We start from the raw sequence: 57,671 nt of genomic DNA, 5'->3' as shown, positions 1-57,671 counted from the left end.
GAAGACCCGTTCGGCATTCATATTCAATTAATGTACGATGATAGACTAAAATAAAACATGCGTGTTTACTGAATTTTAAGAAAAAGAATGCCCTATCGAGGGGCATTCTTTTTTTAGGCGCCAAGGAACATTTTTATGTCATCTTCCACACATTAGTAATGCCGCCAATCCAGAAGTTTTCAACGAGGACTTTAGCAACGTTAGGCGACAGGAATGCAGGGAGCGTAGGGCCCAGATGAATATTTTTAACGCCAAGATATAGCAGGGCAAGCAGCACGATCACCGCTTTCTGCTCATATCAGGCAATGTTATAGGAAATCGGCAAATCATTAATATTCTCAAGGCCGAATACTTCAATTCGATTCAAAATTTTAATAAGGAAAATCCGAATCACCAAAAAGAGGATATAGAAAGTAAATGGGTAGTAGTCTTGAAAAAATTATGGAAACAGTCAAACCCACCAAGAAATGACGTTTTGGAAACTACACACTTATCGTTTTGAGTCACATATCTTGTGAACTTGCACATCACAATAAGACCTCGAACTACAGCTTTTGATAGTGATTTGAAAGATTCTCTATTCGATCTTGGATCATTTGTTTTAATGATTCAGGTTCCACTGACATTACATAATGACCATATCTCATAAAATAGTCGGCTAAAAATTCCGCTTCTTCTGGATTATAGAACCCCTTAATAACTGTCTTATCGCCACTTTCCATTTTCATCGAAGGATAATGCTCTTTATAAAAAATATCCTTTGCCTGTTCTAAAATCTCGACTTCAAAGTCAATACTATTCTCAGAACGGTACATTTCTAATGAGCGACTCACGAGTTCATCTATGGAAAAGTGAGAACCGCTGTCCTCTTCTTCCATAGAGGTTATTCTGTCACATCTGAAAACTCTATGTTTATTGGAATTCAACTCTATTCCAGTTGCATACCATTGACCGAACTTGGCGGAAATGCTGAAAAATTGAACATGGTAGCTTTTTTCCAGATTATTTTTCGTGTATTGAATCCTACAGCTGCTCTCATTAAGGATGCTTTTTAGAATTTTATCTAAAAAACGACTCACATGATGATGAGGATAAACTTCAAATTGCAGGACTTTTTTCATGTTGTGAATCTGCTTGATTTGTTCTTTAGAAAGACAGTTTTCAAACTTCTCATTTAGTTGATTGACACTTAAATGAAATGGCGTGGATTGATATGCATCTAACGTTAACATGGCAAAATACAGAGCAAACACTTCATCCATCGTAAAAATAATAGGAGATAATAATCTGTTTTTTAAAATGCCATATCGTCCATGTCTGCCTTGTTCCGAATAAATGGGCATTCCCAATTGCTCTAATGAGTTAACATCACGCAAGGCTGTACTTTTTGAAATATTGTATTGATCCATTAAGTCACTTAAATTAAAGAACTCCCGGCCATTTAAGTATCTAATCATGTCATTTAATCTTTCTGATTTCTTCACCGTAAATCCCCTTATAATGGTGTCAATAGTTGATACCTTTATATTCTATAATAAGCTCAAGGTATACTTCAAATCGCCTAACGTTATGATCCAAAAGGAGACTGGTACAATGAGTGCAACGCTAGAAGTAGCTATTTTCTTGTCCATGAACGGAAAAGCAAAAGAAGCGATCGATTTTTACAAAAAACATTTGAACGCAGAGGAATTGTTGCTTGTAACCTATGAAGACATGGCAAAACGCGAAAGCTCGATGCAGCTTACGGATGAGAATAAAGAATATATTACTCACTCCGTATTGTCCATCGGAAAAACAAAAGTCATGCTGGCAGAAAATCCAATGGATGCCACAGAACAATATGTAGTCGGCAACAACACCTCATTGTGTATTCAAAGTGCGGACCTAGAAGAAATTGAACATTTTTATAAGAGCTTGACTACAGACGATAGGGTGCGAATCATAGTTCCATTATCCACCAATGTGTTTAGCAAAGCATACGGCATTATTGAAGACCCGTTCGGCATTCATATTCAATTAATGTACGATGATAGACTAAAATAAAACATGCATGGTTATTGTCACTGTCAACTCAACACATGTGGAGATAAACTCGTGTAGTGATTCTACATCCTACCTCCGAATATTGATTATGCGGACAACATATTAATTAGTGAAGTCTAAGTAATAACTGATATTGATTAACGGTATTGGAGGTATGGTCAATGGTCAATTGCTACAGAAAGAAGATTTTCACAGCCCTCAGCGCAGCTTTAGTCGTCTCTATGCTGGCTACAGGCGTGATAGTCGCTGCTCAAGGTAAAACAACGTTAGAGATAGCGAAGGACGCAGGGGCTAAAAAGGTTGAAGTTATTAAAGGATAAGCAAGACCTTCCTATGAAGAAGCTTCCGTTATTATTAATGGCAAGGAACAAAATTTTAGTCAACTCGCAACGGCTGAGTACGCTATGAATATTACTGAATTTCAAGAAAAAGAATGCCCCGGCGAGGGGCATTCTTTTTTAGGCACCAAGGAACATTTTCATGTCATCTTCTACATTGGTGATGCCGCCGATCCCGAAGTTCTCTACGAGGACTTTGGCAACGTTAGGCGACAGGAATGCAGGGAGCGCAGGGCTTCCTTCAGTTTTTATGCAATAACGACTAGGGAGTAAGAATCATTGCATTGACCGGCGTCCAGAACCCGCGGAATATCGCCGATTTCACCTTGACCTAGTTTATTGAGATATTGATGAAGCAGAGGATATCGAGATTATCTCGGTATCCTTTTCCCTATGGTCTGAGAGGAAAAACCCCCCTATTTTCGAATTATGATGCTAAAGAGGTAGGAGGGCGGTGGAACCAATATCAACCTATTAAACTTACTGGGATGACGCTAAGTTTGATGATCCCTTTTATGCCGGCATGTTTATTGTTATAGGATTGACGGTCGTCATACTGTTTGTGGTGGTGTCTATACTAGTAGATTATTTGCCAGATCATTTAAGCGAAAAAGTATCGAAAAATACTCCTTTTATTTTTGGTGGTATACCGATTTTAGTCGGTTTAATAATTAGCCCCTCTTTTTCTTTTACCCAATGAACTATCGTTCTGCGTTAGTTGAACACATTAATTCCTCCATTACCTCTATTATTTTATTGATGACTTGTTCTTCGTCGCTAATGACCTGTTCTGAAGTAAAGAGCATTAGTTCGGGATGATTTCCGATGCAGATGGAACGCATGGCCTGTCTAAACATAGGTACATCGTTTGCATCATTGCCAAATGCAATAAAATCAAGGGGAGCTATACCCATCATTTGTAGACCTGTCCACTTATTAACGTCTTTAGGGCTGATATCGATAATATCTTCCGACTCATGCAAATAAGTAACAATCGGTAACTCTCTCAACTCGATTAACATTTTTTGCACATCGGTACTACGCAAAATAACTACTTTCACAATCTCATTTAAATCTTCAAGACGAACATTTCTCGCTCTTTGATCCGGATCCAAATTTCTTCGAATCGGGTGCTCATAATTACCTGAATAAGCATAATCCCAAGCGCTATCGACCAAATAATCGGCTTCAAAGGTTTTTATTATCTTGATAATATCGTCAGCCGTAGATGAGTCGAAGTGAACAGTGGAAATGTTGAGTCCCTTCGTAACAACAAATGCACCATTCCCTCCTACCATCGGGAAATGGTGCATCTGCGGAGGTAATATAGGTAATAGATCTCGAATGGGTCTAGCCGAGGCAAATATAATTTCATGTCCTCTGTCCACTAACACTTCTAATGCATTGATCATCTGTTTGCTTAAAGGTTTTCCTTTAAAGCATATGGTACCATCCAGATCAAAAACAAACTTCATTCCTGTTACCCCCTTGTTTTTTATAATCTTATCAGTTTCTTGTATAATGAAAAGGACAGATGTCCAAAAAAGGAGTACATGATGAGATCATATATAGATCAAGAAAATATACAGCATTACATCTCAAAATTTAACCTGAATCAATTATTCTCTGAACCTGAATCCCTCCCTATTTATCTTAATGTATATGAACAGGGTGAAGTAGTACTGAGAGAAGGTGATGAATTGACAGGTGTTTATTTCCAAGTTGAGGGTCAAACTAAGGTGTCTTCTAGTGTGGGTACAGGGAAATCATTGCTTTTAAGGTTCTGCCATCCGTTATCGGTTTTTGGGGATGTTGAACTCTTTCAAAAAGTAGTCATCCAATCGCAGGTTGAAGCCATTCAACCATCTAGTTTTCTGTTTATTAACAAACAAACTGTTGAAACAAAACTGGTGCATGATCACAGATTCTTGCTCGAACTTATAAAGCATCTCTCGTACAAGCTACAAACATGTACTACGGCTTCAAGAATTAACTTATTAGCATCTGTTGAGGAACGGCTAGCGAGTTATTTATTAACGACGAGATTGCAAAATGAGTTCGGTAAGGAAATTCAAACTTCGCATATTTCTGAGATTGCATCTTTGATAGGAACTACACCTCGTCATTTAAATCGAGTAATCCAGAGTCTTACAGATATGAAGGTGCTTAAAAAAGAGAAAAAATGCCTAACCGTTTTAGATTGGGAACGTCTAGATGAGCTGTCAAATGAGTTGCGGTATGAATAAACGGCCGGAAATATAATTAAACTTTAAGGAAGAACTTTACCCCGTAGTGCCATAATCAAGATGTGTTGCTCGAAGAAATCAGGGATGTCCTGAAAGAATTGCTGCGCTCAAACCACATGGTCATTCAATCAAACAACGAGATTAAAAAACTTCTCGCAGCACGTTCAGAAAACCAAACGAGTCCTTTAACTACGCCTGTTCTCTGTAATGATGACCATGAACAATATAGTATGAAAGGGAATTCAATATGTGGAGATGGTAATGCGGATTTATTCAAGCGAATAGTTACCGTTTATTTTTACGAGGAGCCCGAACGAATAAAGTCAAATAATGTACGAAAATCTGCAAGAAGGGTTTCGGTTGAACTTGGTGGAACCATGTGTGACTTTTTGGATCATAGGTTGCAAAGTACAGGATTAAGCTTCGATCGTTTCCCAGACGGTGGAGATGATTTTGATTGCTCCCCGCCATTTCTCTTCACCTGTTACTATAATCAACATCTGCTCAAGGAAGAAAACAAAGAAATGCTTGGCGAGTTCGAAAAAGAAGTGAAGCGGCGCTGGTCGATACTAAAAGCGAAACACGAGAACCCGCTGCTATAAAATATCCATGGCCAGTCGTAACATAAAAAGTGCCTGCTCATCCTTTGAGCAGGCACTTTTTGTGGTTTGCGATAGATTAGTTTTTCTCTTTTCTATTAAGAGGAGTAAACGCCATAGCTGCCATTCTGGTTGCCGCAAGAATCACGGACTACAAGCTCAGGTTCTACAACAAAGGAACTTGTACTAGCTTGATTATTGATAAGGTCATACAGCATTAGGGCAGAGAGAACGCCCAGTTTCTCTTTATTTTGCCTCATCGTTGTTAGTGTAGGTTTTGTATATTTGCAGGCCTCGATATCATCACAACCAATAATTGCGATATCCTCTGGTACTTTTAAATGATGTTCTTCAAGAGCTCTCATCGCGCCAATGGCGATTAGATCGGAAGCAGCAAAGATCGCACGGGGCAGCTTCTCAGCTTGCAGAATTTTCTTCATCGCATGATAACCGCTTTGCTCGAAGAAGTCTGTCCCGTTAACAAACCATTCAGGATGGATGGTTAACCCTAAAGCATCCATAGCATCACGGTAACCCGATTCTCGAATATTCGAAATGTTCGATGAAGTTGAACTACCGATATATCCTAAATCCCGATATCCCATCAAGTAGAAATGCTCTACGACTTTAGAAGTCAGTTTGTAGTTGTCAGACATGATATATCCTGAATTCTTACCTGTGAGCTTGATATCTACGCCAAGACAAGGGATGTCACTCTGGTCTAGAGCGTCTATAGAAGGTTCAATTTCTTGACCGGAGATAATGACGCAACCAGCCACCTGGTATGATAGACAGCGCAATAGATAGTCATTTTCTTCGCCATCAGTCTTTGTATTTGTTAAGAACAACAAGTCATAACCGAGAGATCCGACCTGCTTCTTAAATGAATTTAACACTGCATTAAAGAAAGGGTGAGTAAAATCAACATTTTGCTTACCCGCAAAGATAACAACGATTAAGTTGGATTTTTTTAATGAAGGCGCTGGTGTGTAACCTGTCTTGCGCATGATCTCAAGAACCCGATTTCTTGTTTCTTCAGAAACGTCACTATAATTATTGATAATTTTTGAGACAGTGGATAATGAGACACCAGCCATCTCAGCTATCTTTTTATTATTCACTATGAACCCTCCTTTATTCGAAAGCGATATTCGTAAAAAAGCTATTAAAATCTATAATTTAGATTAGAAATATATAGTTTACGAAAAATATTTTCGTGGATTAATTGTAGTTTGTTTATGAACAGAAGTCAATAAAGCCAAAATTATGAAGAAAATCTCTTTACAAGTGCATGAAGTGGTGCAATAATAGGTTCACGAAACAATTTCGGAAAATAAACATCGAATATTACGAAAATTTCGTTGATCTTAAATCATATATACTTGATTAAATGGAAAACGTTTTCGAAATGTTTCGGAATATAAGTCATTACAAAATAAACTGGGGGGTCAATCTCATGTTGAAAAGATTGTCTGCACTACTACTTGCATCCTCGCTCGTTGTTGGTTTGACAGCATGCGGTGGAAGCGACAAATCTGCTGACTCTGGATCCAATCAATCCGGAGGGAAGAAAGTAATTAAAATGCTTCACTGGAAGCAAAGTAACATCAATACAGTACTTGAAGACATCAACAAACAATTTGAAGAGAAATATCCTGAATACAAGATCGAGTACATAACGACAGGACCTGATGATGAATACAAACAAGCAAGCCGTACTCGGATTACTGCTGGTGATGTAGATATCTTTGCTGATTTGTCAGGCATGAGACTTTCGCCTAAAGAATGGACTCCTGGTGCAAAAGTGCCGGATTGGCAGCAATGGATTGATTCCGGTCTCATCGCAGATTTGACTGGTCAAGATTTTATTAAAAACTATGTCCCAAGCGATATTGAACAAGCTGGTACATATAACGGCAAAGTATACGGTATCCCAACAGGTAAAGTTGTGATGTCTGGTATCTTCTATAACAAAGATATTTTTGCGAAATATGGATTGGATGTTCCAACAACATGGAGTGAATTCATTAAGCTGAATGATACTTTGAAAGAAAATGGTGTTACTCCAATCGGTATGGCAGGTAAAGATGTATGGCCTCTTAAATTGCCTGCATTCGGTTTGCAAGCACATATCCTTGGCGGCGGCGATCAAGAGAAGTTTATCGAAGGCGTATGGAAGGGTACCTCCAAATTTACAGATCCGGATGCCGTTGAAGTATTAGAAAAAATGAAAACGATTCAAGATGAGTACACGATGGACGGATTTATGGGTGTTGATTACGGTACAATTCCATCTTACTTCGCAACAGGCAAAGTAGCAATGATGCCGAATGGTTCTTGGGAAGCTCCAACGGTTGCAGCAGCTAACGCTGACTTGAATTTTGGTTATTTCCCAATTCCAGCAACTGAAAATGCAGATGTGAATAAAGCTCTTGTTGGTAAATACGATATGACTTGGTACGTAGCTGAGAAAGGTAAGAACAAAGAAGGAGCCATTAAATGGCTTGAGTTCTTCTCCGAGCCAGATATCTACGCACAATTTGTTAAAGCAGCAGGTTTCTTGCCTACAATGCCAGATGTAAAAACAGATAGCAAATTCTTTGATGAAGAAGTTATGCCATATATGGATGGCTTCCAATTGGCTTATGAAATCTTGATGATTAACCGTGAAAACGTTGGAGAGCACTTGGCTGCAGAAGGCGTTCATACAGAGTACTTGGCTCCAGGCGGTGAATTCAAGACTGCGAAGGAACTAGCAGAGGTTCAACAAAAAGAGTGGGACAGTGCTGCCCCTAAGCAATAGTTATTGAATAATGTCTGCTTACAGGGTCTGAACAAGTACTTGTTCAGACCCTGTAATTCATATCACAGGTACTCCTTGAGTTACCGCAATGTGAGGATGAAGTTCTAGAATTTGTGAAAAAGGAATTGCGAGGTGTACTTTATGTATCCATTCGGAAGAGGTAGTAAGCGATTAATTCCTTACTTGCTATTACTCATCCCACTTCTGTTATATGTGGTGTTCTATGCAGGGCCTTCCGTAATGACGGTAATCTATTCTTTTACGGATATGAAGAATATTCCGGGAACTGAAGTTAATTTTGTCGGTTTGGATAATTATAAAAGCTTGTTGTTTTCAGGTAACTCGTCAGAACGCTGGGCTTCTATAGGTCGCTCACTATACTTTATGTTCGTTGTAACGATTCTGCAAAATGGTATTGCGCTGCTCGTTGCTGTTGTTCTTAACCAAAGGCTGAAAGGAGATAAAGCTTATCGCGCTGTCTTTTTCCTACCTGTTGTACTGGGTGTAGCGGTAGTATCTCTAATCTGGTCTTTGATGTTTGATCCAATCAGTGGTCCAGTTCAACAATTGTATAGTTTATTCGGGTATAAGGATACGTTCTTTGGAAGCTTTACTCATGCCTTTAACTACATCATCTTCGTACAAATCTGGATGTACATGGGGTATTCCATGCTGATTTTTCTCGCAGGTCTGCAATCTGTACCTAGAGATCTTTATGAAGCTGGACATATTGATGGAACGAGTCGCTGGCAAGCATTCCGAAGCATTACATTCCCTCTTATCGCTCCATCCTTTACCGTAAATATGCTCTTATCTATCATTGGTGCAATGCAAACATTCGATATTATTCTGGCTACCACAGACGGTAATTTCAATACAAGAACCATGGCTTATGACGTTTATAAAGAAACTTTCCGTGGCAGTCTCGATATGGGGCTTCCAGCCGCCTTGTCTGTACTGCAGTTCCTTGTTGTCCTGGTCTTTGTTGTTGTTGCTGTCAAGCAAATGCGTCAGCGGGAGGTGGAATATTAATGAAGAGATCAAAATCAGTCAACCTCCTGTCCTACTTATTAGTCGCGATTTTGCTCATTCTTTATGTGGTTCCACTCCTGTTCGTATTCAATGTATCGTTTAAATCATTTAATGATTATTTGCTGGATCCGCTTGGAATTGTTCAGAATTTTAATTTTTCTAACTATACAGAAGCATGGAAGCAAGGTTCTTTCTCGAACTATTTCGTGAATAGCGTGCTCTATACGGGAACTTCCACAGTGTTTACGATTCTGATCTCCCTCTTCGCTGCGTTTCCTATAGCACGTGGTTATGTGAAGTGGGGCGGACTCATTTACTTTTTCTTTATCATGTCTCAATTTCTGCCGAATCCGATGGTTTCGCAGTTTAAGCTGATGTTGTTCTTTAAGGATCATTTGCCATTCATGGGGTATGACTCACAATTCGGTTACATCCTGCTTAAGACATCGGGCACAGGCGTCGTATTTATGATGTTCGTAGGTTATATCAAATCCATTAGCCGTGATCTGGACGAAGCTGCGGGTATGGATGGCTGTGGATACAGCCGCTTTCTTCTTCAGATTGCATTGCCGCTTATGAAGCCCATCATTGCAACAGGCGTTATTTTGACAGCGATCGCTACATGGAATGACTTTGTAGGACCGATCATGTACTTGTCCAGTCCAGGCAACTGGCCGATTACTGCAGGCTTGAAGGAATTCAAAGGACAGTACGGAAACAACTGGCCGCTGCTTGCATGTGGAATTACGATCGTTGCCGCACCGCTTATTGTTCTTTATGTATTTATTCAGAAGTACATCGTAGATGGAGCATTAGATGGGGCCGTTAAGTCGTAGGATTACGACTTGCGGTTCTATCTATGTTACTGAACATTCGTTTGTAGAGACATGCATATTTTGAATGTGAGGGGATGGTCTAGATGAAACAGAAGTACATATTTGATGATCAAGGTCGCTTTGTGATAACAGATTATAACCGATTGAAGCCGTTTTCTTCCTTTTTACCAGGATTAGCGGGATTGAAAGGAAAGCCCTTGTGGAGCTTCTATGTCAATCGTGGGCAAGGGATTGCAAGCTTCGGAGTGCAGGACAAGGATGGTGCTATCCTGGAGTTTCAACCTGCTAACAAGTCTTATCAAGCGGTACCATTACAAGGCTTTCGTACGTTTATAAAGCTTGATGGTCAGGTGCATGAGCCTTTTTCATATCAGAACGGATCAGCTTCCATCCAAGAGCGGATGACGATTGAAGCGAATACACTGCAGATTGAATCTGTTGATGAGGCTAGAGGGATTGCGGTGAAGGTGACTTACTTTATCCTGCCGAATGAATCCTTCGCTGCTCTGGTACGCCAAGTGACGATTCAAAATCTGCACTCGGAAGAGAAGAAGATTGAAGTGATTGATGGATTGCCAGGAGTTCTCCCTTATGGGTTATCGAATGCAGCATATAAGGAGCTTGGTTATACACTGAAAAGCTGGATGGAGGTTTATAATCTGGAGCAGAACATTCCGTATTATAAACTGCGCGCCAGCACAGCGGATTCAGCTGAGGTTACAGGCATTGAGGGTGGGCATTTTATGTTGTCCTTCGGTGATGATGGCGTTAAAGAGCAAGTTCTGTCTCCGATTGTGGATGCAGATCTTATATTTGGAAGTAATAGCTCTTTGATCACAGCTGACAGCTTCAGTGACGCATCTCTTCAAGAGTTGATGACACGACCGCAAGTAACGACAAATAAGGTACCAAGTGGCTTTGCGGCGGTAGATACGACGCTTCCAGCGGGAGGCAAGTATGAGGTGTATACCCTCATTGGGCATGTACATGATGTAGAGCATATTAATGCAAAACAAGCGGAGCTTATTAGCCGTGAATATATTGCACAGAAGCTGAGTGAAGCTCGCGAGTTAACGGAGCAATTGACGAATGTAATCGCAACGAAATCTGCGGATAAGCGCTTTGATGCGTATTGTCGCCAATGCTATATGGACAATGCCCTTCGTGGCGGACATCCGATTACACTGGATAGTGGTAACCCGGAAGAACCGTTCATTTATCATGTGTATTCCAGAAAACATGGGGATTTGGAGCGGGATTATAACTTTTTTACTGTGGCACCGAGCTATTATTCACAAGGAAACGGAAATTTCCGGGATGCGAATCAGAACCGCCGCACTGATACGTTAATGAATCCGGATGTGAAGGATTTTAACGTGAAAATGTTCATGAACTTTATTCAAGCTGACGGTTACAACCCGCTTGTCATTCAAGGGTGCAGTTTCCGTCTAAAAGATGACGCGGCGCAAAGCTGGATGTCACGGGTAAGCGAACAAGACGTGACGAAGGTCTCGAGCTTCTTAAGCAATTCCTTTACACCAGGCGGCCTGCTTGAATTTATCGAGAATCAGCGCATAGAACTAAACGTGGATGCAGACTCATTTTTGCTCGAAGTGTTATCTGAGTCGGAGCAATATGCGGAAGCTGTGTTCGGTGAAGGATACTGGATTGATCACTGGACCTATAATATGGATCTGATTGAGAGCTATTTGTCCGTATATCCGGATCAGAAAGAACGACTGCTGTTTGATGATAGATCTTATATGTATTATGACAGCCCTGCTGACGTTCTTCCGCGTGATGAGAAGACGGTACTTACGGACGGCAAGGTTCGGAGATACGGAGCTCTGCGTGAGAGCGAAGAGAAAGAACATCTGCTTAATGCCCGTAAGACCCTTAAGACATGGGTTCGTACACAGCAAGGTCATGGTGAGATTTATAAGACCTGCTTATTTGAAAAATTAGTATCCCTGGCACTGCTGAAATTTGCCACACTTGATCCGGAAGGGATTGGTGTGGAGATGGAAGCGAACAAACCGGGATGGAATGATTCCCTGAATGGTTTGCCTGGCCTATTCGCTTCAGGCTTCGGGGAATTGTGCGAGCTGCAGCGAGTGCTTGCCTTCATCGAACAGGTGGATAGTTGTGAGCGGACAATCTCTATCCCTGTAGAGTTGGCTAAATTACTGGAAGAAGTTGAAGCTTTATTGGATCAATATCTAGCTTCCTCTCAGGCCCCAGCGGATGCCTTCAAGTATTGGGATCAGGTGTCTAGTGCGCGTGAAACCTATCGCGAGAAAGTTCGTTTTGGCTTCGATGGTGAGTTAAGCGAGCTTGCGGTTTCTGATATTAAGCAGGCTATTCATAAATTCCTGCAGCATGTTGAGCTGGGAATTGCTAAAGGCCTGGAAATCGGTAACGGCGTCTATCCAACGTTTTTTGCTTACGAGGCAGTGGATTATGAACCTGTAACTGAACCTTATAAAGGGCCGCGGACGAACGCAAAAGGGCAGCCTTTCGTACGGGTGACTTCATTCCGCAGGGTGGATTTGCCTTACTTCCTGGAAGGACCTGTGCGTGCGATGAAGACAATCACGGATGCTGAAAGCAAACGCGATCTTTATCAGCGCATTCAAGAGACAGAACTGTATGATCGCAAGCTTCAAATGTACAAGGTAAATGCCTCTCTGGCTGAGACGACTCCGGAAATCGGACGTTCCAGAGCATTTACACCAGGCTGGCTGGAGAACGGATCTGTATTCTTGCATATGTCATACAAATATCTATTGGAATTATTGAAGGGAGAGCTTTATAACGAGTTCTTCACCGAGATTAAGCATGGTCTTGTACCATTCCTGGATCCTGCTGTTTATGGGCGGAGCACACTGGAGAACAGCTCTTTCATCGCCAGTAGTGTAAACCCTGATCCTTCACTGCACGGAAGGGGCTTTGTTGCTCGACTAAGTGGATCTACAGCTGAGTTTATATCCATGTGGAATCTAATGATGTGGGGCAAGCATCCATTCGTAATGGAAGAAGGACGCCTTCAGCATCAGCTGCAGCCGGTACTGCCAGCTTGGTTGTTCGATGATAACGATACGCTCCAGGCTGTGTTCTTGGGTGAGATTGAGGTTGTCTATCATAATCCTTCAAGAAAAGACACGTTTGGAGAGCACGGGGCCAAGGCGTCCGATATGGTATTGACGCTGAAAGATGGCCGGACAATTCATGTGGTGAAGAGCGTATTGAATGAGGAGCATGCGTTACTTGTACGTAATCGAGAAGTGAGCCGAATCGAAGTTACATTACAGTAACGGACGGATTAATACAAGGCATTACATTGAGCAGGTTCAGCTGAGTTGAAGGGATGGAGAAACATGACACAGAAGAAACCAACAGCAGGTTGGACATTTACAGGGAAGCATGGGGAATTCCAATTAGCGAACCCTGATCGAAGCAGTTATCTTTATTTTCCGCTTGTGAACGAAGCGGGGATGATGTCATCCGTTACACCAACATGGCATGGTGACAGTAAGGCGGATCAGAACTCATTCCTGTTAGCGCCTGTATCCGCTGAGGATTTGCATAATTCCCGGGCAGGACGAAATTTCTGGGTGTATGTAGAAGGAAAGGGAGCTTGGTCTGCAGCCGGGAACTCGGCAAGTCAGATCACTTCCCGCATCGGGAATATGGATGATGCAGATGAGGTTCACTTGGAGGCAGGATTACTCTGGCATCGTGTTACACGTCAGAATAAGAAGTTCGGTATTCGTGCCGAAGCCACGAGTTTTGTACCAATGACGGACGATAAAGTCGAACTCATGCAAGTGAAAATTACGAATATAAGTGACAAGGAAATCCGGGTAACGCCAACAGCGGCAATTCCATTCTACGCGCGCTCAGCAGATGATATTCGTGATCACAGGCATGTAACCTCCTTGCTCCATCGTACATATACGATGAAGCATGGTGTTGAAGTGCAGCCGACATTATCTTTTGATGAGCGCGGACACCGGGTGAATGAGACCGCGTATTCTGTTCTCGGAAGTGAAGCCGATGGAACAGCTCCAGTTGGATATTTTCCAATTGGGGAAGAGTTCATAGGCGAAGGTGGCAGCTATGACTGGCCAGAAGCTATCGTCACGAATGCGGCAGCGCATGAGACTAGCGGAGCTGAGATTGATGGGTATGAGACTGTCGGAGCACTGCGCTTTCAAGATCGTAACCTCGCACCAGGCGAATCGGCAAGTTATGTGATTGCCATGGCGATTACGAATGGACGCGTGAATGAAGAACAATATGAGAAGGATTATCTGTCTGCGGTTCGCTTTGATGCGCTGCTAGAGGACAATAAACAATTCTGGCAAGCGAAAGTCGGAACGGTCGAATTTCATTCCGGCGATTCCAATCATGATGAATGGATGAAGTGGGTAACACTGCAGCCGGTATTACGTCGTCTGTATGGCTGTTCCTTCTTGCCGCATCATGATTATGGACGTGGCGGCCGCGGTTGGCGTGATCTCTGGCAGGACTGTTTGGCGCTGCTCATTATGGAGCCCCAAGATGTACGTAATCTCCTGTGGAATAACTATGCTGGCGTGCGTATGGACGGCAGTAATGCAACTATTATCGGTTCTAAACCAGGGGATTTCCGTGCAGACCGCAACAATATCCCGCGGGTATGGATGGATCATGGCGCATGGCCGTTCTTAACGACAAAGCTCTACCTGGATCAGAGCGGAGATACTGAATTCCTGTTCGAGCCGCAGACGTATTTCAAAGATTCCTTCGTGAAGCGTGCGAAAGCGCGTGATGATCAATGGACTCCCGAGGCGGGCCAGCAATTGAAGACAGCAGATGGAGCCGTTTATACAGGCACTATTCTCGAGCATATATTAATCCAAAATGTTATTCCGTTCTATCATGTGGGCGCAAACAACAATATTTTACTTGAAGGCGCAGACTGGAACGATGGCCTGGATATGGCGACCAAGCTGGGCGAGAGCGTTACGTTCACTGCATTCTATGCTGGTAATCTGAAGGATTTAAGCGACATGCTGCTGCAAGTGAAGCAAATGACGGGAATAAGCGATGTAGAGATCAATGAGGAGATGCTGGATTTATTAGATACATTGACAGCAGAGAAAGTTGATTATTCATCAATAGCAGATAAGCGTGAACGCTTGGAGCGTTATTACAATACAGTACTGACAGCGGTAAGCGGGGTTAAAGTGTCTGTTGATATCGAGCAGCTCGCTGCAGATCTGATGAAAAAAGCGGACTGGATGATCTCGCATCTTCGTCAGAATGAATGGATTCAGAATAGCGATGGTTACAGCTGGTTCAATGGCTATTACAATAATGATGGTGAACGTGTAGAGGGAGATACACCAGAGGGTGTGCGCATGACCTTGACCGGACAAGTATTCCCGATCATGAGTGGTGTCGCAACTGAAGAACAAATTCGTGAGACAGTACGGTCGGTAGATCAATTCCTGAAGGATGACAAGATTGGTTATCGATTAAATTCGCGTTTTGGCGGCATTCAGCAGAATTTGGGCCGTGCATTCGGCTTTGCGTTCGGTCATAAAGAAAATGGTGCGATGTTTAGCCATATGACGGTCATGTATGCGAACGCACTGTATAAGCGCGGCTTTGTCCGTGAAGGCCGGACGGTGCTTGAATCGGTCTATGAACTTAGCAGTGATTTCGAGCGCAGCCGCATCTATCCTGGAATTCCGGAGTATATCAACGCGAAAGGCCGTGGAATGTATCATTTTCTGACAGGCTCGGCCAGCTGGCTATTGCTCACGGAATTGACGGAAGTCTTCGGTGTAAAAGGGAAGCTGGGCAAGTTGCTTTTGGAACCGAAGCTTGTAGAGCAGCAGTTTGATGTGAATGGGGAAGCATCTGTCGAGACGTTGTTCGCTGATAAGAAACTGCGTATCATCTATCGCAATGCAAGCAAGCTTGATTATGGACAATATCGCGTGCAAGAAGTAAAGTTGAATGGTGAGATTATCTCTTATGCAGCTGCAGATCATGGCTGTCTGCTAGATCGTGAGCTGCTGAACGCGTTAGCGGATGATCAACCCCACACGATAGAGGTTACACTTTTCGCTAAATAAGGAATGAACTGATTAGATATGAGACCCTAGCCGGAGCAAGAATAGCTAGGGTTTCGATCTTTAATCTACTAATTGAACGAAAAATGGGGGAAATCATGAGATACAATTTAAAGAATGATAGACTATCTGTCGAGATCGCTTCTATAGGAGAAGCTTATCGTGGAACACGATTTGATTGGACGGGTTTTATTACGCAGGTGAGCTGGAAGGATGAGCAGGATGAACTCCATACCTTCTGTGTCCCTGAAAGCTTGATTCCGAATGAGGGGACAGGCGGAGAAGGACTTTGCAACGAATTTGGTATATTTGACCCAATCGGATATGACGAGGCGCTTCCTGGAGGCAAGTTCCCGAAGATTGGAGTGGGGCAGCTGACCCGTCTTGATGAAGCAGACTATAACTTCGCGCGCATGTATCCGGTTGAACCTTATCGTATGGACGAGGATATTGCAGCGCAATCGGCAAGATATAAAGTCCACGCTCAAGATTGTAACGGTTATGCAGTGGAGTATATCAAGAGTATTCAAATAAAGGACTCTAGATTAATTCTGGAGTATCACCTTCATAATACCGGCGTAAAATCCATTCAGACGCATGAATATGTGCATAATTTTATTCGTGTGGATCAACACCCTATCAGTCCGGAATATGAGATGACGCTTCCGGTTATGATGCAGACACAGGATATGGACCCCGAATACACGCCGTCTGTACTGCGTACTCAGGATATGAAGGTATCGTGGAACGAAATTCCGAGCCAGCCTTTCTATGGGCGATTGCCTGAGATCAGTAATGTGTCCGGTCCAACCTGGGAGCTTGTTCACCAGCCAAGCGGTGTGGGCATTCGGGAGTGGGATAACTTCCCTGTCGCTTCCATGGCTTTATGGGGAGTAGGGCATGTTGTCTCACCGGAGGTCTTTGTCAAGATTGCGATTCAGCCTGGAGAGAGCCAGAGTTGGAGACGGGAATATGAGTTTTTTAAGAAGTAGAGGGTTACTGAGCGGAAAATTAGAAATAGAGATTAGATATCTATAATGTTAGGAGGGTCTTTCCGATTGAAGCGGAGAGACCTTTTTTGTATCGCTCATAGATTATGAAATGAATGCGATATGATGGTTTCGATGCATATGATTAGGGGCCTTGAAGGAAATCACCACATTTTTCGATTGTGCATTTAGTGCGGAAGTCAAACATCAGTGTCTACCAAATGCAATTAAAGTTGCTGAAAAAAAGCTTGAAGAAATCAGTAAACAAATCGATACCTTAAGAAGAGCAGAATCGCATTTAAAAGAGCGCATATCGAGTTGGAAAGAAATCCTGAGTAAGGGAGCCGACCAAAATGAATAGTAATATGCATCCATTCAATCAACGACTCGCCATAGTGACTGGAGGGAATCGTGGTATTGAATTCGTATTTTCAAATAAAACTTTCTCATATATGTAATAAAATGGTTCTTGGTGTCTATATATAAATGTAACAATTTGGTATATTCTTTATTAAAGAGATATAAAGAAAAATATTTACAAAAATGGGTGTGGTGCGTTCGAACAAGGATTACTTTTAGGGTTAAAAAAATATCATTAGAAAAGAAAGGTTGAAAAATATGAAAAATAAAAAAAGTAAATTAGTATTGGTTATTTCAAGTTTATTAATTTCGTTAACATTATTCGCATCAAGTGCAATGGCTTATGTAGACTATAGGCTTAATTCTGTTACTCCTCAGAAGCAACAACAAACATTATGGTGTTGGGCGGCTGTAGGGAGTATGTTAGCTAATTACCTCGGTGAAACAGGCGCAACTCAGCCAGCAATCGTTACAGTTATCTATAATGAGCCAAAAAATGATACTGGTACTGTGCTAAGCGTGAAAACTGCATTAGCAAAATGGAATATATCTTCTACAGCTTCAACGAGTTCTTTATCTTTTGGGAGCGTTATTAGCAATATAAAAAGCGACAAGAATATGGGAGCGACAATTACGTATAATACGAGTATCGGACATATGTTAACCATTAAAGGATTTTATGAAAACACAGACAACTCCACAAGAAATATTTATTACATAGATCCAGCAAATGCCCAGGCCAACATAATGGCTTATAACAATTTTGTAAGTAATAGTACTTGGACATGGGTGAATTCTATTGTTGCTTGGAAATAGCTGAAGAATGATAAAAGTTACTATTGGGAGGAATCATGAGAATGAAAAAGAAAATTATCGTATCTGTATTTCTTTTATGCAGTCTATTTTTAATAAATATTAATAGTTTTAGCTTTGCGAATGAACTTCCAGATAAGAAAATTAAGAAATATATTGAAAATGATTTCAAACAAAATTATGTTGAATCTCTGAATTCGCTTAAATCAGAATATGGAGTTTCTGAGCAAGACAACTTTAACGATGCTCAGCTTTCTGACGGCATAGCATATTATAATTTATCAGACGATAACAGTAATTCCTTTGAATTTGAAGGTTATATTTTCTCTATTGAAATTCAAGGGGAAGATGTAGGAACAATCTATTCTAATGAAGATAGCGGAACATGGAAAATATTCAGAATTAGTAATGAAAATAATATATCAGATTCAGTCGAGAAGATTGAATCATCAATTCAACAGAATGACAAAGTGAAGCTCATTAACGATATCCGTTACCAAGTTAACGCTATTTACATTGAAGGAAAACAGGAAAGACTGATTGACATAAGTAAGCAGGATTCTAACATTATATTTAATACAAAATCGGATAGTTCAATAACAAAAACTGAATTTTTCGAAAAAATTGAAGAGCTGAAAAAAAATCATGAAGCGTTACCTCAAACAGACGATCAGGGCTATATATTGACTGGAGCGAGTGGAGTAGATTTCAGTTCAAAATCGAATTCAAATGAATATAGTTATATATATTTATTTTTAGCGGGTGCATTTTTTATGCTCATTGCAGTAATAACTTATCGGAAGTTAGAGAGATCGTCAAAGAATTAATGTTATAAGCTTAATTTAACAATCCAGTCTATTGAAAATTAAAATTTCTTGATCAATTCGATTTATATAGTGCTTCTGACGGCTATGTGCTCAGCGATGACCCTTTTGATTTAAGACATCGGCTTTTCATATGTCGGGGGCACATCGTGTCAAGGTTTTATTTATAAATTATAATTGGGGGCCTTGACCTTCACACAATGTGATGATTTAGTGAGTTAGATAATAGATAGCCAAGGAGTGTATTCCTTGGTTTTTTTGTATTTTCATTCGTTGTTTATGTTGGACGGAATTTGCGTCCAGTCTCATGAAGCAAATGGCTAAGGAGAACTATAACCCAAAAGATGCTTTTTAAGTTATAATAATAAAAAATTTATGAAAAAACGTGGGAGGGTTGATCATGCAGAGATCCTGGTACAAGCGTCTATTGCTCTCCTATATGCCCATTTTTGTTATTGTGATTACCTTTATATTTTTTGTTTTCTTTCAATTGTTCAGCGAACAGAGCCGGCGGGAGGCGCTGAGCGCCAATAAGTCGCTTTCCTTGCAAGCGATGCGCATGGTGGACACGTCTTTGAAAGTGATCGACAATATGATCGTCCTCGAGAGCATTAACAGCAAGGCTTTGAACGATTTCTTTAAATCTACTGCCGCAAGCGATCCATATATCAATATCCAAGCTGTTAAGAAGCTCAAGGAGATCATTAATTATTATCCCTTGATCGATTCGATTTATCTGGTGAGGAATTCTGACGGTTATGTGCTCAGCGATGCCACGAATGGATTCATAAGTACATATCCGGATCATGAATTTATCGAGCAATATCAAGTATCGAAAACGCCGAAATGGACAGGCGCGAGAAACTTTGAACAATTTAAGATGAAAGGCGGCAAACAGGTGGTCAGCCTGGTCAGAGGATCGCCTTATATGAAGAACGATCTTGGCATGATCGTTGTCAATGTGAGCGCGGAATCTTTGAACAAGCTTACCCAAGACATGCTGGATTCCAAGATGAGCTTCATTCAGGTTGAGGATGCTTCCGGAAATCATCTGTTCGGCACCTCGATGGATCGTCCGCCATCTCAAGTCAATTCCCAGTATGTATCAAGCTATACGAATTGGAAATATGGCAGCGGTTTGTTGAACAACAGTTTTGTAAGCGCTATCTCTTATTTGTATAACCTTTGGTTTATCATTGGTCTTGGCATGATTGCCATCGGTTTCATATGGATGATTTATGTTTCCAGGCGAAATTCCAAGCCCATTGAGGCAATCGCTGCCAGGTTTAGCAGCTATTCGCTTCCGGTGGTGAGCGGAGGTCGGGAGAAGGGGAAGCTGGATGAATTTGCTTTTATCGAATCCGCCTTTGACAACATACTGGAACAATCCAAGGAATATCAGCAGAAATATCGTGAGGATCTCCATGTCAGGACCCGGTATATGTTCCGCCAGCTGATCGAAGGGGATTCGCATCTGTCGATTTCCGAATGGAAATCGGAAGCGGCTCGGCTGAATTTGCCGCAACCGTTGGATCGATATCGTATCCTCATCCTTGAAATCGATAAGTATGGGGATTTCTGCCGGGATTATTCCAAGACCGATCAAGATCTGCTTAAATTCACCCTGCGGACGGTCGTGGATGAGATTGCTTCGAAAAGGGACTGCCGGCTGTGGTCGGAATGGACGTCACCTTCCAATCTGTCCATTATGCTGTTTGAAGAACGGGATCAGGACAAGTTCGAGGAGGCCGTGCTGGTCCCGGTTGCAGAACAAATACTGGCATGGACACACCAAAACTTGAAATTTACGATTACGATTGGCATAGGCGGATCCACAGATCAGATTGGCGATATCCCGCAGTCTTATAAAGATGCGATGCAAGCCTTAAAGTATAAAATCGTGCTCGGTGAAAACCGGCTGATCCGCAGCGAGGATATTTCGAGCCATGGCATCGTGGAGGTTTATACGCATTTGGGGGAAATCCGCTCGATCATCCAGTCCTTCAGAATGCTGAAAGAGCATTGGAGCGATGATTACGATCAATGGTTTGAACAGCTGAAGAACAGCTTCCTGACCAATGATGAAATATTCAGCTTAATGAATTACCTGATCTATTATATCGGCCGCGAAATGTCGGTACTAGGCAAGGAAATTTACAACAAGTGGATACAGGAGGGATTGCCGAAGCTGACAGTAAAGGTAGACAATTCTTATTCCTTGGAGCAGCTGAGACTGGAAATCAAACAAGTGCTGACGGATCATTATGAACAGATGAAACAGATTCAGGATGGAAACCAATACTCCAATATGATCAGAAACATATGCAGCCTAATCGAGCGCGATTATGCCAATCCCGATCTCTCCCTTGAAATGCTGGGAGACCAGTATCAGCTGAGCGCCAAATATGTAAGTAAATTGTTTAAGGAAAACACCGGACACAGGTTCGTTGATTTCCTGATCGATATTCGAATGAAGGAAGCGAAGCGGCTGCTGACGGAAACGGACTATTCCGTGCAGGAGATTGCAGAGCGGGTCGGATACGCCCATGCCATTTCGTTTACCCGCGTTTTCAAGAGGACGGCTGGAGCTACCCCGGGCGAATACCGGAATGGCCGGAAGGCACAGCAGCGTGGAGAAAATGATTCAGTAGTAGAAAACGGTTAAGGCGGCGATTTTGCATCGCTGCCTTTTTTGCTTGGAAATGCACCCGTTTTTGAGGCGGTCCGTTCGCATCCAGTAAACCTTGATGCGTTTTTTGCGAGGAGACCTTGGCGAAAAAGGTTAATCGATTTTATTTTTGTTTCTTGTTGCCGGATGACATTGTTGTATACACTCGGTTTACATCGCAAGGACCTGAAAGTAGGAATGGACGAAAGGAGTTAACCAGCATGCCGAGACTGAACTCTAGGCTTCAAACCGAACCAAGCCTGGACCAGAAACATCCCCTACAATTGAAAGCGCTACCAGAAGGGGGAAGAGGAAGGTCAAGAAGAAAACAAATTAAGCGTCATTGGCAGCTGTATCTCGTTTTGCTGCTGCCCGTTCTTTATTTGATCATTTTCAAATACGTACCGATGGCCGGTATTGTAATCGCATTCAAAAATTATAACGTCATCAAGGGAATCTGGGGAAGCGACTGGGTCGGACTGAAATATTTTCACCAGTTCTTCGATTCGCCGAACTTCTGGCTCTACATTAAAAACACACTTGGCATCAGTTTCTATGGATTGATCGTAGGCTTTCCCGCACCAATCCTATTGGCACTCGCGCTGAACGAAATTCGCAACGGTCTATTCAAAAAGACGGTGCAGATGGTATCTTACGCTCCATATTTTATTTCTACGGTCATCATGGTTTCGATCATTGTCGTTAACCTGACGCCGAACGTTGGAATGATCAGCAAATTTTTTGAGATGCTTGGTATGAGTAATACGAATTTTATGGGCATTCCGGGTCTGTTCAAGTCCATTTACGTCTGGTCGGATGTCTGGCAGTTTACAGGATACGGAGCGATTATTTACATTGCGGCGCTGTCCGGCGTTAACCCCGAGCTGTACGAATCAGCCAAAGTGGATGGCGCATCCCGCATTCAAAAGATTCTGAACATCGATATACCGAGCCTCATTCCCGTATCGGTCATTCTGCTCATTCTCAATTTGGGCAACATCATGAAACTAGGATTTGAAAAAATATACCTGATGCAAAATCCGCTTAACTTAAGCACCTCAGAAGTCATATCCACTTATGTGTACAAGGTTGGTTTGCTGGGATCCAGCTTCAGTTTCTCGACGGCGATCGGTCTCTTCAACTCGGTCATTAACCTCATACTGCTGGTGTCCGTCAATTACATCGCCAGAAAACTGTCTAACAGCAGTTTGTGGTAGGAATATCCCGCTTTGTGAAAAAACAAAACCACCTCTGGAAAGAGAGGAGACTTTATGTTCAATAAAACCGCTATACGTGAATCGAAAGGCGATCGCCTCTTCATGTTCTTGATCTATCTGTTCTTGTCATTGGTTCTTATTGCTGTAGCTGTACCACTGATCTACATTGTAAGCTCGTCCTTTAGTTCGCCTCAAGCAGTCGTAACGGGCAAGGTTTGGCTGTTTCCCGTAGATTTTACGCTGGACGGCTACAGGGCGGTGTTCAATAATCCGCAGATTGGCGTCGGCTATCTGAACTCCCTCTTTTACACCGTCGTCGGCACGATCATCAATGTAACATTAACGATTATGCTAGCTTATCCGCTGGCAAAGAAGACGCTTTACGGCCGTAATTTCTTCATGGTTCTGCTGGTGATCACGATGATGTTTGAAGGAGGACTGATTCCTTATTATCTCGTCGTCAAAAATCTCCATCTGCTGGATACACGCTGGGCCATGATATTGCCGGGGGCGCTTGGGGTATTCCAGGTAATCGTTGCAAGGACATTTTTCCAAACCACGATTCCCGATGAATTGGCGGAAGCCGCGGAGCTGGACGGATGCAGTGACATCCGGTTTATATTCAGCATCGTCCTACCGCTGTCCAAACCCATTATTGCGGTTATGACGTTGATGTATGCGGTCGGCCATTGGAACGCTTATTTTGATGCACTGATCTTTTTAAGAAAGCCTGATCTGTTTCCGCTTCAAATCATTCTCCGCAATATTCTAATCCTGAATACAGTCGATGCTTCCATGATGGCGGATGTGAGCCAGATGCAGGCGCAGCAGGGGCTTAAGGATTTGCTGAAATATTCCTTGATCGTTGTTGCCAGCGTGCCGGTGCTCGTCATATATCCTTTCGTCCAAAAACATTTTGTCAAAGGCGTCATGATCGGCTCGCTGAAGGGCTAATCACGAAAAACGATAATGACATCAAGGAGGTGAGGCTGTACATTATTCAGATACGGCAAAAGCTCATGGCGGCACAGGAAAGGGGCCAAGCGCCCGAAATACTGATGATAAGTGGGGGGAATGTTCAATGGAAAAGAGCATGAAAAAGAAAACCTGGTTAAGCTTCATCAGCTGCTTGATGGCTTGTATGCTGCTGCTTAGCGCCTGTGGCGGCACGAATTCCGGCGATCAGGCAGATGGCAAGACGTCTGACAACAATACTGCAAATGAAGATTTGTTTACGCCTGTCGGTTCCTATCCGATCGTGAAGGAACCGATGACCATTAAAATGTTCGCACCCCAGTTGGCCTCAATCGAAAACATGGATACCAATTTATATACCAAATACCTAGAAGATAAGACGAACATCAAAATCGCTTGGGACCTTGTACCGGATAATGCTTTGAACGACCGCAAGCAGCTCATGCTGGCCGGCGGCGATTATCCTGAAGTCATTCTTCATGGGAATTTGACCAAGGAAGAGCAGATGAAGTATGGACAGCAGGGCGTTTTTATCCCTCTGAATGATTTGATTGAACAGTATGCACCTAATATCAAGAAAGCTATGGAGGATCTCCCCTACATGAAAGCCTCCATTACGAGTCCGGACGGCAACATTTACGCTCTGCCGCAGGTCAATGAATGCTATCATTGTGACAATGCGCTCAAAATGTGGATCAATAAAAAATGGCTTGATAATGTGGGACTGCCTGTGCCGACAACAACCGATGAATTCTATACTGTGCTGAAGGCGTTCAAAGAGAAAGACCCGAACGGAAACGGCAAAAAAGATGAAATCCCGCTGACAGGCTCGGATGAGATGTGGGCAGGCAACGTATCCGCCTTCCTGATGAACTCATTTATCCTTGATGACTACGTCGACAAGGGTTCGGGTACGTTCCTTCGCGTCATCGATGGCAAAGTCGACTTTACGGCAAACAAAGAAGAGTGGAAACAAGGCCTCATTTATCTGAATCAATTGTACAAAGAGGGATTAATCGATCCCGCTGCCTTTACGCAGAATGCGGATGCGGTTCAACAAATGGCCAACCGCGAACCAGACAATATTATGGGTGCGCTTTCAACGGCATTAATCAGTTATGCTTACAGCATGGATGATAAGGCGCCTCGTCATAAAGACTATGTTGCCCTGCCGCCGCTGAAAGGCCCGAATGGTGTGCAGCAGACGCTGAATTTTGCGGGAATCGGAGTCTCACAATTTGCGATTACGAATAAAGCGACGAGCGAGCAGCAGATTGCCGCCATCCGGTTAGCGGATTATTTATATACGGAGGAAGCGATCGTGTTGCAAGAATATGGTCCTGAGGGTGCAAGGTGGCGGAAAGCGGAGTCCGGTGAAAAGGATATCGATGGGAAGCAGGCTAAATATACCGCTATTCCTGACCCCGAGAAAAAGCCAACGCATAATGACGGTTGGGAACAGATCGGTCCATCGCTCAGAACCTATGCTTACCGAGCGTCCTGGACATCTCCTCAGGATCCGCTCGCTCCCGACGGATACGGTACCCGTCTGAATCAGGTCTCCAAGGAATATGAACCGTACCAATCCAAGGAGCAATATCCAACAGGACTGTTCATAGCGCTTGAAGATGCCGAGCTCGTTGCGCAGATCAAGACAACGCTTGTCGACTACGTAAAATCCAATATGGCCCAGTTTATTACAGGTTCTAAAGATATCAATAAAGAATGGGATGCTTATGTGCAAGGGCTGGAAGGAATGCAGCTGAGCCAGTACCTGGAAATCTATCAAAAAGCATTAGATGCGAGAAAATAACCTTTATAGAAAGCAGGTGTATGATTCAATGAATGAACTTGCAAAGCCATCTCCACAGCAGCTGGCATGGCAGGATATGGAGATGGGCATGTTTTGCCATTTCGGTATGAATACGTTTTGCGATCAGGAATGGGGAGACGGAACGGATTCGCCGGAGATCTTCAATCCGGAGCAGCTTGATGCCCGGCAGTGGGCTAGAACCGCAAAACGCGCCGGCTTCAAGTACCTGGTATTGACCGCAAAGCATCATGACGGATTCTGTCTGTGGCCGACAAAAACGACCGATTACTCCGTGAAGTCCAGCCCATGGAGGGACGGCAAAGGGGATGTCGTTCGTGAAGTTGCCGATGCCTGCAGAGAGGAAGGGCTCCAGTTCGGGTTGTATCTGTCCCCCTGGGACCGGCATGAACCTTGTTATCCCGATAAAGAAGCTTATGACAATTTTTACGCGGAGCAATTAACGGAGCTTCTGACCGGGTATGGACCGCTGGTCGAAGTATGGTTCGACGGCGCCGGTTCCCAAGGCAGGGAATACGATTGGAATAGAATCATCGGTCTGATAGATAAATACCAGCCGGATGCAATGGTCTTTAATATGGGGCGCCCGACGATTCGCTGGGTAGGGAATGAGGATGGCGTCGCGCCCTATCCGTGTTGGAACACGGCTACCACAGCGAAGGAGAGCATGTTCACCAGCGATATGATGACCTGGATGGAAGGGACTCCGTCTTGGGTACCGGCTGAGTGCGATGTTCCGATCCGCAAACTTCACTGGTTCTGGCATCCTGACGACGAAGCAAGCTTAAGAAGCCTGGACGAAGTGCTGGATATTTATTACCGTTCGGTCGGCCATGGCGCCACGCTGCTCTTGAATATATCACCAGACAACCGCGGGCTGCTGCCTGAAGTGGATGTGGAGCGTGTCATCGAATTCGGAGATGAAATCCGCCGCAGATTCGCGCAGTCAGTTGGCCAAACGAGTGGAGAAGGAGCCGAGCTGCTGCTGAATCTGGAGCATATCCAACCAGTAAATCACGTAATCATCATGGAAGACATTGCCCATGGGGAGCGTGTACGTGAATACGTACTCGAAGCATACAGTCAAGGCGAATGGAAAGAGCTAGTGCGTGGAAGTGCGATTGGGCATAAAAAAATCGACCGGTTCGACACCGTCGAAACCGATCAATTGCGCATCAGCATCCTTTCCAGTGTGGAGAAGCCTTTGATTCGCAATTTGGCAGCATACCACGTGGAATGATTCGAATGCAGATTGCTCTCATGAGTTTAATTTAAGAAGTGCGCTTAAAAAGGGCCCTATTTGAGGGTCCTTTTTTATGCTGCGCGGCTGATTCCAGATTAGATCTCATGAGACAAAATTGCGATGAAAATGAGACGGAATTAACCCAAAAAGTCCATTAGAATAATACATGACATCTTGCTTTTGTTGAACATGCCATTCTTTACGTTCAGTAATTGAGAGGAGAAAGAAGGATGCGTAAATCAGGAAGTAGAGTGATGCCTCTGCTGCTGGTCTTTTCCATCATCATCGCGTTCAGCGTTCCATTTGGAAATCAGTTGGCAGCGGATAAAGTGGGGGGCGAGGGTCTATTGTCTATGCCATCAGATCCTGCCTTACCCATCAAAGCCACCCAAATCACAGCAGGAGCCTACCATTCGCTGGCGTTGAAATCAGATGGCACGGTCGTCGCCTGGGGCCGTAATGATTTTGGGCAAGCGAAGGTGCCAGAGGGACTGAGTGATGTCATAGCCATCGCTGCAGGATACTACCATTCGCTGGCGCTGAAATCAGACGGCACGGTCGTCGCCTGGGGCTATAATGGTTATGGACAAACGAACGTGCCAGAAGGTTTGAGTGATGTTAAGTCCATCGCAGCAGGAGGCTACCATTCGATAGCATTGAAATCAGATGGCACGGTCGTCGCGTGGGGCTCTTATTATTATGTAGGTAAGAAGGAACTGCCAACGGGAATGAGCGGTGTCGCAGCTATCGCAGCAGGATTTGATCATTCGCTGGTGTTGAAATCGGATCACACGGTCGAGGCGCGTGGTTATTATTATTATGGACAAACGAATGTGCCAGCGGGATTGAGTGGTGTAGAGGCAATCTCAGCAGGATACGTGCATTCCTTGGCGCTGAAATCAGATGGTACGGTCGTCGCTTGGGGAACTTATCATTATGGTGAAGGGGATATAACGGAATTGAGTGGCGTCAAGGCCATCGTAGCAGGATACTTGTATTCACTGGCTTTGAAAACAGACGGCACGGTTGTCGCGTGGGGCTTAAATAATTCAGGACAAAGTGAAGTGCCAACGGGATTGAGCGATGTGGTGGCCATATCGGCAGGAAGGGAGCATTCGCTGGCGCTGAAAGCAGACGGCACGGTTGTCGGTTGGGGCTCTAATTCTTACGGACAAACGAATGTGCCAGGTAATAACAACCTGGAAGGTCTATCCCTGCAGGAAGGTTCATTCGCCACTCCGTTCTCACCATCCAATCTATCTTATACGGCCAATATCGACCCAACGGTATCAACCATTCATATTAGTGCGACACTTGAAGACGTCGATAATGGAGCGTTATATGTCAACAATCAGCTGGTGCCAAGCGGAAGTACAGCGATGGTTGATATCTCGGGAAATTCGGCGGTTATCCCGATTCGGGTCGAGCCATACATGAAACCCGGCAAAACTTACACAATTACCGTATTGAGGGATTCCTCTCCTCCCGACATTGAATTCGAACCGAATGGCAATGCGTCACCTGCTAAAACAGCAGAAAGCAAAGTAACGGTGACAGATGTGGAAAGCAACGTCGATGAAACTTCGCTGGAATATGCCTGGACACAAAGCAGTGCGGTTCCTACGGATGGATGGAAGAATTTCGTGAACGGTGAAACGCTGAAGCAAACGAGCGGTGACGGTAACTGGTATTTACACATTCGCGCGGTAGACCTTGCAGGCAACGTTGCCGAATTAGTTTCAAATGCTTTTGTTCTAGATAACACACCGCCGATAGTTACCCTGTCAAGCACGGCAAGCGGTATAGTTAATGCTTCTTTTCCCATTACGATGACCTTTAGCGAACCTGTGACAGGTTTTACCGCAGAGGGCATCCATGTGAGTAATGCTACGATTACTGACTTTGCCGCTGTCGATGAGAGGACCTACACGGCTGTCGTTACGCCCACTGCGAGCGGCCAGATGGTGACCGTGCAAGTGACGGCGGATGAGGCCAACGATTTTGCCGGACACAAGAACGAGGCGTCTGAAATCTTGAGCTTCATGTACGATACGACCAAGCCTGTCATTACCTTCGGCTTTACGGATAACCAAGTATTCCATTCCCGGCCGCCTGCCGTCCAATTGTCAGTCAGCGAAGCCGTATACCGGATAATAGACGGGGAAGAAGTAGAGGATATCGATATACAATCTCTTGTGCACCTGGAAAAGGATGGTCAACCGTTCACAGACTTCACAGGCAGCTACGACAATGCGTCTCATACATTTGCGCTAACGTTTAACCATTCACTTGAGGATGGTCTATACCATGTGATGGTGGAAGGAGATGTGGTGCAAAATGCGAGCCGCAACACGCTTGATGCAGCAAGTGCAAGATTTACGGTTGCTGTGCCTGTTGTGACTGGTATTTCTGCCAATCCAACCAGTCTTCCTCACAACGGGGGAAGTACGATTGTCTCCATTACAGGCTCACATCTTACAGGTCAATCTTTAAAGATATACGTAGACGGGATAGAAGCTGCAGCAGCGTTTGTCCGCAGTGACAATAGTGCCGAAGTTGCTGTTGCATTACCAAAAAACACAACTTACCAAACGAAAAACTACAGCCTCACCGTTTATTTAAACGGTGAGGAGGTGCGAGGAAGCACCGTTTCGGTCTCTGTGGCAGGAGCAACTCCACCAACTCCGCCAACACAGCCAACACAGCCAACACAGCCAACACAGCCAACACAGCCAACACAGCCAACACCAGTTTCGACTGCACCAACTGCACCAATTACAATACCATCGCCAGCACCTCCCCTGAATCAAGTGGATCCAAGCAAAGGGGGAACGATAACCATACAAGGTGTTGAAATAACATTTCCGGTCGGTGTGTTCAGAAGTGTTTTTACAGTAAATATAGAGGACGTGCCAAACCTGAAGGAAGAATGGCGGCCAAAAGATAATAAAATCATCAGTAGGACTTATGAGATTACAAAGAACTTAGCCGGAAACTTTGATAAACCTGTAATCATAACCTTACCTTTTGATGCAGGAAAGATGGATCCGAATGACTATACGGTCGCCGTCTATTGGTTAAATGAAGAAACAGGAGAATGGATTCCGTTAGACCATATCAAGGCTGACTGGAATACGGGCAAAGTTAGCGGCAGTATTAACCACTTTGCGAAATTTGCCGTACTCGCAACAGAAAAATCAGAAGAGCAAGAACAACCAGCAATAAAACTAACTGATATCGACGGACACTGGGCTGAGGCCAACATTAAGCAAGCGGTAAACGATGGATTGGTCACTGGATATGCGGACGGAACGTTCAAGCCGAATCGCATGGTGACACGTGCCGAATTTGCGGTGATGCTGATGAAAGCATTAAAGCTGGAGGGAAATGGAGCTGATCTGACGTTTAAGGATACGGTGAACATCGGATCCTGGGCACAGAAGGCAGTCGCACAAGCGGTAGAAGCGGGGATTATTAAAGGGAAAGAGGACGATACTTTCCGTCCGAATGCAGCAATTACACGCTCAGAGATGGCAGTAATGGTTGCACGAGCGCTCAACCTAACGATCGAAACAAATGCCGCAACCAGCTTCGGGGATGACAAGGACATACCCGTATGGGCAAAAGATGCAGTGGCGGCATTGAAGGAAATGGGTATCATCTATGGTAAAGGCGGAAACAAATTTGATCCTCAAAATCAAACATCCAGAGCAGAAGCAGTAACCGTTCTGTTGAAAATGAAGGCGCAAATGGTCAGAAAATAGTTGAGGAGTACTGGCGTATACAGTAAAGAAGCGGGTACAGTCCCGCTTCTTTTTTTCGCGATTACATCGCAGCCTTTATCATGTCTATAAGGTTTTGAATCGCCGTTCTTCGGGCCCGGTAGTATGTGGCACGACTTATAAACAGCTGCTCAGCCGCCGCTTCCGCGGTTAGCAGTGGAGTTTCTGCGAGAATCTTCAGCAAGGCTTGATCTTTCTTGGTAAGTGGAAAAGGGGGATGATAAGAAAAAACACTTTGAAGTTTTTGCTGTAATTCGGTTCCACTGCACGATAACTTGCGTGCCAGATCCGTTTGTTCCAGGGCAGCGGGGTTATCCATCAGTGTCAGTGCCATTATCATCTCTTTTTCCGTAAGATCATAAGACGTTTCTGCTTTTCCGCTGCCTAAAGGAATTTTAACCAGGTCCAGGATATGATCGCCAACATCTGACCCGCGCAAATCACGCGTATGAATGAGTGCGCCATAGAGGGGGTGTTCGCTCGTTCTGCCTGGAAGCGGTCTCAATTGAAAACCGAGATTTCCAAGCATTTCGTTGGTCTGCTCATAAGTGGTAAGGATGACGTGACGAAGCCCCGCCGTATAGTGAATGATCGAGTCTGAAACGATCGTACCGACCAATTCATGAAAAGTATAATCACTTTTACGAGTAGACACGCCTGTGAGTAACTGATAATAGGTATCCGCTTGCTCAATTGGCAAATGCCGCATATACTTGATCTCTTTTGGAAAAACATCGTCTAATACGCCTGGTATAAATTGATCCAACAGAGAAATGGTTTCCTTATAGAGCAGGACGCCTGCCGTAAATGTCAACGGTACCCCTTCAGCGGAGCGGAACACATGAATGCTCTCCGGAAACTTCTCTGCCAAAGCGTTTAAAAGGGCATGATCGATCTCTGAAGAGATGGAATACGCGACATCTTCCGTTATGATTTGATGCAGGTGGGGCAGATCATGGTTACGAAACGGCTGCATTTCCATGAGATTCAGGTTGGGAGAAAAGATCGAGATGGAATTCAGATGAAAAATATCCCGGCAGGTCGATAGCATGACGGAAGCAATCCGCCTTTTTTCTTGTCCAACCGCTTGCTTGAGTTCTTTCGTCAATCCTTCCATAATCTTTATTCTCAGTGCCTGAAAGCGTACAGGTTCACGTTGCAGAAGATCCTCGATTAAAAAGGTGCGTGCCACATCATGCAGTGCCAGACCTCCCGCCGTCGGACGAATAAACGAGCACTCAGTAAGCCGCCCAAGATCCATCATGGTTATTGGGGTTCCGAGTAGCCAGCTCAGCCACTTCGGATCCGCATACGGCAAAATACATAACAATTCCAGTACCTCTCTCAATTCGGGTGAAGCGATTTCACGCAGCATTTCCGCGCTGACCCGCATAGAGATTGGCAAAGCTGAAGCGGCTGATTCCGACCTAGGGAATAGCAGATGCTCAACAAATAGCGCCATGGCGAGCGGCAGTCCTTGTGAATCGCCGATGAGACGCTCCATCTCACTCTCTTGTTCCAACCCTCTTTGAGAAAAGTAATTCCGCGCCTCTCCTCGCGTGAGGGGCCCAAGCTTGACATGCCTGATTCTATTTTGCCATGCCAGATCAATCTGCCAATAGAAGGATAGGTCTTGTCTGGATGCCAGAACGACAAGCAGCCCGCTTGCGGATAATCCCGGAAGGAACGCTTCTCTGAACCATCCTTCTATTTTGTGAATGTATTCATAGTTATCGATACACAGAAGCATTTTACCGCTGGCCATCTCGGTGATGATATCCTCAATGGATTCGTTTTGCGAAGCTTTAACAAGTGGATGATGAACAAGAAAGGCTTTTAACGATTCTAAGAATCCGGCTGGCGAGTCCATGCAAACCCGACCATCCAGCCAAATCGAGTTTACTCCTTCCAATTGCGCCATGTTTAGAAATTGGAGCATCAGCGCGGATTTTCCAATCCCACCCATGCCGGAAATAAAAAGCACCTCAGTGGGGGCATCCTGCCGGGCTAACCAATTCTTCATGAAGCGGAGTTCTTTATCCCTTCCTACGAACAGACGTGTTCGCTCAACGGAAAGTGCTTCGCCAAGTTTCCCCATAACGTTTCTCCAATTCTAAAATGATATGAAGTAAATGAAAGTAATGATTCCGTGCCCAAGCCGCCCTGAAATGATTTTGAAAGTATCTTGATTTTACGCGCTAATCACGTTACCACAATAATCACATTCCCTCTCAACGTCAGCATACACAACGGTCTTGGCTCCGCAGCTCGGGCATTCTATGGATCTAGGTCCGCCTCCCCGATCCTCGCTTTCATCGTATTCATCTGCATATTCCTCATCAACATACTCATATTCTTCGTCTTCATACTCCTCATCATCGTATTCATATTCTTCGTGTTCGTATTCTTCATCACCATATTCGTCTACATATTCTTCATCATAATCATCATCATAATCATCATCATAGGCTTCATGATACTCTTCGGACTCAAGTTCGAGGATGCCATTTTGAATTCGGCCGAAGGGAAGCATATGCTCTGTGATCATAAAATCCAAGTCTCGAATGACGTGATTGGGAGATTGTTTCGTTTCTACGGCGATATGATCAATCTCTCTGATCCTTCTCTTCATAACAAGGTGGTAATATTGGTGCAGTAATAGGCTGAATTTGCTATCTGCATGGCTGCCCAATATGAAAAAAGAGACAGCTGGAATGAGAAGTATTACTCCATATAGCCAGGCAGAATCCCAGTAAAGTTGAACATCCTCAGGGTTGTCTAGGTCAAAAGCTAAAATAAATAATCCCATGATTAAAATATAAGCATAAACCCAAACCCATCCAATCAGTCGATGATTTCTTCCCTTGCGAGAGTGGTGAACGTGGGTCGTAAGTACACGGAATAATGTCATCAAGAGACCGACGGGATACAAGATGAAGGCGAGTGTTAAAATGACACGGTCAAACTTAGAATATTTTGACTTATAAGGTAAATGATCTTCCATTCTTAGTACTCCTTTTCATAAGGTCCTATCAAATGTATGTATAGTGGTTCTAATTTACTATTATTGTATACGATTTATGGTCTTTGTTGTCGCATTTATTGGGAAAATATTCTTTACGAGTATCTATTTAGTATTGTAAAATTTATGGATTCAAATATATGGGATACATAGAAAAAATGGGTGGGGTAAGGATTATAATGGATAATTTTTTTGCTGCGGTTAGAAATCGAACGAAATCGGTAATGGGCATTGATGGTTTTCCTATCATTTTGTTGTTGAATGTTTTTCTTGGGATCGCGTACTCATTTGTACTGCCTTTCAGCTCGATGTTCGGGATTGATGAAGTCGGCATGAGCAATACGGAGTTTGGTCTATTCATGATGGTGTCCACGCTCTGTGGTGTCGGCTTTAGCACCTATATCGGCAAGTTGTCTGATCGTGTGTCTGATCGTAAGATGATTCTTATTCTCTGTGCGATTGCTGGCGCGATCGGGTATATCGGTTATGCTTATTCCCGTGACTATTATGTGCTTCTTGTGATCTCTTCTACTTTCTTAGGTATATCCTCTTCTACATTTTCGCAAATTTTTGCTTACGGACGCGAGGTACTAGTAAAGTCTAAGCTTCCTGCCAATGAGATTCCGTTATATATGAACATTCTGCGTGTCCTGTTTGCCCTGTCTTGGACCGTAGGCCCAGCCATTGCGGCTTATGTCCTGCTGTATTTCGGTTTCAAAGGGATGTTTCTCGTTGCAGCATCCTGTTATATCATCGTTGTAGGCATCGTTCTGATCTCACTCAAAAAGACATCCAAGGCAGAGATCGCCGCGCAGCCAAAACCACCTCAAGCATCGACCCCTCTGCGGAAAGTCATCTTCCAACCTTTTATTTTTGTTAACTTGATCGCCTTTACCCTCATTTCAACAGCGAACACGATCAGCTCGTTAAATATGGCCCAATTCGTTACGAAAGTATTGAACGGTCAAGAGAAGGATGTTGGTGTCGTGTTCAGCATTCCACCGATATTCGAAATTCCGTTTATGCTTGGATTTGGGGTGTTAGCATTGCGGGTCAAGAGTGATAATCTGATTCGGCTAGGCTCATTGCTTGCTTTTGCATACTTCTTCGCTACCTTTTTCGCTACGGACGTTTGGCATATTTTCCTTATCCAGGTGCTTAGTGCCGCATATATTTCTATCACAAGCGGCATTGCGATTACTTACTTCCAGGACTTCATACCGAGTATGCCCGGTACTGCCATGACTCTCTATTCCAACACGGGAAAAATCGGCTCTCTGCTAGGTTTCCTGTTATTCGGTTTGCTATCAGATGCATTCGGGTACCGTAACGTCTATCTATGGTGTACAATCTTTACTTTTGTCGCTATGATCATGCTCTTCGCTTTAGTAAGAGCCAAGCGATTCCAATTCAAATCCGGTTCGACTATGAGTGCATAACACTTGTGATTCCATTACATATGCGGGACATGTCTGGGTTGTTTTTTAGCCGGGGATTATTCATACTGAATAAGATGTACAGAATGATACCGCGCCCCTTTAGGGTTTGAAAAACATAGGAGGAACCATGTCCTGGAGCAAATTGAAGCAACAGCTGGAGAGTTTTCTTAGTCCTGCGTTAGTTGGAAGAGTTGAATACCGCGCAACCGGCTATCGTTATTTACCTGATAAAGCAGGGCTTTGTTATATTTCGGTAGATAAAAAGAACGTACTCAATATGAGTGATAAAACCAGCTCAATCAGATGGTATCAGACAGAGCTGGAAATTAAGAATGATTCCAATATCCAAATTCCGATCAGCGATGATGAATTGGAAGCCGTCAGAAAGGAAACCAAAGGGAGCGTTCCAGAGGATCGTCTAAACGTAATTGCAAGAAATAGAAAAGTTTCAGTACTCGCAAAGGAGCTTTTGTCAGCACAGGCTGCATTAAGTAAATCCAATTTTGTCGCTACAGCGAATAAGTTCTTATCTACTTCTATAGAAGAAAGCATCGAGAGCGATGATATCTTATTGAATATTCTTGCTTTGGTGGACAGACGAGTTGGCAAGAAGCGGATTTTAAACATGGCTGAGAAAATGAAGTTAAAGCATCCGATTGTGCAGTATTTTTATGAACTGCGGCGCAGTACATGATGAGAATAAATATATTTTGTTGAAAGAATAATATTGCACCTGGGGAAGAGAGGGAATTTCATGTCTGAACAAACAAAGTCGGAAAGAGTTCATCAGGTATTTGAAAAGATATCGGATCAATACGACTCGATGAACTCGGTCATCACTTTTAGGAGACATATCGCATGGCGCCATGATGTTATGAAACGGATGAATGTGAAAGAAGGAAGTAAAGCTCTTGATGTGTGCACTGGAACCGGGGACTGGGCGATCGCATTAGCAAATGCTGTGGGAACGCATGGAGAAGTCATTGGATTAGATTTTAGTCAAAACATGCTCAAAATTGCACAAGATAAGCAAGAACAACAAGCTTTAAAGCAGCTTACCCTTATCCAGGGAAATGCCATGGAGCTTCCTTTTGAAAATGATTCATTTGATTATGTAACCATTGGTTTTGGTTTAAGAAATGTACCCGATTATTCAACTGTGTTGCGGGAGATGTATCGAGTAACTAAACCAGGCGGACAAGCCGTTTGTTTAGAAACATCCCAACCCACATTAATCGGTTATAGACAAGCTTCCCTCTTTTATGTTCGCTATATCATGCCCTTGCTTGGAAAGTTCATTGCCAAAAGTTATGATGAATACTCATGGTTACAAGAATCAGCCCGTCATTTCCCCGATAAAAATGTGCTCAAACAAATGTTTTTGGAAGCGGGATTCTCCAAAGTAGATGTAAAAAGCTATAGTGGCGGTGTCGCGGCAATGCATATGGCGATAAAATAAATAATAGCAAGGAGGGGCCACGCCCCTCTTTTTTTATTGGGAGTATGCACCTCTCTGGAATATGATATATTCATTAAAGTGTCTACGATTAACATATACTGCTGTTTGATATACATTGCTTAAATATGCTATAAGTGAAGAAAAAGCAAGAGCATGAACAAGATCAAGAACAGGTTGGACTTACTATTTCGGGATAAAAATTTGTCCTGGTATGTATAGAGGGGTATTGGATATGACAGATAATTTTTGGCGTGATTTACCGCGGCCTTTTTTTATACTGGCGCCCATGGAAGATGTGACGGATGTTGTGTTTCGCCATGTCGTAAGTGAAGCGGCCAGACCGGATGTGTTTTTTACGGAGTTTGCGAATTCAGAGAGCTATTGTCACCCGGATGGGAACCACAGTGTACGCGGACGTTTGACTTTTACAGAGGATGAACAGCCCATGGTAGCCCATATCTGGGGAGATAAGCCAGAGTATTTTCGTCAAATGAGTATCGGCATGGCAAAGGAAGGATTTAAAGGCATCGATATTAATATGGGTTGTCCTGTAGCGAATGTAGCTGAGAATGGGAAGGGAAGCGGCCTGATCTGCCGTCCCGATATTGCAGCCGATATTATCCAGGCAGCAAAAGCCGGGGGACTGCCCGTCAGTGTAAAAACAAGACTCGGTTTTAGTCGCGTAGACGAATGGCGCGGCTGGTTAACCCATATTTTGAAGCAAGACATTGAGAATCTGTCCATTCATCTGCGGACAAGAGATGAAATGAGTAAAGTCGACGCCCACTGGGAACTGATTCCGGAGATTAAGAAGCTTCGTGATGAGGTGGCGCCAAATACACTGCTGACCATTAACGGAGATATCCCTGACCGTCAGACCGGCCTGAAGCTTGCTGAACAATATGGTGTGGATGGCATTATGATTGGGCGTGGTATTTTTCATAATCCATTTGCTTTTGAGAAAGAGCCGAAGGAACACAGCAGTGAGGAATTGCTAGATCTGCTGCGGCTTCATCTGGATCTCTATGATCAATACTCAGCACTTGAGCCACGTTCCTTCAAAGCTCTTCATCGCTTTTTCAAGATTTATGTCAAAGGGTTTAGAGGGGCAAGCGAACTGAGAAATAACTTAATGAATTCAAAGTCAACAAGTGAAGTGCGTGCGATGCTTGATGATTTTGGCAGCAAGGATCATGATGAGGTAGAAGGACACGGAAAATTTAAATGACAGTCAATAATATTATTGGAAGACATGGCCGATTTGGCTGTGTCTTTTCTTTTTGGAAAAACTCAGCCGTCGTTCTTGCTATAGCTTTTAGCTATAACTAGCTATGATCTTTTGGTATGCCTTCTAATCCTGCTCGTCGTGATATGATCATCGTATACAACGAGGGGGTTATTTACATGACTGATAAGTTCCAGATCGTAGGAAGTTTGTTGCGGCCCGAAGAGCTGCTGAAATATAAAACGCAAATTGAACATCGGGATGATATCCAGTATCCGTTCTATGAAAACTTCGAAGGGTATGCCGAGTGTGAGACAGAGGCGATCAAACAGGTTGTCAAAAAGGAAATTGAGCATAACCTGTCGGTTGTAACGGACGGCGAATTCTCCAAATCGATGTGGCATCTGGATTTTGTATGGGGCTTTGATGGAGTCGAGCGTTATATCGCGGATCATGGCTACTTTTTCAGGGATGTGGACGGAACATCGAAATACGAAACTCGTAAGGATATCGGCCTGCGCATTACTGGCAAGCTGAGCGGGAAGAATCATCACTTTATACAATTGTACAAACAGCTTCAAGATACGGCTGGGGATCATCAAACGAAGCTTTGCGTTCCGTCTCCTTCCCATATCTTCGGTGAACTTTCCTGGTCGAATAACATTGGCGGCACAGATAATGTTTATCAGAATTTACAGGAACTCAAACAGGGCCTGATAAGCGCGTATAAGGAATTCGTTGAAGAATTCGCTGCGGCAGGCGGCAAGATTCTGCAGTTCGATGATTGCTTATGGGAGCTATTCGCCGATGACAACCCGAACTCGCCGTTTACAGGGGAGAATATTAATCAAGAAGAAGTACAGGGGCTCGCCACCGAATTTATTGATATTAACAATACCGTGATTGACTTTGGTCACAGCCTAGGCTTGAAAATGTGGACACATAACTGCCGGGGGAACTACGATTCCCGCAACATGGGCGGTGGATCTTATGCGAAAATCGCCAACCTGTTCCTGAAGCAGTTGAAATATGATCGTTTCTTCCTGGAGTGGGATGATGATCGTGCGGGCTCGATTGAAGCACTGGAGGTTTTCAAAGACAGACCGGAAACGGAGATTGTGCTGGGCTTGCTATCTTCCAAAACCAATACACTTGATGATGAAGCGCGCGTCATTCGTCTGCTTGACGAAGCATCCAAAATCCTTGATAAGGATCGTCTGCTGCTCTCGCATCAATGCGGATTTGCTTCCTGTGATGGTGGTAACGAGCTGAGCGAAGCCGAGCAATGGGCAAAAATCGATCAGGGTCAAAAGATTGCCAAGCAATACTGGAATAACTAAAATCGGATAAACATCATTGAGCTAAAAAAGGGATGACTCAAAGGGACGCTAATGGCCCCACGAGTCATCTCTTTTTGTATGCAAGATTATCTGCTGATCAATCGCAGGAGCTCCGAACCAGAACTCAACCAGTATGAAAAGGACCATTCCCCAAGCTGAGTCGGTCTAAAATGTCCCATCGGAGAGGAGAAGCCTTTCCTTATGAAGAAGTTATATGATTCCAAGAGAGCTTGCGCAACAACGGTCATGAGAAACTTTGATCGTTTATATAAAGATAAGGGGAGAGGGAATGATGACATATAACCATGATTTGATGAATAAAGAGCGATTGCTCATAGAGCTGGATTCGCTTGGTTATTCGGACAGGATGAAGCGGATGGCGCTTTTGGGACGCGTGCATGCAGGGGATGCGGATTATTCCGCGCTGCTTGTATCCTTGCTCGAAAGCGGTACTGCTTATGAGGCACATTTGGCATTGACTGGTGCGGGTGTAGTGAAAGATGCTCGTGCGGTTTTGCTTGCTCTAAAGCATTCTAAGGCAGGAGTCAGGGGGCGGGCGGCTGGATTACTGCCAGAAGTGGTGACAGATCCGGACTTTTCGATTGAATCCGAAATTGCTCTGATGTCGTATCACTGCCGCCACCAATTGCTGCGGAGCATTGTGAATACAACTCGTCAGGATTGGGCGGAACGGTTACTGCCACTCGTGCTTACCCAGTGGGGAGCAAATGAAGCCTCTTTATTATTGGCCGTGTGCAGTGAAGAGACAGTAAGCAGTAGGCTCCCGGAGCTAGGGTATGCTTTACGCAATTGGCGGCTCTTAACAAAGCATTATCCTGATCTGGTTGCAGCGTATTTCAAGAATGCTTTGCAGAACGCAACACATCAGGAAAAGGTCAGCGTATGGTGGACACTCTCTTCCGCAATTGAGGTACTGAGTGTTTCAAGACCGGCAATTGTGCTGGAATGTGCGCTTAAGCTTGGGCCAACGGATATGATTCATCCAGTACTCAAACAGCAATTGGGCATTCTGATTCAGGCTTGCCCTGAAGCCGTATTCGAGCTGCTGACACGCGAGGAGACACGGGAATATCTGTTGAATCATGGCGTTCCGGCAGGCGTGTTGAAGAAGAGAAAATGGTTTACCACCGCGCAGTGGACCACGCTGGCTGCACTACTCGCAGATAAGCCTGTACATCTAGCCAAGGTTCTGGATACTCTTGCACCCTCTAGTCGTGAAGCGATGTTTGATGCCGCTTATAAGGAAGACGAGCGGAAGACACGCATATTCCCGATGACGCTGCTAGATGTATTACCGTACCGACTGCGTGACAAGGAAGCTGCCCGCATGCTGGAGCTTCGCGATATTCGTGATCATAGGGATAACAAACTCGAAACAACGGCACGCCGGTTAATTGTTAACGCAAGGGAGAAGCTGGAGCAAGCCGTCCAGGTGAGTAATAGCGATGAACGCGCTGCGGCCTATGCCCACCTCGTTCGGAGTACTGCGCTTTCCCGCAGCGGAATGGATGAGACGCTGCGCTTCCTAACTCGAATTAAGAACGACCAGGATCCAGTGCGCTGGGCTGTTATGGCCGAGCTCTCAAACTGTCCTGCTCCCATGTTTAAGGAAGAGCATGTGAATGATCTGACTGTACTGGTGGATAGCGTGGTGGAAGCCAGGGACACTTCGTACGGGACAAGGTCGGCCACAGAGAAGCTGGCTTTTGCTATATTGCGTGAACATGCATTGGAGTCGAAGGGCGAGCTGTTCAAATTCGCTTTGAGAACGTTTGGAAGATTAACGATGCGTGATGGGCACTTTGCACTCTTCTCTATGGATTGGGATAGCATACCAAGCTCTGCACTGGAAGCGTTGTTTGATGAGGTTTATGCCTTTGGTGTAGAAGCGAACAAGCGCGAAAACACAAGTGTGGTCCTGCGTATGGCGGATTTGTTCGGGAAAGCTGTGGATCGGCTGCCGAAGCTTCAGCTTCTGCTGGAGGAGCTGCTGAAGGCCAAAACGGTATCGCCGCAGGCGGTCCATTATTGGCTGGCACCGTATAAAACCCGGGATGAGAGGGTTAGAGAACTGCTGGACAGAGACCCATCCTTCATCTCATTCCACGACGTATTTATGCATCTGCATCTGAAACGCCAGGAGTGGCTGGACCCGTTCATCTCGGGGAAAATTATCAAAGGCAAGCATTTATCGGGAAAAACGATTTATGTTGTGCCCGCCCATAATGGGTTTCACCGGTGGCTGCCACGCCAGCAAAAGGCACTGGCTTCCCTCTTGGAACAGGTGGCCTTGGATGCCAAACGCAGCTTCCATGAACGTGCGACAGCGATGCGGAGCCTGGCCGTCATGCCGGATTATCTTTCCGATCAACTGGAGGTCCTGCTGCAAGTTCAGGAAGTGCATGTCGTCGAGGCTGCACTCTATGCCTATTCGTTATGGGAAGAGCCGGAGAGGGCACTGCCTGTATTATTGGACAACCTGGATGGGGACCGTGCTCGGGTCGCCATGTACTCGATCCCAAGATGCATGCGTAGAGTGAGTCCTGTATTGTTGACGTCCATGCTGTCGGACCTGCTCAATCGGGAAAAATTGAAAATCACGGTCAGAAAAGAGGCCATCCGGCTGCTTGGGGCTTATAAAAGCAGTGAGAATATGGCGCTTCTTCTCCGTGAATTCGAGAAACCGAATGTACACAAAGACGTGATGATCGCTATAGGCCATGCTGCCAGGCAGTATCTTGAAGATGAACGCAGCTGGACGATGATGCGTGCCATGGCAGCTTCTTCCCAGCGCGATATCGCAAGAAGTCTGCTTAACCAGTATGCCGGGGAACTCCCCGTGGAGGTTAGGCCAAGGTATTTGCAATTGATTATCAAGATTGCAGTACATGCCGATCCCGTTGTGGCAAGAGAGGCTTTCCAAGCCATGAGCCGATGGGTGAATGGAAGTGAGGAAAAGGTGGCGGCTTCCGCCAGCAGAACGATTCTTGATATGGAGGACAACGCCAGATGGAAGGCGGCGATGGACACGCTCATGGTTGCATGCCGCGACGGGAAGGTGAACGATCGGGTCATCAGCGTTTGCACACAATTGGCTGACATGGAGACGAAGTCGGAATGGAATGCTGCCCCCGAGAGAGATCTTCCGCAGCGGCAGCGTCTGCTTTCATTGATTGACAAGCTGACCTCATTGCCTTCCAATGCAAGGCGGGTGCTTACTCCTTTATATACGGGCATAATCGATGCTCTTAAATCCGAGGAAACCCTGAAGCCAGCCGTGATCAAATTATATCTAGCGATGGTTGAATGGAACCAAGCGGTGCAGGCTGCCCTGCATTTGGACCCTATGATTCAAATAGTGGAAAAGCATCCACATCTGTTGGATTACGCCTACAGGCAGATCGCTCAGGCAGCAAATAGCAGTCAGGCGTATTGGAGCCCGGAGGTTATTCTGGAACTGGTGGACCATTTGAGAGAGGGGCAGCTGTTTGCGGGCCAGTATATTGGGCTTTCTCTGCTGAAGGTTGCAGGAGCTTCATTATTGTGGAATCAGGCTTGTACGAAGCGGTTAAGAGCGTATCGGAATCATGAGCATGAGGCGATTCGTCTGGCGGCACTGGATATTTGGACGGTGCTTGAATGAGGTGAACGAAACGATGAACTATTTAAGTAACTTCAAACTCTCTTCTACCATTTCAAGCAACCCGAATATATATCCTGATCATGTGTTCAGACATATTGCAGGGGAGGTTCTGTTGTTTGATCGAATCACGGTATTATACGGCAGTAACGGCTCCGGCAAATCCAGCTTGCTGAATCTGATCGCCAACAAATTGGGAATCGCGGGGGCTGAGCGAATGACAAGCTATGGCTCTAACGCCTATGCACGGCGGTTTATCGAGGAAAGCAGCTACCAACTCGGGCATGATGAACAGGGGCGTCCCTTCTATAAGCTTCCCGATGGGAGCCGGTACATCAAGTCAGAGGATCTGTTATATGAAATCAAGAAAATACAGCAGGAAAGCGTGCTTCGCGAAGGGCTGCTGCATGAGCAGCTCGTACAGGGAAAGAGCAAGGAAGAGGTAGAAAAGCTGGAGCAGTCGTATGAGTTCAAAAAGAAGATGGACATCATACAATTCGCTCAGGAGAAGTATTCGAACGGAGAAAGCTCGATGCAGTTTTTTGAGGAATATTTGCTTCCCGGTAAACTGTATTTACTGGATGAACCGGAAACGTCGCTTTCTCCGGCGAATCAAATCAAGCTGGCCGAGCAGATGAATGATCTGGCGCGTTATTTTGACAGTCAGTTTATTATTGCTACGCATTCTCCCTTTGTTCTGGGTACGCTTCATGCGAAGATCTACAATCTCGATGCCAAGATTTTGCAAACGGCGGAATGGTTTGAGCTGGACAATGTACAGTTCTTTTACCGGTTTTTTCATAAGCATCACAGATTGTTTGAATGAACGGGTTTCGAGCTCCCAGAAGAGGTATCCTTCAAGTAAGGATATCTCTTTTTGGTATGGGGATATACCCCTTAGTACATCGTCCTGCTTAAATGGCGAACGTATAAAGATGCGAAGGCAGATAGTCAGAGTCATAAAACTGATTGATTTTTATGCAAATAGTTGTATAATCTACTTAATTAACGTTAATTAAATGACGAAAAGGGGATGAATATGACCAGAACAAAGCTGAAAGAGGCTGCGCTGAGCTTATTCGGACAGAAGGGCTACGACGGTACGGCATTATCGGAAATTGCGAAGGAGGTCGGCGTCAAAACACCGGCAATCTATGCCTTTTTCGAGAGCAAGGAAGATCTGTTCATGACGGTCTTCGAAGAATCGATGAGTGCCTATAACGAATATATCCAAGCGATGGCAGAAACCAGCAAAGGAATGAGCACGGAGAAAAAACTGCATGCGCTGCTGCATCGCCAATACGATTTCCACCGGGACAAGCGGGAGCTTGCTGTATTTGCCTTCCGGTATTTAATTTTCCCGCCGGATTTCTTGCTGGAACGGATGCAGGAGGCGTTTGGTCGTTTTGATACATTGCTCAGCAGCATTATCAGCGAGATTATGCAGGAAGGTTTGGATCGCGGTGAATTGGCCAAAGTCCCGCTGGAGATGCTGGTGGATTCGTATCTCACCTTGATGGATGGACTGGGCACGCAATATTACTACTATAAATCGCCGGAGCTGTTCGAACGGAAACTGAAACATGCCTTTGAGATGTTCTGGAGGTCCGTCGAAGCTTAGGCAATCAACAAGATTGTACAGAAAGCAGAGGGTGGAACATGAGCAACGATACAAAAATAGAAGATTACGAACGGGAGCCCGTACCCCAGCATTTGCGGAAATCATGGCTCTCAATGGCATTTGTCTGGATTGCGATTGGCATTGACTTGTCCGCGATGTTTCTGGGTGCAGAGCTCGGCGCGGGCATGAGTATCGGCGACTCGCTTACGGCGGTCGTTGTCGGTTCAGCCATATTAGGTGTTATCGGGGCTGTCTGCGCATATGTGGGAGCCAAAACGGGCCTGTCGACGGCCATGATCAGCCGGTTTCTGTTTGGGAACAAAGGGGCGCTCATCGTCTCGGTCATTCTCGGCATTTCATCGCTGGGCTGGTTCGGCGTTCAGGTTGGCTTCTTCGCTTCCAACTTCCAGACAGCGTTAAACGAGTTATGGGGTTGGCATTGGTCACTCTGGGTACTGTCGATCATTGGCGGAATCCTCATGATGTCCACGGCGATCTGGGGCTACAGGGCGATTGAAAAATTAAGCGTCTGGTCAGTACCGCTGCTCGTTGTGTTTATTATTATCGCGCTAGTTATGGCGCTTAATGGGGAAGGCGGAAGCAACGTCTGGTTACCGTTCGAGGGTGAGGCAGTTCCAATGGGGACGGCGATTTCGCTGGTCATCGGTATCTTTATCTTAGGAACGGCGCTGTCCCCTGACATCGCACGCTGGGCTAAAACGCCAAGACACGCGGTTACCGCAGCATTTATCGGTTTTTTTGTCGGCAACAGCTTCATGACAATTATTGCAATCTTCTTGTCACGCTCGATGGATTCCGATGATCTGACAGGCATTCTTCTGACGCTCGGACTCGGTATTCCGGCGATTATCGTGCTGACACTGGCACAATGGACGACTAATACGAACAATTTATATTCCGCAGGGCTGGGTTTCTCCGTTGTATTCAAACGGGTGCCTAAATCCGTAATCACAATTATTGCAGGTTTAATTGCGACGGCACTTGCTTGCTTTGGTATTTATGACCGTTTCATGACGTTCCTGACGTACATTACGATGCTTGTCGCACCGCTGGGCGGCATTTATACGGCTGAGTATTTGTTGGTGAACAAAAATAGATTTTCGTTTGACGGGCTGGACAGCAATCGGAGCTGGATTCCACGCTCCATCGTCGTATGGGTCATCGCGACGTTCTTCGGATTCATGACAACGCTGGCCCCAGATGGGCTCGGATGGTTCCAGGTGACGCAGGTTCCGGCGCTGGACAGCTTCTTGGTGGCATTTATCGTACAAGCAATCATAGGCAAATGGGTAGTAAAGAAGGGATGAAAGCATGAACAAGGCAACCAGATTAACAGAGTTGGATGAACAGGCAATTGAGTATATCGCGATAGGAGCTGCGGTGCTTGGCACGGGCGGCGGTGGAGATCCTCATGTCGGAAAATTGATGGCAATGGAGGCGATCCGCAAGTTTGGCCCGGTTCGAATCGCTCAGCTCGAAGAGCTTGATGATGAAGGGCTTATCGTGCCGGTATCAATGATCGGAGCACCGACGGTAATGCTGGAGAAAATCCCTTCAGCAGACCAGCTGACCAAACCGCTTGATCTGATGGAGAGAGAACTTGGCCGCAAGGTGGATGCTGTTATGCCAATCGAGGTCGGCGGCGGCAACTCGCTCGTTCCGGTCATTGCGGCGGCACAGCGTGGAATTCCGCTCGTCGATGCCGATGCGATGGGGCGTGCGTTTCCCGAATCGCAGATGGTGACGTTCCATCTGGAAGGCATTCCGTGCAGCCCAGTGGCGATGGCGGATGAGCGCGGCAACAGTGCGCTGATGCATACGATTGATGGTGTGTGGGAAGAACGGATGGCGCGCGCGCTGACGGTGGAGATGGGGGGTTCTGCTTCCATCTGCGATTATCCGGTATCCGGCGCGCAGGTGAAGCAGAGCGCGATCGGCGGCACGCTGACGCTGGCCTATGAGATCGGGCGGACGCTGTTCGAAGCGAAGAAGCAGAAGCTGAATCCTGTGCGTGAGCTGCTCACGAAGCTAAGCGGCTATGCACTTTTCCATGGCAAGGCCGTAGATATCCGTCGACGCATGGATGGAGGTTTTACGCGCGGCGAAGCGGTATTTGAAGGTACCGGCGAGAACAAGGGGAAATCATTGCGACTGTTTTTCCAGAATGAATTCCTGCTCGCCACTGTTGATGATCAACCACTCGCTATTACACCTGATCTTATTACGCTGTTGGATCAGGATACAGGTATGCCAGTGACGACGGAGAACTTGAAGTATGGCGCTCGGGTGACGGTAGCAGGTTTACCATGCGATGACAAATGGCGCACGCCAGTAGGCATTGAGACGGCCGGGCCGAGATATTTCGGTTATGACTTTGATTATGTGCCGATCGAGACGTTGGCTTCGAAGGGAGGTGCGGCGAAATGACCGAGGTTACTACAGCAAACCAAAACCAAATTTACCGCATCGGTATTGACGTGGGGGGTACGAATACGGACGCTGCCCTGCTGGATTCCAACTTGCGCTGTGTGCATAAGGTGAAGGTACACACGACGACTGATGTGAACGAAGGCATTGTGGAGGCTGTTCGCCTGCTGCTGCAGGAAAGCGGCGTAAATGGCTCAGACATTCGCTATGCGATGCTCGGCACCACACATTGCACCAATGCGATCGTGGAGCGCAAGCATCTTGGCCGGGTTGGCCTGATTCGTATCGGCGCTCCGGCGACGACGGCGGTTCCGCCGCTGGCCGGCTGGGACCCATCGCTGCGTGCTGCAGTTGGACCGCATAGCTATATCGCCTCTGGCGGTTATGAGTATGACGGCCGCACGATTGCGAATCTGGATGAAAAGGAGATCGCCGAACTGTGCCGCCGGATGAGCGGAGAAGTCGACGCGGTAGCCGTGTGCGGGGTATTTGCTCCGGTGAACCGTGAGCAGGAGAAGCGGGTTGGAGAGATCGTGCGCGAAGTGTTAGGTTCGGACATGCCGGTTACTTACTCCAGCGAGATTGGCAGCATCGGACTGCTCGAGCGGGAGAATGCCTCCGTGCTGAACGCGGCGCTGCTGCAAGTTATTGCAGGGGTGGTGCGCGGCTTTAAGGAAGCGCTGGATGGCTTTGGCATCCATGCACAGCTGTACATTTGCCAGAATGACGGTACGTTGATGAAGAGCGAATATGCACTCCGCTACCCGATTCTGACGATTGCGTGCGGACCGACGAATTCGATTCGGGGCGCGGCGCATTTGTCCGGGCTGAGTGACGCGCTGGTCGTCGATATCGGCGGCACGACAACGGATGTCGGCGTGCTCGTGCAAGGCTTCCCGCGCCAGTCTTCGGCAGCGGTGGAGATCGGCGGCATTCGCACGAATTTTCGGATGCCGGACATTCTGTCCATTGGTCTCGGGGGCGGCACGATCGTTCGGCTGGACGATGCAGGCAGCGTAACGGTTGGTCCGGACAGTGTGGGTTACGAGTTGATGACACGGGGCCTCATCTTTGGCGGGGATACGCTGACGACGACGGACGTAGCGGTGAAGCTGGGACGTGCCGTATGGCCGGGCACAAACGCGGATACAGTGGACGAAGCTGTATGTGGTAAGGCTGATGCCGTCATGCAGCAGAGTCTGGAGGATGCCATTGACCGGATGAAAACGAGTGCCGACCCAGTCGATGTCATTCTGGTTGGTGGTGGCAGTTTGCTGGTACCGGAGACGCTAGCAGGGGCAAGCCGAATCATCCGGCCGGACAACTATGATGCGGCGAACGCGATCGGCGCAGCGCTGGGAGAGGTTAGCGGCGAGTCGGAGCGGATCTATTCGCTGGATGACTGGAGTTATGACGACGTCATCCGCGATGCGAAGGAGAGTGCCATGAACGAGGCAACTGCAGCTGGCGCGAATCCGGAGACCGTACAGATTGTGTCCGTCGAGGACATTCCGATTGCATATTTGCCGGGCAATGCACTGCTTGTGAAAGTGAAAGCTGCCGGCAAGCTGTAACACGCAAGGCATGCGCCTCGCTAAGGCAGCAGTTAGACCACATGAGATGTGTGGGTATAGCCAATCAGCATTCGTAAATCGGTGCTCGGCAGTGTAGGGAGCGAGACCAAATAAACATGAACAATGGCGGTACGGATCAATTCCGTACCGCCATTTTTTATTTCGTTTTATGGCAATCTTAGATAGAGAGCAGCTGAAATCTTAGAGCGCTAACCAAGGGTATGGACTCGACTCGGGTATCCAAATATGCCACAATAGAGTACCAGGTGCACAGGAGAATTAATCCTTGACAACAGCACTGCAAGACGCAAAACTAGCTAACAAATTTACGTTCAAATATTTTATACTAAATAAGCCAGAATATATCTAAGGAGCAGCCGAATCCGATATGAACAAAAAAGAAGTCGCACATATACGCAAGCAATTTAAGCTGGATAACGATTTGATGAATATCTACGATATTCTTAACGTGTACATTATGAAGGAAACGAACGAGATTTATCACTGGGAGCGGCATCCCTTTGAGTTAGTGGACCGGGAGAAGCAGGAGCTTTACATGGGCAATTTCAAAAAGCTGCTGACTGGTGAATTGGATCATAAGCTGTTTGAGCTAAAGTTTCAGAAGGAAGCGCAAGATCCTTCACAGGTGCTGCTGCACCAAGCTTTGTTGACCGGAGATCCGGAGGAATGGCAGGACCTGATGCTGCTGTTAGTGGAAAAAATGATGGCAGAAACCAATTATGAACGGGATACGGTCGTTACGTTCGTACGCGGACAGTACTATCGGCCAACGAAGGCAAGAAATGAGGAAGCCGAGGAGACCGGGAAAGACGAAGTATTCGGACATCCGTTCATTCTATGCAGTGTGAATTCTACGGAGAAGCAGCGGAAGGCTCTCCTGTTTGACTATGTAGAGAGAGAGTATAAGTACAATATTATTGTCGATCCGATCATCAAGCTCAGTACCCCCGAGCAAGGGTTCTTTTATCCGAGTGTGACGGACAATTATTCCGACGTGAACCGGATTCTATATTGTACGGGGAAATCGAATGATCCAAATCAGTATTTCATTGAGCAGGTCTTGACTGCCGAAAGAAACATGACGGCACTTGAGGAACGAGCCATCTTCGAGGACATCGTGCGGGAAGTGGCGGGTGAACAGCTCGACGCGACAACGATCGGGCATGTGTATGAGGAAATACATCAGATCATTGAAACCAACCAGGAGGAGGAAGAGCCTCCGAAGCTGGATTATAAAGATTTGGAGCAAGTGCTGACGGTAAGCGGTGTAGAGAATGTGACAGCAGAAAAAGTAGAACGAGCATTTGAGACGATTATCGACGATAAGAATTATGAACTGAAGGCTAACAGCGTCATGCCGAAGTTTACGTCGAAATCCATTAAGATTAATACGAAAGTTGCTACGATTTCGGTCAGTCCCCAAGATCTGAAGTATGTGAAACAGGTGAATTATCAAGGAAGAAGATGCATCATGATCGAGGTCGACGAAGATGCGGTAATTGAAGGATTTACCCTCGCTACAGAGAACTTATAGGCTCTTTGGTTGCTGCTGGTTGTCGGAGTGGCGGTCAGCCCACGGATTGGTTTCAGAACTATGTGATGGATCCCCATGTGGTGGATTGCCGCTGTGGTTGGCAAGAAAGCTCGGCAAGAGAGACTGCCAATTCGCATGGATTGCTGAAAACTTAAGGGCTATCCTTAAAGTCATTGATAATGACTTGGGATAGCCCTTTTTACATTTATATCATTGTGCATTTCTTCTTGCAGATAAGTCAGCAGCCAGCTGGTTGGTGCGTTGTTTGTTCAACGGATAGAAGAATACCAGGATGAGGAATACCGCAAGATAGATCAGGGCGGGTACCAAGGTTCCCAGAGAGAAGATGCCGTGCAGCGTTGCATCCGTCTGCTTCTCTATCGCTGAGTTATATCCGACCGCTGCGATGGCAAAGCCGCCGATCCCTCCGGCAATAGCTTGACCGATTTTTCTCGCCATGGAATATAGCGCATACACGGTGGCATCCTCGCGCATACCGGATAAGAATTCATGATAATCGATAACATCGGTAACGAACGCCCATGTTACGATGGACATAAAGCCCATACCGAACATTCCAAGCCCGGACATCAAGATGAACTGCGTTACCGAAGGAGCCGGCATAAGAAAGATAATGAAGTACGACAGGGATGCAATCAGCATACCCATTGAAGCAATTTCCTTCTTACCAAACCGGGCAACCAGCGGCTTCGCTAACGGGATCGCAAGGAACGTAGCTGCAATCTGCACCAAGCCCACGATGCTAAGCGCTCCGGTGTTACCAAAATAATCTTTGAACAGATACGTGTTTACCGCACTGGAGAGCATCGTGCATACCAGCAGGATTAACGATGCTGACAGAATCGAAATCAAAGGTTTATTCTTGACCAAGCTTTTCATGGTACGGCTAAGTTTAACCTTCTCTGTTGTAACTTCCGGCGCAATGATCCGCTCTTTGGACAGTTTGTAGCATCCGATATAACAGCAGATAGCAATAACTCCGAATACAATAGCGGCCATAAACATGCGATCGGCGGAAATTTTATTATCGACGAACACGATCATAGGACCGATAACACCAATGACGAGGCCCGCTAACATGGCACCCATGGTTCTCCAAGTGGATAAGGTCGTGCGTTCGACAGGGTCTTCAGTAATCACGGAAGCCATAGAGCCGTAAGGGATATTCACTGTGCTATACAAGGTTCCCCATACGATGTACGTTACGAATGCCCAGGCAAGATAGAAACCGTCCGACATGCCTGGAATGGAGACGAACATTAACACACCTGAAACTACGAGGGGTAAGGACATTCTTAGAATCCACGGTCTGAACTTCCCAATTGGCGTTGCTTTACGCGTATCGATGAACCGTCCCCAGGCCATATCCGCGAATGCATCCCACAAGCGGGCGATCAGAAACAGTATGCCGACCGTGGCCGCACTGATATGGAAAATATCCGTGTAGAACACCATTAAGAAGGAGCTGGTGAGAATAAAGAAGAAGTCATTCCCCAAATCGCCTAACAGATACCCAAATTTATCTCGCCACCCGAACGGACGATCTTTGCTGACCGGGGTGTGCTGCATCATCTCGTTATTCAGAGCAGGGCTAGCCATATTTACACTCTCCTTCTTGGGTTCTACTTCTTAATCTGAATCAATTCTTTGTTCAATCGGTACAGAAGCTTGTCGGAAAAATCATCCGAGAGCGAAGCGATCATATCGATTTTGAGCGACTTCAGCATGTCGAACATCGGATTCTCTTCCAGATTGCCCATGTACTTCTTCAGCACGGCACGAGTTTGTTCGTTATCCATCAGCGTTCCGATGGAATCACGGCTCGAATAGACATCAGACGTAATCACGAGTTCTTCGATTTCAATGTCATCGTCATCATCCGGCATCGTAAACCAGTTGGTAGCGACGCCGCCTTTCTCTTCCGGAGCTTCATAGCTCAGGTTTGGCTCAGCGACTTTGTTAAAGCGGGCGACATCTTGATAGGTCAACCCGTCTTGTACGGTAACGGCCTTGATCTCATTCAGTCCGTCCTGCAAGCTGACATTCTCGAACAGGAAGACATGATTGTCGCCAGCTGTAGCTGCCACTTCAGCACCGTTAACATACAGGGTTACTTCATCGCAGTTGGAATAGACTTTGACACTAATGTCGGAATCCGGCCGATCATAGAAGCGTTTGCTGGTAATATGGACGAACTTCTCATCGGACCAATTGGCTTTGTATAGATAGAAGGCATCCTTTTTGATCTTGCGATCATAAGTGACCAGGCCTTTGTTGTTTCTACCCTTCACGCCGCCTTCATTGCGAATATTGGCGCCGAAGTCGAACATGTTCCATACATAAGTCCCCCAGAGGAAAGGCCGCTTGGCAAAAATATTCCAAACCTTTTCATGCACAAGAGCATGGTATTCTTCCGTGTAATCCTTCACCTTTGGATCGTTGGTGTGATATTGCAGGATTCCTTCTACGCCATATTCGGAAATACAAAGCTTGGCGTCCGGGTTCAGCTTATGATACTGATCCAGCCAATCGGCGAAGTCTTCCGGTTTGCCTCCATACCAGCCGAAGTAGTGGTTATATCCGACCGTATCGGTAATGTAGTTGTACTCATCATCCATTTCCACGAAGCTGACATTCGCCATCGTGGTGAGGCGAGTTGGATCTTCCTGTTTTGTCAGCTCGTTCAGTTCTTTGACCAATTTTCTAACTTCCGGTCTGTCGCCGCCGATTTGGATTTCGTTCTGTACGCCCCAGAACATAATCGATGGATGGTTGAAGTTCTGACGAACCAGTTCCACCATCTGCTGCTTGGCATTGATCCCTTCGAGTTCATTTTTTGACATGACCGAAATAAACGGTATCTCGGCCCAGATCACCATGCCCTCTTGGTCACACAGATCGTAGAAATATTGATCATGCTGATAGTGAGCCAAGCGGATCGAGGTGGCACCGATCTCTTTGATGAGCTCCATATCTTCTTTGTGTTCTTTTTTGGTAATAGCCCAGCCCATGTCTTTGCGGTCCTGGTGTCTGGAAACCCCGTGCAGTGGAAGATGCTCGCCGTTCAAGAAGAACCCTTGATCCGGATCGACGGAGAAGTAACGCACGCCGAAAGGAATCGAAACCTCGTCAATCGTATCGTTGAAGCTGGTTAAGGTTACATTGGCTGTGTAGAGATAGGCATTTTTTCGTCCGTTCCACAGCTCCGGCTGCTCAATCACGGCAGGAACTGCGACTTCCATCGTTTCACCCGCTCCTACAATCACTTCTTGCGCCGCATAGGCAGCGGATTGTCCTTGATGATCCAGGAGGTCTACCCATAGTCTTACTTTTTTCTCTTCGTCCTGGTCATTCGTAATTTTTGTTCTGATGGTTAAACTGGCCCGTTCCTTCGTGACTTCATCCTGGACGATATAAATGCCCTGCGAGCCGTAATCCAATAAATCAAAATGGACCGGACTTGCGATCACCAGATTCACGTCCCGATAAATCCCGCCAAAGAATGTAAAGTCGGCCATCTGAGGATACACATCGTCAACTACCGTGTTATCTACCTTCACAGCGAGAGTATTGGCTTTGCCAAACTCGATCTCTTCCGTAATATCAAAGCGGAAGGTGGAGTATCCTCCCCGATGCTGGCCGACATGTTTGGTATTTACGTAAACGTCCGTCACACTGTTGGACCCTTGGAATTCAATATAAACTTTATTGCCTTGCTCACAGGAAGCAACGGTGATCTCTTTTCTATACCAGCAAGCCCCTTTGTGATATTCAAAACCGTTCGCTCCGTCAATGGCATTCCAGGTATGAGGAAGATCGACAGGTTCGCAGTTCTCATTCTGATAGGCAGCTTGAATGGCATTTTCGTCATTTTCTTTTAGAAATGTCCAGCCTTGGTTAAGATTTAGTATCTTTCGCACAGTAAGACCCCCTCTGGTTAATAAGGCACTTACTTGAGAGTTAAAAGTATTTGTGTAAGCGCTTTAATTGGATTATAGTAGTTCTAAGGTCTTGGGTATCGCACGTTTTTTTCTTGATTAGCACATTTTTAAAATTTTTTTGAATGATGAGGGGAGGATTGACTTGAAACATACTCTTGAAGATTTCCGTGAACATTTCCAAAAAATCGGTTCCGTGATCCATACGCTCACGAAGATGGATGTGCGTATCGTCACTCCAGATGGTGTGGTGCTCGTACAGCATGTCAGTCATGAGGTTCCCGCTGTGCTGCATATTATCCATGAGGATTTTTCCGTTATAAACCGCAGTCTTGAGGAGCATTCTTCAAATCGGTTTATCCACTATGTGGATTCATATAATCTCGGGTATATTGCGGCAGGGATCTGGGAAGGGCAGGAATTTTGCGGCTCCATTGTCATTGGACCTCTCCTGTCGAGTATTCCGTCCGAAGACTCCATGAGCTCTCTCATGGCCAGTAATCAACTGCCGATCGGTCAGCAGACACCCTTAAGAACATTCTACGAGTCGCTGCCCGTCATCTCTGGGGTAGAGAAGGATGCACTGGGCGATCTGTTGATCCGCTTGTCCAATTTTGAACCTGTACAGGCATATGAAATAGCACTTCAGCCCAAGGTACCGCCTCCGGTGGACCGGACGGAAATCCATGTAGAAAGTAATAACTTCATTGAGGAGCGATATGAAGGGGAGAAGATGTTGATGGATCTTATCTCGAAGGGGGACAAAAAAGCGGTCCGTATGGTCCATAAGGAACAGGAGACGCTTCAGCTATTCATGAACCGTTTTCCGGGTCAACCAATTCGCGCCGTCAAAAACAGTCTGCTGGTATTTAATACGCTGTGCAGATTTGCCACTGAGAAAGGAGGACTCCATCCCGTATTTATTCATCATATTTCCGAGAAATACTCAATTCTGATTGAACGGGTGTCCTCTCTGCAGCAATGGAATTCATTGCTTGTCCAAATGGTGACTGAATATTGTGAGATGATTCAGACCTATTCGACCCGCAGCTACAGTTCCATCGTAAAGAAAGCGGTAGATTATATTCAATTTTATCTGGACCACCCCCTAACGCTTGAAGAGATCGCTGAAACTATCCAGGTGAATCCAACTCTTCTCTCCAGGAAGTTCAAGGAGGAAACCAATATGAATGTGATCGAATATATCCATTATCTCCGGGTCGAAAATGCAAAATTTTATTTAAGCAGAGGAAAATACAGCATCACGGAGATCGCGTTCATGGTTGGATTTAATGATGCCAATTATTTCTCAAGGGTATTTAAAAAAGTTACTTCGCTCACCCCATCCCAATATATTAAAGCCGCGAAAAAAGCTTAGAGATTCGATGATTTTCTGAATTGATGTTTTTATAGTATCCAGGCGGTTAAATGTATAGTAATGCATCTAAGAGAGGGGGTGAATGATGGAATGAAAAGCAGGATTTTATTATGGGCATGCTTGGTTATGGGAATTGTGATGATGGCCAGCCCCGTATCTGCGTCAGGAGTAGATTCATCCCCTGCCAGCAAGAAAGAGCGTCCAAGGCTGCTGAAAAATACCCTCGAAGGTGTCGGTTCCATTGTAGATTCTACAGTTTCCGGCCTTGGTCAAACCCTTGAGACGGGTGTAGAGGGCATAGAGCAAACACTGTCTCCCGTTGAGGATCTGACCGTGGACACACTAAAGGGAACCGGGGAAACGGTTAAAACCATTCTGACCTCTTCAGACCAGCCGGAGGTATGGATCGACCAGACATTAAAGACCACAACGGACACCTTGGATCGGACACTCCAAACCGTGGATGAGGTTGTTGATAAGGGCACGAGCACCGTTAAAAAGACGACAAATGAGCTTGTCCAAACGGTAGAGGGGACGACGAAGGCAAGTTTGGAAACCGTGAAGAACAGTTTGGAGGATGCAGGTACTCTGTTAAATGTACAGAAGCCAGTGCCTGTCCCAGTTCCTGTGCCAAAACCGGGGGAAGAGGAGCCTGTCGATGTAGAAGAAGGTATGGAACCATCCCAGCCGCCGACAGATTCTCATAAGGAACCTGTTGAAATGCCATTAGAGAAGCCTTCTGTTCCAGCGGTGCAACAACAAGAAGAGGATTCTACTACTCCAGCGGTGCAAGAACAGGTAGAAAAGCCTTCAGAACAAATCGGCAGACCTAAGCCTGTGGATACCGTAGCGGTTCCCGAAGAGTCAGAGAAGTCTGTAGTGGAGAAACCAATAGCAACGGAAAAAATAGTAGACGCTCAACTCACTCAAGCGAACGAGCCGACTGATATCGACGGACAAAATCTTGAACAGGGTCAAGTCTCCAATAGGTGGATAGGTGAGAAGGTTAGCCCTCAGGTAATCGAATATCGTCACGAGGATACGGTGAAGGATGCAGCTGAGTTGTCACACAACCCTGACAACAAGACGGTGGAGCGAAACACAAGCTCAGCCTTATCTCTTAATGCGCTAGCTTTACCCCTATCTGAAAGCGATTACATCATCGCATCCAGTGTAATTCCAGCAGTTACTCAAGGACCTGCTAATGTTAGCGTCAGCAATGGCGGTATGGGTTCAGGAGGAACACTGTTTCAGTTTATGGCTGTCATGTCAGGCTGGAATTCGGAAGCATCGCGCAGCCATGTCTTGTCATGGCCAGGGAGCCTGTATGCAATGAATAGTCAGTGGATGGGTGAGCCCACCTCTCCGCCACCTCAACATCTCTCCAGTTTAGAAGCCGCTTAAGCCAAAACTAAACGAGGAGAGATGAAGAATGAAATGGTCAGGTAAATGGGGAAAAGCATTGGTATTCGGTTCTGTTGTTGCTGTATCGCTTCAATTAGGCATGACTCATGCGGATGCTGCTGAGCAGTCCGGCATATCGAGCGAGATCTGGACAGAACAGCAGTCTCTTGTGGAAGCACAAGGGCTGGATATTCCACTCCTTGGTGAGCTTCATCTTGGAGTTCTAGATGAACATAGCTCCGCGGATGAGGAAACTGTCAGTGAAGCTGAGGGTATCCCGGAAGGAGAGCAGCCTGGTACAGGAAGCGAAGCAATAGTCGAGAAAACCGAAGGTTCCTCCTCTGTGGTGGAGCTGGAGCTAGTCGATTCGCTGCTGGGCGACAAGGTGCATGCGGGAGTTCTGGATGAGCATAGCTCTGCGAATGGGGAAACCGTCAGCGAAGCTGAGGGTACCCCGGAAGGAGAGCAGCCTGGTACAGGAAGCGAAGCAGTAGTCGAGAAGACGGAAGCTTCCTCCTCTGTGGTGGAGCTGGAGCTGATCGATTCACTACTGGGCGACAAGGTGCATGCGGGGGTTCTGGACGAACACAGTTCCGCGAGTAAAGAAGATGCTAGCGAAGTTGAAGGGAGTCCGGAAGGAGAGCAGCCTGGTGCAGGAAGCGAAGTAGTAGCCGAGAAAAATGAAGCTTCCTCCTCTGTGGTGGAGCTGGATCTGATCGATTCACTACTGGGCGACAAGGTGCATGCGGGGGTTCTGGACGAACACAGTTCCGCGAGTAAAGAAGATGCTAGCGAAGTTGAAGGGAGTCCGGAAGGAGAGCAGCCTGGTGCAGGAAGCGAAGTAGTAGTCGAGAAAAATGAA

The 57,671-nt window shown here is 45.6% G+C and carries 41 protein-coding genes and 3 pseudogenes (1 of these 44 running past the window's edge); 35 read left to right on the top strand and 9 right to left on the bottom strand.

The genetic code is table 11. From position 1 onward, the window contains the following. A pseudogene (locus tag ABEQ74_RS27640) lies at window positions 1-54 on the top strand (VOC family protein) (its annotated part extends 140 nt beyond the left edge of the window); the annotation flags it as partial. 59 nt (window positions 55-113) lie between these two features. Here ABEQ74_RS27640 and ABEQ74_RS27635 read toward each other — a convergent pair. Both ABEQ74_RS27635 and ABEQ74_RS27630 read right to left on the bottom strand, forming a co-directional pair. Next, window positions 114-355 (bottom strand): annotated as a pseudogene (locus ABEQ74_RS27635) (hydroxylamine reductase); the annotation flags it as partial. A gap of 190 nt (window positions 356-545) precedes the next feature. Continuing rightward, on the bottom strand, window positions 546-1,484 hold the full coding sequence (locus tag ABEQ74_RS27630) for a helix-turn-helix transcriptional regulator (RefSeq protein WP_430125407.1): 939 nt from the start codon (window positions 1,482-1,484) through the stop codon (window positions 546-548). A 109-nt stretch (window positions 1,485-1,593) separates the two neighbouring features. Between ABEQ74_RS27630 and ABEQ74_RS27625 the strand changes: the two genes are divergently transcribed. Both ABEQ74_RS27625 and ABEQ74_RS27620 read left to right on the top strand, forming a co-directional pair. Then, window positions 1,594-2,043, top strand: a complete 450-nt coding sequence (locus ABEQ74_RS27625) for a VOC family protein (RefSeq protein WP_430125406.1) — start codon at window positions 1,594-1,596, stop codon at window positions 2,041-2,043. Between the two features lie 161 nt (window positions 2,044-2,204). Then, window positions 2,205-2,363 (top strand): hypothetical protein, encoded by a 159-nt coding sequence (locus ABEQ74_RS27620; protein ID WP_430125405.1) that lies wholly within the window; start codon window positions 2,205-2,207, stop codon window positions 2,361-2,363. 138 nt (window positions 2,364-2,501) lie between these two features. Here ABEQ74_RS27620 and ABEQ74_RS27615 read toward each other — a convergent pair. Both ABEQ74_RS27615 and ABEQ74_RS27610 read right to left on the bottom strand, forming a co-directional pair. Next, window positions 2,502-2,722 (bottom strand): annotated as a pseudogene (locus ABEQ74_RS27615) (hydroxylamine reductase); the annotation flags it as partial. Between the two features lie 360 nt (window positions 2,723-3,082). After that, complete coding sequence (locus ABEQ74_RS27610) at window positions 3,083-3,856, bottom strand: HAD-IIB family hydrolase (protein ID WP_430125404.1); 774 nt, start codon at window positions 3,854-3,856, stop codon at window positions 3,083-3,085. Window positions 3,857-3,937: 81 nt separating this feature from the next. Between ABEQ74_RS27610 and ABEQ74_RS27605 the strand changes: the two genes are divergently transcribed. Together ABEQ74_RS27605 and ABEQ74_RS27600 are read left to right on the top strand one after the other, a co-directional pair. Further along, entirely contained in the window at window positions 3,938-4,627 is a 690-nt protein-coding gene (locus ABEQ74_RS27605) for a Crp/Fnr family transcriptional regulator (RefSeq protein ID WP_430125403.1), read from the top strand. Window positions 4,628-4,725: 98 nt separating this feature from the next. Next, window positions 4,726-5,229, top strand: a complete 504-nt coding sequence (locus ABEQ74_RS27600; protein WP_430125402.1) for a hypothetical protein — start codon at window positions 4,726-4,728, stop codon at window positions 5,227-5,229. Between the two features lie 95 nt (window positions 5,230-5,324). On the opposite strand, the gene ABEQ74_RS27595 is transcribed toward ABEQ74_RS27600, so the two are convergent. Then, window positions 5,325-6,347: a LacI family DNA-binding transcriptional regulator gene (locus ABEQ74_RS27595; RefSeq protein ID WP_430125401.1), complete on the bottom strand. Its 1,023-nt coding sequence runs from the start codon at window positions 6,345-6,347 to the stop codon at window positions 5,325-5,327. A 335-nt stretch (window positions 6,348-6,682) separates the two neighbouring features. Between ABEQ74_RS27595 and ABEQ74_RS27590 the strand changes: the two genes are divergently transcribed. The 15 genes from ABEQ74_RS27590 (at window position 6,683) to ABEQ74_RS27520 (ending at window position 30,706) form a co-directional block, all read left to right on the top strand. Then, window positions 6,683-8,029: an ABC transporter substrate-binding protein gene (locus ABEQ74_RS27590; RefSeq protein WP_430125400.1), complete on the top strand. Its 1,347-nt coding sequence runs from the start codon at window positions 6,683-6,685 to the stop codon at window positions 8,027-8,029. Between the two features lie 141 nt (window positions 8,030-8,170). After that, on the top strand, window positions 8,171-9,061 hold the full coding sequence (locus tag ABEQ74_RS27585) for a carbohydrate ABC transporter permease (protein WP_430125399.1): 891 nt from the start codon (window positions 8,171-8,173) through the stop codon (window positions 9,059-9,061). Continuing rightward, entirely contained in the window at window positions 9,061-9,897 is an 837-nt protein-coding gene (locus ABEQ74_RS27580; RefSeq protein ID WP_430125398.1) for a carbohydrate ABC transporter permease, read from the top strand. The genes ABEQ74_RS27585 and ABEQ74_RS27580 overlap by 1 nt, the downstream gene beginning before the upstream one ends. A gap of 83 nt (window positions 9,898-9,980) precedes the next feature. Continuing rightward, entirely contained in the window at window positions 9,981-13,211 is a 3,231-nt protein-coding gene (locus tag ABEQ74_RS27575; protein ID WP_430125397.1) for a cellobiose phosphorylase, read from the top strand. Between the two features lie 63 nt (window positions 13,212-13,274). Continuing rightward, window positions 13,275-16,025 (top strand): GH36-type glycosyl hydrolase domain-containing protein, encoded by a 2,751-nt coding sequence (locus tag ABEQ74_RS27570; protein ID WP_430125396.1) that lies wholly within the window; start codon window positions 13,275-13,277, stop codon window positions 16,023-16,025. Window positions 16,026-16,120: 95 nt separating this feature from the next. Then, the gene (locus ABEQ74_RS27565) at window positions 16,121-17,014 is read left to right on the top strand and encodes a hypothetical protein (RefSeq protein WP_430125395.1); all 894 of its coding nucleotides are present in this window, start codon (window positions 16,121-16,123) and stop codon (window positions 17,012-17,014) included. Window positions 17,015-17,165: 151 nt separating this feature from the next. Beyond that, window positions 17,166-17,372, top strand: a complete 207-nt coding sequence (locus tag ABEQ74_RS27560) for a hypothetical protein (protein WP_430125394.1) — start codon at window positions 17,166-17,168, stop codon at window positions 17,370-17,372. Between the two features lie 257 nt (window positions 17,373-17,629). Continuing rightward, a complete protein-coding gene (locus ABEQ74_RS27555) occupies window positions 17,630-18,187 on the top strand; it encodes a papain-like cysteine protease family protein (protein WP_430125393.1) in 558 nt (185 codons plus the stop codon). A 41-nt stretch (window positions 18,188-18,228) separates the two neighbouring features. Further along, window positions 18,229-19,011: a hypothetical protein gene (locus ABEQ74_RS27550; protein ID WP_430125392.1), complete on the top strand. Its 783-nt coding sequence runs from the start codon at window positions 18,229-18,231 to the stop codon at window positions 19,009-19,011. A 397-nt stretch (window positions 19,012-19,408) separates the two neighbouring features. Next, on the top strand, window positions 19,409-21,673 hold the full coding sequence (locus tag ABEQ74_RS27545) for a helix-turn-helix domain-containing protein (RefSeq protein ID WP_430125391.1): 2,265 nt from the start codon (window positions 19,409-19,411) through the stop codon (window positions 21,671-21,673). A gap of 224 nt (window positions 21,674-21,897) precedes the next feature. Next, window positions 21,898-22,893 carry an ABC transporter permease gene (locus ABEQ74_RS27540; protein WP_430125390.1) on the top strand — a complete coding sequence of 332 codons (996 nt, stop codon included), beginning with the start codon at window positions 21,898-21,900 and terminating at the stop codon, window positions 22,891-22,893. Between the two features lie 54 nt (window positions 22,894-22,947). Beyond that, complete coding sequence (locus ABEQ74_RS27535) at window positions 22,948-23,847, top strand: carbohydrate ABC transporter permease (protein WP_430125389.1); 900 nt, start codon at window positions 22,948-22,950, stop codon at window positions 23,845-23,847. 127 nt (window positions 23,848-23,974) lie between these two features. Then, window positions 23,975-25,681, top strand: a complete 1,707-nt coding sequence (locus ABEQ74_RS27530) for an ABC transporter substrate-binding protein (protein ID WP_430125388.1) — start codon at window positions 23,975-23,977, stop codon at window positions 25,679-25,681. Window positions 25,682-25,709: 28 nt separating this feature from the next. Continuing rightward, the gene (locus tag ABEQ74_RS27525; RefSeq protein ID WP_430125387.1) at window positions 25,710-26,939 is read left to right on the top strand and encodes an alpha-L-fucosidase; all 1,230 of its coding nucleotides are present in this window, start codon (window positions 25,710-25,712) and stop codon (window positions 26,937-26,939) included. A gap of 233 nt (window positions 26,940-27,172) precedes the next feature. Then, window positions 27,173-30,706, top strand: coding sequence for an S-layer homology domain-containing protein (locus ABEQ74_RS27520; protein WP_430125386.1), 3,534 nt, complete (start codon window positions 27,173-27,175; stop codon window positions 30,704-30,706). A 61-nt stretch (window positions 30,707-30,767) separates the two neighbouring features. Here ABEQ74_RS27520 and ABEQ74_RS27515 read toward each other — a convergent pair whose 3' ends face one another. Beyond that, window positions 30,768-32,822, bottom strand: coding sequence for a hypothetical protein (locus tag ABEQ74_RS27515; protein ID WP_430125385.1), 2,055 nt, complete (start codon window positions 32,820-32,822; stop codon window positions 30,768-30,770). Between the two features lie 93 nt (window positions 32,823-32,915). Beyond that, window positions 32,916-33,728 (bottom strand): hypothetical protein, encoded by an 813-nt coding sequence (locus ABEQ74_RS27510; RefSeq protein ID WP_430125384.1) that lies wholly within the window; start codon window positions 33,726-33,728, stop codon window positions 32,916-32,918. A gap of 197 nt (window positions 33,729-33,925) precedes the next feature. On the opposite strand from ABEQ74_RS27510, the gene ABEQ74_RS27505 reads away from it, so the two are divergent. From ABEQ74_RS27505 to ABEQ74_RS27450, 12 genes are all read left to right on the top strand, one after another. Next, window positions 33,926-35,185: a sugar efflux transporter gene (locus ABEQ74_RS27505; RefSeq protein WP_430125383.1), complete on the top strand. Its 1,260-nt coding sequence runs from the start codon at window positions 33,926-33,928 to the stop codon at window positions 35,183-35,185. A gap of 127 nt (window positions 35,186-35,312) precedes the next feature. After that, window positions 35,313-35,879 (top strand): SF0329 family protein, encoded by a 567-nt coding sequence (locus tag ABEQ74_RS27500; RefSeq protein WP_430125382.1) that lies wholly within the window; start codon window positions 35,313-35,315, stop codon window positions 35,877-35,879. Between the two features lie 60 nt (window positions 35,880-35,939). Then, on the top strand, window positions 35,940-36,644 hold the full coding sequence (locus ABEQ74_RS27495; RefSeq protein ID WP_430125381.1) for a demethylmenaquinone methyltransferase: 705 nt from the start codon (window positions 35,940-35,942) through the stop codon (window positions 36,642-36,644). Between the two features lie 232 nt (window positions 36,645-36,876). Next, a complete protein-coding gene (locus tag ABEQ74_RS27490; protein ID WP_430125380.1) occupies window positions 36,877-37,872 on the top strand; it encodes a tRNA dihydrouridine synthase in 996 nt (331 codons plus the stop codon). Between the two features lie 176 nt (window positions 37,873-38,048). Next, window positions 38,049-39,209 carry a cobalamin-independent methionine synthase II family protein gene (locus ABEQ74_RS27485; protein WP_430125379.1) on the top strand — a complete coding sequence of 387 codons (1,161 nt, stop codon included), beginning with the start codon at window positions 38,049-38,051 and terminating at the stop codon, window positions 39,207-39,209. 289 nt (window positions 39,210-39,498) lie between these two features. Beyond that, complete coding sequence (locus ABEQ74_RS27480) at window positions 39,499-42,873, top strand: HEAT repeat domain-containing protein (protein ID WP_430125378.1); 3,375 nt, start codon at window positions 39,499-39,501, stop codon at window positions 42,871-42,873. Between the two features lie 13 nt (window positions 42,874-42,886). After that, on the top strand, window positions 42,887-43,696 hold the full coding sequence (locus ABEQ74_RS27475; RefSeq protein ID WP_430125377.1) for an AAA family ATPase: 810 nt from the start codon (window positions 42,887-42,889) through the stop codon (window positions 43,694-43,696). A 213-nt stretch (window positions 43,697-43,909) separates the two neighbouring features. Next, window positions 43,910-44,491, top strand: coding sequence for a TetR/AcrR family transcriptional regulator (locus ABEQ74_RS27470; protein WP_430125376.1), 582 nt, complete (start codon window positions 43,910-43,912; stop codon window positions 44,489-44,491). 38 nt (window positions 44,492-44,529) lie between these two features. Beyond that, the gene (locus tag ABEQ74_RS27465; RefSeq protein WP_430125375.1) at window positions 44,530-45,819 is read left to right on the top strand and encodes a cytosine permease; all 1,290 of its coding nucleotides are present in this window, start codon (window positions 44,530-44,532) and stop codon (window positions 45,817-45,819) included. Window positions 45,820-45,823: 4 nt separating this feature from the next. Beyond that, window positions 45,824-46,939, top strand: a complete 1,116-nt coding sequence (locus ABEQ74_RS27460) for a DUF917 domain-containing protein (protein ID WP_430125374.1) — start codon at window positions 45,824-45,826, stop codon at window positions 46,937-46,939. Then, window positions 46,936-48,513, top strand: coding sequence for an ROK family protein (locus tag ABEQ74_RS27455; protein WP_430125373.1), 1,578 nt, complete (start codon window positions 46,936-46,938; stop codon window positions 48,511-48,513). Before ABEQ74_RS27460 ends, ABEQ74_RS27455 begins: the two co-directional genes overlap by 4 nt. Window positions 48,514-48,901: 388 nt before the next feature. Continuing rightward, complete coding sequence (locus ABEQ74_RS27450; RefSeq protein ID WP_430125372.1) at window positions 48,902-50,068, top strand: DUF4317 domain-containing protein; 1,167 nt, start codon at window positions 48,902-48,904, stop codon at window positions 50,066-50,068. 210 nt (window positions 50,069-50,278) lie between these two features. Here the strand turns inward: ABEQ74_RS27450 and ABEQ74_RS27445 are convergent, their stop codons facing one another. Then, window positions 50,279-51,688 (bottom strand): MFS transporter, encoded by a 1,410-nt coding sequence (locus ABEQ74_RS27445; protein ID WP_430125371.1) that lies wholly within the window; start codon window positions 51,686-51,688, stop codon window positions 50,279-50,281. Window positions 51,689-51,711: 23 nt separating this feature from the next. Beyond that, window positions 51,712-54,009 (bottom strand): glycoside hydrolase family 2 TIM barrel-domain containing protein, encoded by a 2,298-nt coding sequence (locus ABEQ74_RS27440; RefSeq protein WP_430125370.1) that lies wholly within the window; start codon window positions 54,007-54,009, stop codon window positions 51,712-51,714. Between the two features lie 163 nt (window positions 54,010-54,172). Between ABEQ74_RS27440 and ABEQ74_RS27435 the strand changes: the two genes are divergently transcribed. The 3 genes from ABEQ74_RS27435 to ABEQ74_RS27425 form a co-directional block, all read left to right on the top strand. Further along, window positions 54,173-55,405, top strand: a complete 1,233-nt coding sequence (locus ABEQ74_RS27435; RefSeq protein ID WP_430125369.1) for a helix-turn-helix transcriptional regulator — start codon at window positions 54,173-54,175, stop codon at window positions 55,403-55,405. A gap of 90 nt (window positions 55,406-55,495) precedes the next feature. After that, complete coding sequence (locus ABEQ74_RS27430) at window positions 55,496-56,809, top strand: hypothetical protein (protein WP_430125368.1); 1,314 nt, start codon at window positions 55,496-55,498, stop codon at window positions 56,807-56,809. A 28-nt stretch (window positions 56,810-56,837) separates the two neighbouring features. Continuing rightward, the coding region (locus ABEQ74_RS27425) for a hypothetical protein (RefSeq protein WP_430125367.1) at window positions 56,838-57,671 on the top strand (834 nt) is incomplete at its 3' end.

This window comes from Paenibacillus solani (assembly GCF_050475945.1).
In the GTDB taxonomy this organism is placed as follows: Bacteria; Bacillota; Bacilli; order Paenibacillales; family Paenibacillaceae; genus Paenibacillus_AQ; species Paenibacillus_AQ solani_A.
The sequence above is the reverse complement of the archived record's forward strand: the minus strand, read 5'-3'. Positions and strand labels throughout refer to the sequence as shown.

What these genes read in the sequence shown, in the direction of transcription:
- ABEQ74_RS27555 (WP_430125393.1), top strand. Translation starts at nt 17,630, where the DNA reads ATGAAAAATAAAAAAAGTAAATTAGTATTGGTTATTTCAAGTTTATTA.
- ABEQ74_RS27455 (WP_430125373.1), top strand. Translation starts at nt 46,936, where the DNA reads ATGACCGAGGTTACTACAGCAAACCAAAACCAAATTTACCGCATCGGT.
- ABEQ74_RS27625 (WP_430125406.1), top strand. Translation starts at nt 1,594, where the DNA reads ATGAGTGCAACGCTAGAAGTAGCTATTTTCTTGTCCATGAACGGAAAA.
- ABEQ74_RS27570 (WP_430125396.1), top strand. Translation starts at nt 13,275, where the DNA reads ATGACACAGAAGAAACCAACAGCAGGTTGGACATTTACAGGGAAGCAT.
- ABEQ74_RS27490 (WP_430125380.1), top strand. Translation starts at nt 36,877, where the DNA reads ATGACAGATAATTTTTGGCGTGATTTACCGCGGCCTTTTTTTATACTG.
- ABEQ74_RS27485 (WP_430125379.1), top strand. Translation starts at nt 38,049, where the DNA reads ATGACTGATAAGTTCCAGATCGTAGGAAGTTTGTTGCGGCCCGAAGAG.
- ABEQ74_RS27545 (WP_430125391.1), top strand. Translation starts at nt 19,409, where the DNA reads ATGCAGAGATCCTGGTACAAGCGTCTATTGCTCTCCTATATGCCCATT.
- ABEQ74_RS27445 (WP_430125371.1), bottom strand. Translation starts at nt 51,688, where the DNA reads ATGGCTAGCCCTGCTCTGAATAACGAGATGATGCAGCACACCCCGGTC.
- ABEQ74_RS27605 (WP_430125403.1), top strand. Translation starts at nt 3,938, where the DNA reads ATGAGATCATATATAGATCAAGAAAATATACAGCATTACATCTCAAAA.
- ABEQ74_RS27450 (WP_430125372.1), top strand. Translation starts at nt 48,902, where the DNA reads ATGAACAAAAAAGAAGTCGCACATATACGCAAGCAATTTAAGCTGGAT.
- ABEQ74_RS27495 (WP_430125381.1), top strand. Translation starts at nt 35,940, where the DNA reads ATGTCTGAACAAACAAAGTCGGAAAGAGTTCATCAGGTATTTGAAAAG.
- ABEQ74_RS27575 (WP_430125397.1), top strand. Translation starts at nt 9,981, where the DNA reads ATGAAACAGAAGTACATATTTGATGATCAAGGTCGCTTTGTGATAACA.
- ABEQ74_RS27505 (WP_430125383.1), top strand. Translation starts at nt 33,926, where the DNA reads ATGGATAATTTTTTTGCTGCGGTTAGAAATCGAACGAAATCGGTAATG.
- ABEQ74_RS27540 (WP_430125390.1), top strand. Translation starts at nt 21,898, where the DNA reads ATGCCGAGACTGAACTCTAGGCTTCAAACCGAACCAAGCCTGGACCAG.
- ABEQ74_RS27585 (WP_430125399.1), top strand. Translation starts at nt 8,171, where the DNA reads ATGTATCCATTCGGAAGAGGTAGTAAGCGATTAATTCCTTACTTGCTA.
- ABEQ74_RS27565 (WP_430125395.1), top strand. Translation starts at nt 16,121, where the DNA reads ATGAGATACAATTTAAAGAATGATAGACTATCTGTCGAGATCGCTTCT.
- ABEQ74_RS27520 (WP_430125386.1), top strand. Translation starts at nt 27,173, where the DNA reads ATGCGTAAATCAGGAAGTAGAGTGATGCCTCTGCTGCTGGTCTTTTCC.
- ABEQ74_RS27480 (WP_430125378.1), top strand. Translation starts at nt 39,499, where the DNA reads ATGATGACATATAACCATGATTTGATGAATAAAGAGCGATTGCTCATA.
- ABEQ74_RS27535 (WP_430125389.1), top strand. Translation starts at nt 22,948, where the DNA reads ATGTTCAATAAAACCGCTATACGTGAATCGAAAGGCGATCGCCTCTTC.
- ABEQ74_RS27465 (WP_430125375.1), top strand. Translation starts at nt 44,530, where the DNA reads ATGAGCAACGATACAAAAATAGAAGATTACGAACGGGAGCCCGTACCC.
- ABEQ74_RS27510 (WP_430125384.1), bottom strand. Translation starts at nt 33,728, where the DNA reads ATGGAAGATCATTTACCTTATAAGTCAAAATATTCTAAGTTTGACCGT.
- ABEQ74_RS27550 (WP_430125392.1), top strand. Translation starts at nt 18,229, where the DNA reads ATGAAAAAGAAAATTATCGTATCTGTATTTCTTTTATGCAGTCTATTT.
- ABEQ74_RS27475 (WP_430125377.1), top strand. Translation starts at nt 42,887, where the DNA reads ATGAACTATTTAAGTAACTTCAAACTCTCTTCTACCATTTCAAGCAAC.
- ABEQ74_RS27470 (WP_430125376.1), top strand. Translation starts at nt 43,910, where the DNA reads ATGACCAGAACAAAGCTGAAAGAGGCTGCGCTGAGCTTATTCGGACAG.
- ABEQ74_RS27530 (WP_430125388.1), top strand. Translation starts at nt 23,975, where the DNA reads ATGGAAAAGAGCATGAAAAAGAAAACCTGGTTAAGCTTCATCAGCTGC.
- ABEQ74_RS27430 (WP_430125368.1), top strand. Translation starts at nt 55,496, where the DNA reads ATGAAAAGCAGGATTTTATTATGGGCATGCTTGGTTATGGGAATTGTG.
- ABEQ74_RS27610 (WP_430125404.1), bottom strand. Translation starts at nt 3,856, where the DNA reads ATGAAGTTTGTTTTTGATCTGGATGGTACCATATGCTTTAAAGGAAAA.
- ABEQ74_RS27460 (WP_430125374.1), top strand. Translation starts at nt 45,824, where the DNA reads ATGAACAAGGCAACCAGATTAACAGAGTTGGATGAACAGGCAATTGAG.
- ABEQ74_RS27500 (WP_430125382.1), top strand. Translation starts at nt 35,313, where the DNA reads ATGTCCTGGAGCAAATTGAAGCAACAGCTGGAGAGTTTTCTTAGTCCT.
- ABEQ74_RS27580 (WP_430125398.1), top strand. Translation starts at nt 9,061, where the DNA reads ATGAAGAGATCAAAATCAGTCAACCTCCTGTCCTACTTATTAGTCGCG.
- ABEQ74_RS27515 (WP_430125385.1), bottom strand. Translation starts at nt 32,822, where the DNA reads ATGGGGAAACTTGGCGAAGCACTTTCCGTTGAGCGAACACGTCTGTTC.
- ABEQ74_RS27620 (WP_430125405.1), top strand. Translation starts at nt 2,205, where the DNA reads ATGGTCAATTGCTACAGAAAGAAGATTTTCACAGCCCTCAGCGCAGCT.
- ABEQ74_RS27590 (WP_430125400.1), top strand. Translation starts at nt 6,683, where the DNA reads ATGTTGAAAAGATTGTCTGCACTACTACTTGCATCCTCGCTCGTTGTT.
- ABEQ74_RS27525 (WP_430125387.1), top strand. Translation starts at nt 25,710, where the DNA reads ATGAATGAACTTGCAAAGCCATCTCCACAGCAGCTGGCATGGCAGGAT.